The sequence below is a fragment of the Methylophaga muralis genome (assembly GCF_001720165.1).
Lineage (GTDB): Bacteria > Pseudomonadota > Gammaproteobacteria > Nitrosococcales > Methylophagaceae > Methylophaga > Methylophaga muralis.
On sequence record NZ_MCRI01000014.1, the window covers coordinates 1 to 57,318 of the forward strand.

At 45.3% G+C, this 57,318-nt stretch carries 62 protein-coding genes, 1 pseudogene and 2 riboswitches (1 of these 65 only partly in view); of the genes and pseudogenes, 37 read left to right on the forward strand and 26 right to left on the reverse strand.

Features of this window, described 5'->3' with window-relative positions:
- Nucleotides 1–459 (reverse strand): Slp family lipoprotein (locus A9E74_RS07375; protein ID WP_069295998.1); only part of this gene is annotated, 459 nt, incomplete at its 3' end.
- Nucleotides 460–711: 252 nt separating this feature from the next.
- On the opposite strand from A9E74_RS07375, the gene rho reads away from it, so the two are divergent.
- The 10 genes and pseudogenes from rho (at nt 712) to A9E74_RS07420 (ending at nt 9,248) form a co-directional block, all read left to right on the forward strand.
- Nucleotides 712–1,971 (forward strand): transcription termination factor Rho, encoded by a 1,260-nt coding sequence (gene rho / locus A9E74_RS07380; protein WP_069295999.1) that lies wholly within the window; start codon nt 712–714, stop codon nt 1,969–1,971.
- Between the two features lie 50 nt (nt 1,972–2,021).
- A complete protein-coding gene (miaA, locus tag A9E74_RS07385; protein WP_069296000.1) occupies nt 2,022–2,939 on the forward strand; it encodes a tRNA (adenosine(37)-N6)-dimethylallyltransferase MiaA in 918 nt (305 codons plus the stop codon).
- Nucleotides 2,940–3,013: 74 nt separating this feature from the next.
- Nucleotides 3,014–3,238: an RNA chaperone Hfq gene (hfq, locus tag A9E74_RS07390; RefSeq protein ID WP_069296001.1), complete on the forward strand. Its 225-nt coding sequence runs from the start codon at nt 3,014–3,016 to the stop codon at nt 3,236–3,238.
- A 13-nt stretch (nt 3,239–3,251) separates the two neighbouring features.
- Nucleotides 3,252–4,397 (forward strand): ribosome rescue GTPase HflX, encoded by a 1,146-nt coding sequence (hflX, locus tag A9E74_RS07395; RefSeq protein WP_069296002.1) that lies wholly within the window; start codon nt 3,252–3,254, stop codon nt 4,395–4,397.
- 93 nt (nt 4,398–4,490) lie between these two features.
- Nucleotides 4,491–4,564: pseudogene (locus A9E74_RS14730) on the forward strand (protease modulator HflK N-terminal domain-containing protein); the annotation flags it as partial.
- 45 nt (nt 4,565–4,609) lie between these two features.
- Nucleotides 4,610–5,695: an FtsH protease activity modulator HflK gene (hflK, locus tag A9E74_RS07400; protein WP_245652103.1), complete on the forward strand. Its 1,086-nt coding sequence runs from the start codon at nt 4,610–4,612 to the stop codon at nt 5,693–5,695.
- 2 nt (nt 5,696–5,697) lie between these two features.
- Nucleotides 5,698–6,567: a protease modulator HflC gene (gene hflC / locus A9E74_RS07405; protein ID WP_069296003.1), complete on the forward strand. Its 870-nt coding sequence runs from the start codon at nt 5,698–5,700 to the stop codon at nt 6,565–6,567.
- Entirely contained in the window at nt 6,567–6,764 is a 198-nt protein-coding gene (locus A9E74_RS07410; protein ID WP_069296004.1) for a DUF2065 domain-containing protein, read from the forward strand. Before hflC ends, A9E74_RS07410 begins: the two co-directional genes overlap by 1 nt.
- A 5-nt stretch (nt 6,765–6,769) precedes the next feature.
- Nucleotides 6,770–7,960 carry an ATP phosphoribosyltransferase regulatory subunit gene (locus A9E74_RS07415; RefSeq protein WP_069296005.1) on the forward strand — a complete coding sequence of 397 codons (1,191 nt, stop codon included), beginning with the start codon at nt 6,770–6,772 and terminating at the stop codon, nt 7,958–7,960.
- Complete coding sequence (locus A9E74_RS07420) at nt 7,953–9,248, forward strand: adenylosuccinate synthase (RefSeq protein ID WP_069296006.1); 1,296 nt, start codon at nt 7,953–7,955, stop codon at nt 9,246–9,248. The genes A9E74_RS07415 and A9E74_RS07420 overlap by 8 nt, the downstream gene beginning before the upstream one ends.
- A 57-nt stretch (nt 9,249–9,305) precedes the next feature.
- Here the strand turns inward: A9E74_RS07420 and A9E74_RS07425 are convergent, their stop codons facing one another.
- On the reverse strand, nt 9,306–10,169 hold the full coding sequence (locus A9E74_RS07425) for an NAD(P)-dependent oxidoreductase (protein WP_069296007.1): 864 nt from the start codon (nt 10,167–10,169) through the stop codon (nt 9,306–9,308).
- A 105-nt stretch (nt 10,170–10,274) separates the two neighbouring features.
- Between A9E74_RS07425 and glyA the strand changes: the two genes are divergently transcribed.
- The 14 genes from glyA (at nt 10,275) to olsF (ending at nt 23,143) form a co-directional block, all read left to right on the forward strand.
- Entirely contained in the window at nt 10,275–11,528 is a 1,254-nt protein-coding gene (gene glyA / locus A9E74_RS07430) for a serine hydroxymethyltransferase (protein WP_069296008.1), read from the forward strand.
- A gap of 14 nt (nt 11,529–11,542) precedes the next feature.
- Nucleotides 11,543–12,016 (forward strand): transcriptional regulator NrdR, encoded by a 474-nt coding sequence (nrdR, locus tag A9E74_RS07435; RefSeq protein ID WP_069296009.1) that lies wholly within the window; start codon nt 11,543–11,545, stop codon nt 12,014–12,016.
- 87 nt (nt 12,017–12,103) lie between these two features.
- Nucleotides 12,104–13,201 carry a bifunctional diaminohydroxyphosphoribosylaminopyrimidine deaminase/5-amino-6-(5-phosphoribosylamino)uracil reductase RibD gene (ribD, locus tag A9E74_RS07440; protein WP_069296010.1) on the forward strand — a complete coding sequence of 366 codons (1,098 nt, stop codon included), beginning with the start codon at nt 12,104–12,106 and terminating at the stop codon, nt 13,199–13,201.
- 3 nt (nt 13,202–13,204) lie between these two features.
- Nucleotides 13,205–13,846 carry a riboflavin synthase gene (locus tag A9E74_RS07445; protein ID WP_069296011.1) on the forward strand — a complete coding sequence of 214 codons (642 nt, stop codon included), beginning with the start codon at nt 13,205–13,207 and terminating at the stop codon, nt 13,844–13,846.
- The gene (ribBA, locus tag A9E74_RS07450; protein ID WP_069296012.1) at nt 13,846–14,952 is read left to right on the forward strand and encodes a bifunctional 3,4-dihydroxy-2-butanone-4-phosphate synthase/GTP cyclohydrolase II; all 1,107 of its coding nucleotides are present in this window, start codon (nt 13,846–13,848) and stop codon (nt 14,950–14,952) included. The genes A9E74_RS07445 and ribBA overlap by 1 nt, the downstream gene beginning before the upstream one ends.
- A 9-nt stretch (nt 14,953–14,961) precedes the next feature.
- A complete protein-coding gene (gene lpxB / locus A9E74_RS07455) occupies nt 14,962–16,098 on the forward strand; it encodes a lipid-A-disaccharide synthase (RefSeq protein ID WP_069296013.1) in 1,137 nt (378 codons plus the stop codon).
- Nucleotides 16,095–16,667, forward strand: a complete 573-nt coding sequence (gene rnhB / locus A9E74_RS07460) for a ribonuclease HII (protein WP_069296014.1) — start codon at nt 16,095–16,097, stop codon at nt 16,665–16,667. The genes lpxB and rnhB overlap by 4 nt, the downstream gene beginning before the upstream one ends.
- 51 nt (nt 16,668–16,718) lie before the next feature.
- Entirely contained in the window at nt 16,719–18,092 is a 1,374-nt protein-coding gene (gene pcnB, locus A9E74_RS07465) for a polynucleotide adenylyltransferase PcnB (protein ID WP_069296015.1), read from the forward strand.
- Entirely contained in the window at nt 18,092–18,580 is a 489-nt protein-coding gene (gene folK / locus A9E74_RS07470; RefSeq protein ID WP_069296016.1) for a 2-amino-4-hydroxy-6-hydroxymethyldihydropteridine diphosphokinase, read from the forward strand. The genes pcnB and folK overlap by 1 nt, the downstream gene beginning before the upstream one ends.
- The gene (locus A9E74_RS07475; protein ID WP_069296017.1) at nt 18,577–19,236 is read left to right on the forward strand and encodes a deoxynucleoside kinase; all 660 of its coding nucleotides are present in this window, start codon (nt 18,577–18,579) and stop codon (nt 19,234–19,236) included. Before folK ends, A9E74_RS07475 begins: the two co-directional genes overlap by 4 nt.
- Entirely contained in the window at nt 19,233–20,027 is a 795-nt protein-coding gene (panB, locus tag A9E74_RS07480) for a 3-methyl-2-oxobutanoate hydroxymethyltransferase (RefSeq protein ID WP_069296018.1), read from the forward strand. Before A9E74_RS07475 ends, panB begins: the two co-directional genes overlap by 4 nt.
- A complete protein-coding gene (gene panC, locus A9E74_RS07485) occupies nt 20,027–20,878 on the forward strand; it encodes a pantoate--beta-alanine ligase (protein ID WP_069296019.1) in 852 nt (283 codons plus the stop codon). Before panB ends, panC begins: the two co-directional genes overlap by 1 nt.
- A gap of 51 nt (nt 20,879–20,929) precedes the next feature.
- Complete coding sequence (panD, locus tag A9E74_RS07490) at nt 20,930–21,310, forward strand: aspartate 1-decarboxylase (RefSeq protein ID WP_069296020.1); 381 nt, start codon at nt 20,930–20,932, stop codon at nt 21,308–21,310.
- Nucleotides 21,311–21,427: 117 nt separating this feature from the next.
- Nucleotides 21,428–23,143 carry a bifunctional ornithine lipid synthase OlsF gene (gene olsF / locus A9E74_RS07495; RefSeq protein WP_069296021.1) on the forward strand — a complete coding sequence of 572 codons (1,716 nt, stop codon included), beginning with the start codon at nt 21,428–21,430 and terminating at the stop codon, nt 23,141–23,143.
- On the opposite strand, the gene A9E74_RS07500 is transcribed toward olsF, so the two are convergent.
- Both A9E74_RS07500 and A9E74_RS07505 read right to left on the reverse strand, forming a co-directional pair.
- Complete coding sequence (locus tag A9E74_RS07500) at nt 23,140–23,604, reverse strand: YchJ family protein (RefSeq protein WP_069296022.1); 465 nt, start codon at nt 23,602–23,604, stop codon at nt 23,140–23,142. The genes olsF and A9E74_RS07500 overlap by 4 nt on opposite strands.
- Complete coding sequence (locus A9E74_RS07505) at nt 23,604–24,407, reverse strand: NAD(P)H-binding protein (RefSeq protein ID WP_245652097.1); 804 nt, start codon at nt 24,405–24,407, stop codon at nt 23,604–23,606. Before A9E74_RS07505 ends, A9E74_RS07500 begins: the two co-directional genes overlap by 1 nt.
- 107 nt (nt 24,408–24,514) lie before the next feature.
- On the opposite strand from A9E74_RS07505, the gene A9E74_RS07510 reads away from it, so the two are divergent.
- The 3 genes from A9E74_RS07510 to A9E74_RS07520 all read left to right on the forward strand — a co-directional run bounded on the left by A9E74_RS07510 (nt 24,515) and on the right by A9E74_RS07520 (nt 28,891).
- A complete protein-coding gene (locus tag A9E74_RS07510) occupies nt 24,515–27,244 on the forward strand; it encodes a cation-transporting P-type ATPase (RefSeq protein ID WP_069296023.1) in 2,730 nt (909 codons plus the stop codon).
- Complete coding sequence (locus A9E74_RS07515; protein ID WP_245652098.1) at nt 27,245–27,790, forward strand: hypothetical protein; 546 nt, start codon at nt 27,245–27,247, stop codon at nt 27,788–27,790.
- A 72-nt stretch (nt 27,791–27,862) separates the two neighbouring features.
- Nucleotides 27,863–28,891 (forward strand): CNNM domain-containing protein, encoded by a 1,029-nt coding sequence (locus A9E74_RS07520; protein WP_069296024.1) that lies wholly within the window; start codon nt 27,863–27,865, stop codon nt 28,889–28,891.
- A gap of 1 nt (nt 28,892) precedes the next feature.
- On the opposite strand, the gene A9E74_RS07525 is transcribed toward A9E74_RS07520, so the two are convergent.
- The 3 genes from A9E74_RS07525 to A9E74_RS07535 are packed head-to-tail and all read right to left on the reverse strand — an operon-like array spanning nt 28,893 to nt 31,153.
- Nucleotides 28,893–29,918 carry a hypothetical protein gene (locus A9E74_RS07525; RefSeq protein ID WP_176718911.1) on the reverse strand — a complete coding sequence of 342 codons (1,026 nt, stop codon included), beginning with the start codon at nt 29,916–29,918 and terminating at the stop codon, nt 28,893–28,895.
- On the reverse strand, nt 29,828–30,460 hold the full coding sequence (locus A9E74_RS07530) for a hypothetical protein (RefSeq protein ID WP_069296026.1): 633 nt from the start codon (nt 30,458–30,460) through the stop codon (nt 29,828–29,830). The genes A9E74_RS07525 and A9E74_RS07530 overlap by 91 nt, the downstream gene beginning before the upstream one ends.
- A 12-nt stretch (nt 30,461–30,472) precedes the next feature.
- On the reverse strand, nt 30,473–31,153 hold the full coding sequence (locus A9E74_RS07535; protein WP_069296027.1) for a tellurite resistance TerB family protein: 681 nt from the start codon (nt 31,151–31,153) through the stop codon (nt 30,473–30,475).
- Between the two features lie 116 nt (nt 31,154–31,269).
- Between A9E74_RS07535 and A9E74_RS07540 the strand changes: the two genes are divergently transcribed.
- Entirely contained in the window at nt 31,270–31,794 is a 525-nt protein-coding gene (locus A9E74_RS07540; protein WP_069296028.1) for a retropepsin-like aspartic protease family protein, read from the forward strand.
- Here the strand turns inward: A9E74_RS07540 and A9E74_RS07545 are convergent.
- From A9E74_RS07545 to A9E74_RS07575, 8 genes are all read right to left on the reverse strand, one after another.
- On the reverse strand, nt 31,780–32,496 hold the full coding sequence (locus A9E74_RS07545) for an ElyC/SanA/YdcF family protein (RefSeq protein ID WP_245652099.1): 717 nt from the start codon (nt 32,494–32,496) through the stop codon (nt 31,780–31,782). The genes A9E74_RS07540 and A9E74_RS07545 overlap by 15 nt on opposite strands.
- A 51-nt stretch (nt 32,497–32,547) precedes the next feature.
- Nucleotides 32,548–32,892 (reverse strand): lytic transglycosylase domain-containing protein, encoded by a 345-nt coding sequence (locus A9E74_RS14735; protein ID WP_245652100.1) that lies wholly within the window; start codon nt 32,890–32,892, stop codon nt 32,548–32,550.
- Between the two features lies 1 nt (nt 32,893).
- A complete protein-coding gene (locus tag A9E74_RS14740; protein WP_245652101.1) occupies nt 32,894–33,172 on the reverse strand; it encodes a hypothetical protein in 279 nt (92 codons plus the stop codon).
- Nucleotides 33,173–33,255: 83 nt separating this feature from the next.
- Nucleotides 33,256–33,708, reverse strand: coding sequence for a CopD family protein (locus A9E74_RS07555; protein WP_069296029.1), 453 nt, complete (start codon nt 33,706–33,708; stop codon nt 33,256–33,258).
- Nucleotides 33,709–33,719: 11 nt separating this feature from the next.
- Nucleotides 33,720–35,249: a fumarate hydratase gene (locus tag A9E74_RS07560; RefSeq protein WP_069296030.1), complete on the reverse strand. Its 1,530-nt coding sequence runs from the start codon at nt 35,247–35,249 to the stop codon at nt 33,720–33,722.
- Nucleotides 35,250–35,251: 2 nt separating this feature from the next.
- Entirely contained in the window at nt 35,252–36,964 is a 1,713-nt protein-coding gene (locus A9E74_RS07565; RefSeq protein WP_069296031.1) for a proline--tRNA ligase, read from the reverse strand.
- A gap of 73 nt (nt 36,965–37,037) precedes the next feature.
- The gene (locus A9E74_RS07570; protein ID WP_069296032.1) at nt 37,038–37,373 is read right to left on the reverse strand and encodes a phenylpyruvate tautomerase MIF-related protein; all 336 of its coding nucleotides are present in this window, start codon (nt 37,371–37,373) and stop codon (nt 37,038–37,040) included.
- Between the two features lie 2 nt (nt 37,374–37,375).
- Nucleotides 37,376–37,834 carry a DUF4124 domain-containing protein gene (locus A9E74_RS07575; protein WP_069296033.1) on the reverse strand — a complete coding sequence of 153 codons (459 nt, stop codon included), beginning with the start codon at nt 37,832–37,834 and terminating at the stop codon, nt 37,376–37,378.
- Between the two features lie 55 nt (nt 37,835–37,889).
- On the opposite strand from A9E74_RS07575, the gene A9E74_RS07580 reads away from it, so the two are divergent.
- Nucleotides 37,890–38,702 (forward strand): RluA family pseudouridine synthase, encoded by an 813-nt coding sequence (locus A9E74_RS07580; protein WP_069296034.1) that lies wholly within the window; start codon nt 37,890–37,892, stop codon nt 38,700–38,702.
- Nucleotides 38,703–38,766: 64 nt separating this feature from the next.
- On the forward strand, nt 38,767–38,973 hold the full coding sequence (locus tag A9E74_RS07585) for a hypothetical protein (protein ID WP_176718910.1): 207 nt from the start codon (nt 38,767–38,769) through the stop codon (nt 38,971–38,973).
- On the opposite strand, the gene A9E74_RS07590 is transcribed toward A9E74_RS07585, so the two are convergent.
- Nucleotides 38,970–40,289, reverse strand: a complete 1,320-nt coding sequence (locus tag A9E74_RS07590) for an MATE family efflux transporter (protein ID WP_245652102.1) — start codon at nt 40,287–40,289, stop codon at nt 38,970–38,972. The two genes, A9E74_RS07585 and A9E74_RS07590, sit on opposite strands and share 4 nt — an antisense overlap.
- A gap of 117 nt (nt 40,290–40,406) precedes the next feature.
- On the opposite strand from A9E74_RS07590, the gene A9E74_RS07595 reads away from it, so the two are divergent.
- The 6 genes from A9E74_RS07595 to clpA all read left to right on the forward strand — a co-directional run bounded on the left by A9E74_RS07595 (nt 40,407) and on the right by clpA (nt 45,744).
- Nucleotides 40,407–41,201: a sulfite exporter TauE/SafE family protein gene (locus A9E74_RS07595; RefSeq protein WP_069296036.1), complete on the forward strand. Its 795-nt coding sequence runs from the start codon at nt 40,407–40,409 to the stop codon at nt 41,199–41,201.
- 92 nt (nt 41,202–41,293) lie between these two features.
- On the forward strand, nt 41,294–41,821 hold the full coding sequence (ppa, locus tag A9E74_RS07600; protein ID WP_069296037.1) for an inorganic diphosphatase: 528 nt from the start codon (nt 41,294–41,296) through the stop codon (nt 41,819–41,821).
- 91 nt (nt 41,822–41,912) lie between these two features.
- Complete coding sequence (gene serB, locus A9E74_RS07605; RefSeq protein WP_069296038.1) at nt 41,913–42,743, forward strand: phosphoserine phosphatase SerB; 831 nt, start codon at nt 41,913–41,915, stop codon at nt 42,741–42,743.
- Between the two features lie 72 nt (nt 42,744–42,815).
- A complete protein-coding gene (gene grxD / locus A9E74_RS07610) occupies nt 42,816–43,127 on the forward strand; it encodes a Grx4 family monothiol glutaredoxin (RefSeq protein ID WP_069296039.1) in 312 nt (103 codons plus the stop codon).
- 8 nt (nt 43,128–43,135) lie between these two features.
- Complete coding sequence (gene clpS, locus A9E74_RS07615; protein WP_084002995.1) at nt 43,136–43,462, forward strand: ATP-dependent Clp protease adapter ClpS; 327 nt, start codon at nt 43,136–43,138, stop codon at nt 43,460–43,462.
- Between the two features lie 32 nt (nt 43,463–43,494).
- Entirely contained in the window at nt 43,495–45,744 is a 2,250-nt protein-coding gene (clpA, locus tag A9E74_RS07620) for an ATP-dependent Clp protease ATP-binding subunit ClpA (protein ID WP_069296040.1), read from the forward strand.
- Between the two features lie 359 nt (nt 45,745–46,103).
- On the opposite strand, the gene cobO is transcribed toward clpA, so the two are convergent.
- Genes cobO through A9E74_RS07670 form a run of 10 tightly spaced genes read right to left on the reverse strand, consistent with a single transcriptional unit; the run spans nt 46,104 to nt 54,891 of the window.
- Nucleotides 46,104–46,712, reverse strand: a complete 609-nt coding sequence (gene cobO, locus A9E74_RS07625) for a cob(I)yrinic acid a,c-diamide adenosyltransferase (protein ID WP_069296041.1) — start codon at nt 46,710–46,712, stop codon at nt 46,104–46,106.
- 7 nt (nt 46,713–46,719) lie between these two features.
- A complete protein-coding gene (locus tag A9E74_RS07630; protein ID WP_069296042.1) occupies nt 46,720–47,442 on the reverse strand; it encodes an adenosylcobinamide-GDP ribazoletransferase in 723 nt (240 codons plus the stop codon).
- Nucleotides 47,439–48,500 (reverse strand): nicotinate-nucleotide--dimethylbenzimidazole phosphoribosyltransferase, encoded by a 1,062-nt coding sequence (cobT, locus tag A9E74_RS07635; protein WP_069296043.1) that lies wholly within the window; start codon nt 48,498–48,500, stop codon nt 47,439–47,441. The genes A9E74_RS07630 and cobT overlap by 4 nt, the downstream gene beginning before the upstream one ends.
- Nucleotides 48,501–49,019 carry a bifunctional adenosylcobinamide kinase/adenosylcobinamide-phosphate guanylyltransferase gene (cobU, locus tag A9E74_RS07640; RefSeq protein ID WP_069296044.1) on the reverse strand — a complete coding sequence of 173 codons (519 nt, stop codon included), beginning with the start codon at nt 49,017–49,019 and terminating at the stop codon, nt 48,501–48,503.
- Complete coding sequence (locus A9E74_RS07645) at nt 49,012–50,478, reverse strand: cobyric acid synthase (protein ID WP_069296045.1); 1,467 nt, start codon at nt 50,476–50,478, stop codon at nt 49,012–49,014. Before A9E74_RS07645 ends, cobU begins: the two co-directional genes overlap by 8 nt.
- Nucleotides 50,475–51,467: a threonine-phosphate decarboxylase CobD gene (cobD, locus tag A9E74_RS07650; RefSeq protein ID WP_069296046.1), complete on the reverse strand. Its 993-nt coding sequence runs from the start codon at nt 51,465–51,467 to the stop codon at nt 50,475–50,477. Before cobD ends, A9E74_RS07645 begins: the two co-directional genes overlap by 4 nt.
- Nucleotides 51,460–52,368, reverse strand: coding sequence for an adenosylcobinamide-phosphate synthase CbiB (gene cbiB, locus A9E74_RS07655; protein ID WP_069296047.1), 909 nt, complete (start codon nt 52,366–52,368; stop codon nt 51,460–51,462). Before cbiB ends, cobD begins: the two co-directional genes overlap by 8 nt.
- Nucleotides 52,365–53,027 carry a 5,6-dimethylbenzimidazole synthase gene (gene bluB, locus A9E74_RS07660; RefSeq protein ID WP_069296048.1) on the reverse strand — a complete coding sequence of 221 codons (663 nt, stop codon included), beginning with the start codon at nt 53,025–53,027 and terminating at the stop codon, nt 52,365–52,367. The genes cbiB and bluB overlap by 4 nt, the downstream gene beginning before the upstream one ends.
- Nucleotides 53,024–54,316, reverse strand: a complete 1,293-nt coding sequence (locus A9E74_RS07665; RefSeq protein WP_069296049.1) for a cobyrinic acid a,c-diamide synthase CobB — start codon at nt 54,314–54,316, stop codon at nt 53,024–53,026. The genes bluB and A9E74_RS07665 overlap by 4 nt, the downstream gene beginning before the upstream one ends.
- Nucleotides 54,316–54,891 carry a hypothetical protein gene (locus A9E74_RS07670; protein WP_069296050.1) on the reverse strand — a complete coding sequence of 192 codons (576 nt, stop codon included), beginning with the start codon at nt 54,889–54,891 and terminating at the stop codon, nt 54,316–54,318. The genes A9E74_RS07665 and A9E74_RS07670 overlap by 1 nt, the downstream gene beginning before the upstream one ends.
- Nucleotides 54,892–54,946: 55 nt before the next feature.
- Nucleotides 54,947–55,149, reverse strand: a riboswitch (cobalamin riboswitch).
- Nucleotides 55,150–55,228: 79 nt separating this feature from the next.
- Nucleotides 55,229–55,423, forward strand: a riboswitch (cobalamin riboswitch).
- A 61-nt stretch (nt 55,424–55,484) separates the two neighbouring features.
- Between A9E74_RS07670 and A9E74_RS07675 the strand changes: the two genes are divergently transcribed.
- Nucleotides 55,485–57,318, forward strand: the 5' portion of a protein-coding gene (locus A9E74_RS07675; RefSeq protein ID WP_069296051.1) for a TonB-dependent receptor domain-containing protein. The gene runs 44 nt beyond the window's last position; 1,834 of the gene's 1,878 nt are visible here — the first part of the coding sequence; its start codon is at nt 55,485–55,487; its stop codon lies off the right edge, out of view.

Sequence of the window (57,318 nt, forward strand, 5' to 3'; positions counted from 1 at the left end):
ATCCCTCTGTACAGTACGATATGGCTGCCATTTATACATGGTAGAAACATTAATCACCGGCATGGATAATTCTTTTTTGTCCACCATGCGTACCGCTTCCCCGTCCAGAGTTCCGGTAAATGTCAGTATTGTCCCTTCCTTATAAACGACAGGATCAATGAATTCAGTTGTTTTAGCTAGGAATCGGCCATCACTAGGTTGATTGGTAATCGGTTTACCATAATGGTTAAGCGGGTATTGAACCACTTGGATGATCGAAGAATCATTATTGTTTTCAACACTGACCACTTCACCGCCCCAACGAACTTGTTGTGCAGAGAAACTATCAACTTGACCTTTGATTTCATTAAGCTGAATATCATCGACTGGAGCTGTACTAATTTGTTTCGGTACATTACTGCAGCCCGACAAAAGAACCAGCAGTAGATTTGCCATGACAAATCTGGATAATAATTTCATTAATGGCCTCGTGAAAAGTGATTGTCAGTCTGTTAGAACACAATCAATATAGTATAAGTTTCACTGATAAATCATTTACATATATTTACTTTTAAAGATTAGGGATATTTTTCCCAAAAATGCTGGACGGGTGTAATTATTACTGATATTCTTGCTGGCAATTTTCCAGTTAAATCTCCCAAACTTCAAACATACGCGTTCTCCACGCGCATCCAAGGCAATTCTGATATAAAAACCCATTTTAGGTAATACATGAATCTGACAGAACTAAAAAGGCAGTCCGCTGCTGAATTGATGGAACTTGCTCTCTCCATGAATCTTGAGGGCTTAGCCCGAAATCGAAAACAAGAACTTATATTTGCTTTGGTCAAAGCCCATGCAAAACAAGGTGATGACGTCTATACCACAGGGGTTTTGGAATTATTACCAGATGGTTTTGGTTTTTTACGTTCTCCTGAAGACTCCTATGTTGCCGGTCCAGATGATATTTATGTTTCACCAAGTCAGATTCGTCGGTTTCATTTACGAACTGGGGATACGATAAAAGGAAAAATCCGTCCTCCTAAAGATAGTGAACGTTATTTTGCCTTGGTAAAAGTTGATGAAATCAACTACGAAAAACCTGAGAATTCGCGCAATAAAGTTCCATTTGAAAACTTGACACCTCTTTTCGCCAACGAACGATTCAATCTTGAACGAGGTAATGGCAGCACCGAAGATTTAACTGCTCGCATAATCGACTTGGCCTCACCAATCGGTAAAGGTCAACGTGGTCTGGTTGTTGCACCACCAAAATCTGGTAAAACAATGATTTTGCAATCAATCGCACAGTCGATTGCCAGCAATTATCCTGAAAGTACCTTAATCGTATTATTGATCGATGAGCGCCCAGAAGAAGTGACTGAAATGCAACGTTCAGTAAAAGGTGAGGTTGTATCAAGTACGTTCGATGAGCCAGCAACGCGTCATGTGCAAGTTGCCGAAATGGTTATCGAAAAAGCCAAACGTTTGGTTGAACATAAACATGACGTAGTTATTCTGTTGGATTCAATCACTCGCTTGGCTCGCGCTTACAATACTGTATCTCCTTCTTCAGGTAAGGTTTTAACTGGTGGTGTGGATGCAAATGCCTTGCAACGTCCAAAACGTTTCTTCGGTGCGGCAAGAAATATTGAAGAGGGTGGCAGCTTGACCATTATTGCAACCGCTTTGATTGAAACTGGTTCGCGGATGGATGAAGTTATTTTCGAAGAGTTTAAAGGTACGGGTAATATGGAAGTATTACTTGAGCGTAAACTAGCTGATCGTCGTATTTATCCTGCTATCAATGTCACCCGCTCCGGTACTCGCCGAGAAGAATTACTGACAAATGAAGAAGATTTGCAGAAATTATGGATCCTTCGGAAAATTCTGGCACCAATGGAACCCATCGAAGCTATGGAATTCCTTATGGATCGCCTGAAATCTACTAAAACGAATGTTGAGTTTTTTGACTCAATGAAACAAGGTTAAACATAAGTTTGTCGAAAGGCTTGGTTGCAGTACCCCCGGCAATTTTTTTGATGGGCCCAACGGCCGCCGGTAAAACTGATCTGGCAATATTTCTGGCTCAGAACCTGCCAGTAGAAATTATTAGTGTCGACTCTGCGCTTATTTATAAGCAAATGAATATCGGTACTGCCAAGCCTGATACAAAAGTATTGCAGCAATTCCCGCATCATTTAGTCGATATCATTGATCCGCAACAGGCTTATTCTGCCGGTCGTTTTCGTCAAGATGCATTAGCTTTAATGGCTGATATTACCAAGCGTGGCAAAATCCCCTTACTTGTAGGTGGCACCATGCTGTATTTCAAAACATTACAGTACGGTATTGCTGAATTACCAGAAGCCGACGCTAATATCAGGGCAAAGCTTGAGCAAGAACTGAAGCAATTCGGACTGTCGCACTTGCACCAACGTTTAAATGAAGTTGATCCTGTCTCTGCAGCACGCATCCATATTAATGATCCACAAAGATTATTACGAGCTTTGGAAGTGTATGAGATTTCAGGGAAACCACTAACTGAATTGACACAACACTCAGATTTCTTGCTGCCGTACAGCGTTATCAAAATTATTTTGTCACCTTTTGATAGAAAGATTCTGCATCAACGCATAGCAAAACGTTATGAGATGATGATGCAAGCGGGATTTATCGAAGAAGTTAAAAAGCTTCAGAAGCGAGGAGATTTGCATGCTGCACTTCCATCCATTCGCGCAGTTGGTTACCGACAAGCTTGGTCTTTTTTGAATGGTGAGTATGATGAAAACACTTTTATTGAAAGAGCGATAATCGCCACCAGGCAAATGGCGAAACGCCAATTAACTTGGTTAAGAGCCCAAAAAGATGGAGTTTGGTTTGATAGTGGTAACGATTTGCCAAACAAACAGGTATTGGATTTTATACGCTCGAAACTATCAGAATCCGATAATGCTTGACGATTCTGCGCAGCCTTTTAGAATGCCCGTAACACCTTAGCGTTTTAACAATAATAACAACGATGGAGTCGACAATGGCTAAAGCCCAATCCTTGCAGGATCCTTTTTTGAATGCATTACGTCGCGAAAATGTTCCAGTTTCGATTTATCTGGTCAACGGTATTAAATTACAGGGTCAAATCGACTCTTTTGATCAATTTGTGATATTGCTGAAAAATTCCGTTAATCAAATGGTATACAAGCACGCAATCTCAACCATTGTTCCTGCAAGAAATGTTCAGATAACCCAAGAAGAGTAAGGGAGTTTATTGATTGTTTGACAGACCCGATAGCAATGCCGCTTTTGAAGAAAATGCCGAACAAGAGTCGGTAGTTCTAGTTCATCTCGATTTTAATGACCGTAGTTTTGATGAAACCCAACAAGAATTCCTTGAATTGGTTAATTCAACAGGGGCCAATATTTCCGCAGTGGTGCATGGTAAACGTCAACGGCCAGATTCAAAGTATTTTGCTGGAACCGGTAAAGTCGAAGAGATTGCCGAATTAGTTTCTGCTAATGATGCGGCGGTGGTTATTTTTAACCACGAACTTTCTCCCAGTCAGGAACGTAACCTCGAGCAACGGCTTAAATGTCGTGTGTTAGGACGTACCGGTCTGATACTGGATATTTTTGCCCGCAGAGCACGATCGCATGAAGGTAAGCTCCAGGTTGAATTAGCCCAGTTACAACATCTTTCCACCCGATTAGTACGCGGCTGGACTCACTTAGAGAGACAAAAAGGTGGTATTGGTTTACGTGGTCCAGGTGAAACCCAGCTCGAAACCGATAGACGTTTATTAGGTCAACGCATCAAATCACTGAAAAAACGACTTGAAAAAGTCCGTTCGCAACGCGATCAGGGAAGACGTTCCAGACAACGTGCCGGTGTCCCTGTTGTCTCACTGGTGGGATATACCAACGTGGGAAAATCTACGTTGTTCAATCGCATGACAGCATCAGATGTTTATGCTGATGATCGTTTATTTGCCACTTTGGATCCTACATTACGAAGATTCAGGATAGCGGATACCGAGCCTTTGATTCTAGCTGATACAGTAGGATTTATTCGCCAATTGCCCCATGATTTGGTTGAGTCATTCAGTTCTACCCTGGAAGAAACCCGTGATGCATCATTACTGTTGCATGTGGTTGACGCTGCAGCGGTGGACAGAGATGAACTCATGAAACACGTTGATGAGGTTTTACAGCAAATCGGCGCTGATGAACTACCGCAATTGATTATTTATAACAAAATTGACCGCTTAGAAAACGTTCAGCCAAAACTAGAACGGGATCAGCAAGGAAAAATTCGTCGCATCTGGCTTTCTGCCCATACTGGTGAAGGCTTGGATCTACTTAGACTGGCATTACAAGAATATTTTCCTGAGCAACTCTTAGCGATTGAATCAGTCAATTAAGCGGACTTTTGGTTGCTATCGGCACCCATGTCCGTAAAATAGATTCATTCGGTTCCCATATTGAAAATCATAAATTAATTTTTGGAGCGGTACATGGCTTGGAACGAACCCGGTAGTGGTGATAAAGACCCATGGGGTAAGCGTGGTGGTAGTAATGAAGGCCCCCTGATCTTGATGAAGTTGTAAAAAATCTGCAGCGAAAATTTGCCGGAATGTTCGGCGGTAATAGTGGCGGAAGTAATAATACTCAACCTCCAGAAGGTGGCAGCAAATCAGGCTCAATTGGCGCAGGATTAATCGCTGCCATTATTTTGTTAGTATGGTTACTTTCCGGTATCTACATTGTAGAGCCAGCTGAAAGAGGCGTGGTATTACGTTTTGGCCAATATAGCCATACCTCTATGCCTGGACCTCATTGGCATTTCCCTTACCCGATAGATCGGGTTGAGGTGGTTGATGTGGCTAAAATACGCTCTGTAGAAATCGGTTATCGCTCAAGCGGTGGTCGACCAGAAAGCAATGTTTTATCTGAATCACTGATGCTTACCAACGACGAAAACATAGTGGATTTAAAAATTGCTGGTCAATATCGTATTAATGATGCGGCAGAGTATCTCTTTAATGTGCGTACTCCAGACACTATTCTCCGTCAGATGATGGAAAGTGCTGTTCGTGAAGTGGTTGGTCAATCAACGATGGACTTCGTTTTAACTGAAGGACGTAGTGAAGTTGCAACTCGAACTGAGCAACGTTTGCAAGCAATGTTAGACGCGCATGCCACAGGCTTAACGGTAACCAGCGTCAGTATGCAGGACGTACAGCCACCTGAGCAGGTACAGGATGCCTTTGCGGACGTCGTTAAAGCACGTGAAGATGAAGTCCGTGCCAAGAATGAGGCAGAAGCTTATTCAAACGATATTATTCCACGTGCTCGTGGTCAGGCTTTCCGTGTTATTCAGGAAGCTGAGGCATACAAAAGTCAGGTGGTCGCCAAAGCAAACGGTGAAGCAAGTCGTTTTGTGCAAGTTATGACTGAATATGAAAAAGCGCCTTTGATTACTCAGGAACGTCTTTATATCGATGCGATGGAATCGGTTTATAGCCGTAGCCAAAAAGTTATGGTTGACGTGGATAGTGGTGGCAACAATGTTCTCTACTTACCACTGGATAAAATGCGTGGCAGTAGCAATGCGCCCCGCGTAGATTTAAACAATTTAAATTATCCGACCACCAATAACCCCCAAACGTCATCGAGCACATCAGCTCAAGATGGTTCACGTAGCAGGGGAGGACGTTAATCATGAGTTCTAGATTTACTGCAATTATCTTTATTGTTGTACTGGCACTGATCACACTCAGTTCTGCTATCTTCTTCGTAGATGAACGTGAACGAGTGATTTTGCTGCGTTTAGGTCAAATCGAAAAAGCTGATTTTGAACCGGGTATTCATTTTAAAATTCCATTTGTAAATGAAGTACGTCGTTTTGATGGGCGAATTCTGAGCCTTGATGCCACACCTGCTCGTTATCTGACAGGTGAAAAGAAGAACGTTATCGTGGATTCTTTTATCCTGTGGCGTGTTGCTAATGTTGCAGATTACTTCACATCGATGGGTGGCGACGAAGAAAGCGCCAAGCTGCGTTTATCGCAAATCATTAAAGATGGACTGCGTGCTGAGTTTGGTCGTCGCACTATTCAGGAAGTGGTTTCTGGTGAACGTTCAGTTATGGTCAGTGGCCTGATGGACGAGGCAAACCGCATTGCCAATGAGTTTGGTATTGAAGTGGTCAACGTTCGTATCAAACGTATTGATTTACCTACTGAAGTTAGTTCATCAGTTTATACCCGTATGGAAGCTGAACGTGAGCGTGTTGCCAAAGATTTACGCTCTCGTGGTGCGGAAGAAGCTGAAAAAATCCGTTCAGATGCTGACAGACAAAGAACCGTTATTTTGGCTGAAGCTAATCGTCAGTCTGAAATGCTGCGAGGTGAAGGTGATGCACTTGCAACACAAATCTACGCAGATGCTTACGGTCAGAACGAGTCGTTTTACTCTTTCTACCGTCGTTTAGGCGCATATCAGCATATTTTCCAAGGGGATGATCTGCTGGTGATTGAACCAAAAGGTGATTTTTTCAGCAGTTTCAGTGACTTGAATATACTGGACTAGTGAGTGAGTCTCTAATCCACAGCTTATGGCTCGCCACCGCATTAATGCTGATTATTGAAGGGATTATGCCTTTTGTTAATCCTGCGGCATTAAGGCGAGCCTTACTGCAAATTGTCACCATGACTGATCAGCAATTACGCACAGTAGGGTTGCTCAGCATGGTGGCAGGTTTGCTGATTTTATATTGGGTTAATTAATTTACATGACATTAAAAGAAAGTTGGTTGCTCCCAGAGGGCATCGATGAATTAATGCCGGAAGAAGCTGCCCAGCTGGAAAGAATGCATCGCCTGTTAGTGGATCGCATGCAGAGTTGGGGATATCAACTTGTGGTCCCACCGCTAGTCGAATACCTAGATTCCTTACTGACAGGTACGGCAAAAACACTCGATTTACAAACTTTTAAACTGATTGATCAACTATCTGGTCGTTTACTTGGTATTCGTGCGGATATGACCCCGCAGGTGGCCAGAATTGCAGCACATCGACTTAGAGATAATTCAGATGTGTTACGCCTGTGCTATATCGGGAGTGTTTTGCATACTTTACCAGCTGGTCAGGCCAGCTCACGTAATCCGATCCAATTAGGTGCTGAAATTTACGGCCATGCTGGTCCGGAAAGTGATATGGAAAGCATTCAGCTAATGGTTGAATTGCTCAAGATCAGCGGTGTGGCCGGATCTATCTCTTTAGATATCGGTCATGTTGGCATTTACCGTGGCTTAGCCGATTTTGCTCAACTGGATGACGAGCAGGAACAAGCGCTTTTCTCTGCAATGCAGCGTAAGGCTTTGCCGGAAATTGAAAGTTTATTATCCAGCTATGCCATTAATGAACCGGCCAGAAAAATGCTGGTTGCATTGTCTGAGTTAAATGGCGACGTGAAAGTGCTGGACAAAGCAAAGCAGATCTTGAAGGACGCACCGGAATCCGTACTGCAAGCGCTGGAAACGCTAAATATGTTGGCTGAAATGTCACAACAGCGTTTATCAGGCATACAGTTGAATTTCGATCTGGCTGAGCTGCGCGGCTATCACTACCATACCGGCGTAGTGTTTGCTGCATATCAATCAAGTTCGGCACAAGCCATTGCGTTGGGTGGACGATATGATGATATTGGACAGGATTTCGGTCATGCCCAACCTGCTACGGGCTTCAGTTTAGATTTGAAAAAACTAGTGACCAGCTTTCCCAAACCAAGGGAAAAGCGCCAGTTGATTAGCGCTACTTGGTCATCAGATCAATCACAGCTTGATCTGGTTGAAAGCTTACGTGAACAGGGTAATATTGTCGTTTTCGCTTTACCTGGCAGCACAATAAATACCGAAAAAACATTGATTCAACAAGATGGCCGCTGGCAAGTGGTCGATACAGGAAATAACACGCGTGGTTAAAAATATTGTAGTAATCGGTTCCCAATGGGGCGATGAGGGTAAAGGAAAAGTTGTTGACCTGCTGACCGACAGCGTTTCAGCTGTAGTACGCTTTCAAGGTGGACATAATGCAGGTCATACCCTGGTTATTGAGGGTAAAAAAACTATTCTGCACCTGATACCTTCAGGCATTTTGCGTGAGCATGTTCAATGCCTTATCGGTAATGGCGTGGTGCTATCTCCTGAAGCATTAATTAAAGAAATGAATGAGCTGGAAGCCAATGGTATTCCAGTACGTCAGCGCCTGAAAATCAGTGCTGCCTGTCCATTGATTTTGCCTTATCACGTGGCGTTAGACGTCGCAAGAGAATCCCGTCGTGGTAAAGATGCGATTGGTACAACTGGACGCGGCATTGGCCCAGCATATGAAGATAAAGTTGCGCGCCGTGGTTTACGTCTTGGTGATTTGGTCAACGAACAGAAGTTTGTGGAAAAACTGCGTGAAGTGGTGAGTTTCCATAACTTTGCCTTGATTAATTACTATCAGGCAGCGCCAGTCAGTTTTGAACAAGTGCGTGACGAAACATTAGCTATGCGGGATGTGTTACTGCCAATGATTGCCGATATACCGGCGATGCTACAGCAGTATTATCTCAACGGTGATCGCGTGATGTTTGAAGGTGCTCAAGGCGCTTTACTGGATATCGATCATGGTACTTATCCATACGTAACTTCATCAAACACAACTGCCGGTGGCAGTGCAACAGGTGCTGGTGTTGGCCCGTGCCATATTGATTATGTATTAGGCATTACCAAGGCTTACGCCACCCGTGTTGGCGCAGGGCCATTCCCTTCAGAATTAAGCTGTGACATCGGTAAACATTTATCAGTTAAAGGTCATGAAAAAGGCTCGACTACCGGGCGTGATCGCCGCTGTGGTTGGCTGGATATGGTGGCATTAAACCGCGCCAGCTGGATTAACAGTATTACTGGTTTATGTTTAACCAAATTGGATGTATTGGATGGGTTGGAAATCATTCGTTTATGCGTTGGTTATAAACGCAACGGTGAAGATGTAACTGTCCTGCCATTGAGTGCGGATGAGTTTGAGGGGTGCGAGCCAGTTTATATTGATATGCCCGGTTGGCAGGATTCAACATTGGGTATCACCCAGTTTGATTCATTACCAGAAAATGCCCGGAACTATATCGACAAAATTCAGGAATTGGCTGGCGTGCCGATTGATATTATTTCAACAGGTCCTGATCGTTGCGAAACCATTATTCGCCGGGATCTATTTAGTCTCTAATTAAATAAACAGCCTGATTAAAACGCCCTATTAAAGAGGGCGTTTTTGTCTGTGGGATTATTTTCGATCAGGCGAAATCGCGGCATAGAGTGCGGAATAGTCAGTATTTTCCATGCCCATTGCCATGGCTTTATCCAATAATCGACTAATGCCTTCCAGTGCCGTTGTATCAAGTCGAAGTTTTTCACCGACCTCCAGAAATAGCCGTGTATCTTTTGCCAGATGTTTGGTGGGAAAATTCGGATCACTGAAGTTGCGATTGAGCATACGTTCGAGTTTTTTATCAAATGTTGCAGCATAAAGTGCACTTTCACGCACTATCTGCATAAACGGCTCAACATCAATCTGGTGTTCCTCAATCATGGCAAGACTCAGTGAAAACGTTGCTGTAAGCCCTGCAATTAACTGGTTCATTGCGAGCTTAATCGCAGCGCCTTGCCCCGTATCACCAATATAACGCGGTGTTTCTCCTATTAACTTCAATAGGGGCAACACTGACCTATAATTATCTTCAGGGCCTGCTGCCATTAGAATTAATTTACCACTACGGGCTTCAGGCAAGCTACCTAATACCGGGCACTCCAGATACGCGGCATTTACACTATTTAACTGACTTTCAAGATGCTGAGATTGTTCGGGAGCAATGGTTCCCATTTGCATAAACAGCTTGTCTGCAAAGACTGCGGGATCCACATTGTCCAGAACTGTGGCAATTGCATCGGCATCACTCAACAGCAAAATAACTATTTCACTTTGCTGAACAGCTTCGCTGGCCGTTTCACAGATTCGGGCACCTTGAGCGCTTAAATTAGCAACCTTTTCAATGCTTCGGTTGTAGATACTCAACTCGCATTTCTGGTCGAGAAGACGCTCTGCCAATGCATTGCCCATCAGGCCACCACCAAGAATGGCTATTTTCATATCTGACTCCGGTTTTGTTTAACTAAAAATTCTATTCTTACATAGATGCTGCGTGCGTTGTGGGATACAATATGCGGGCATTTACAGCCGCTACAGGGGAAAACTGTGTACAAAAAAAACATGAGCATTGCTGATTTTGATGACGAGTTGTTTCAGGCAATTTCTGCTGAAGAACAACGTCAGGAAGATCATATCGAATTAATCGCTTCTGAGAACTATACCAGCCCACGGGTGATGGAAGCTCAGGGCTCATTGTTAACCAACAAATACGCAGAAGGTTATCCTGGCAAACGTTACTATGGCGGCTGTGAGCATGTTGATACCGCTGAAGATCTGGCGATTGAAAGAGCAAAAGCTTTATTCGGTGCTGATTACGCTAACGTGCAACCACATTCCGGCTCACAAGCTAATGCTGCAGTTTATCTAGCCTTATTGCAACCCGGCGATATGATTCTGGGAATGAGTCTGGCACATGGTGGTCATTTGACTCACGGTGCCAAAGTCAGTGCATCCGGAAAAATCTATAATTCTGTTGCTTACGGCATTAGCAGTGATACCGGTGAGATTGATTATAACGAAGTTGAAAAACTGGCTAAAGAACATCAGCCAAAACTGATCGTTGCAGGTTTTTCGGCTTACTCACGTATTATCGACTGGCAAAAATTCCGTGATATTGCGGATTCAGTTGGCGCATATCTACTGGTTGATATGGCCCATGTGGCCGGCTTGGTCGCTGCTGGTCTGTATCCAAATCCGGTACAAATCGCTGATGTAACGACCACAACTACTCACAAAACATTAAGAGGTCCACGTGGTGGTCTGATTCTGGCCAAATCCAATCCTGAAATTGAGAAAAAGCTGAACTCAGCTGTTTTCCCTGGTTTCCAGGGTGGACCGTTAATGCACGTGATTGCGGCAAAAGCGGTTGCTTTCAAAGAAGCAATGTTGCCGGAGTTCAAAACCTATCAACAGCAAGTTGTTAAAAATGCCCAGGCGATGGCCAAAGTATTTATGGCCCGTGGCTATGATGTCGTTTCTAAAGGAACCGATGACCATCTGTTCCTGGTCAGCTTAATTGAAGCTGGTCTGACCGGTAAAGAAGTTGATGCATGGCTGGGTAATGCGCATATTACGGTCAATAAAAATGCCGTGCCTAATGATCCGCAATCACCATTCGTTACCTCTGGTATTCGTGTTGGTACTCCTGCTGTCACCACGCGTGGTTTCAGTGAACAGGATTGCACCGACTTGGCGGGCTGGATGTGTGATGTCATTGACAGTCATGGCGATGAAAAAGTGATCGCAGCCATCCGTGACAAGGTGACGGAAATCTGTAAACGTCTGCCAGTTTACTCATAAGTTTGTGCTGACTGATGCGCTGCCCGTTTTGCGGAGCTGAAGATTCAAAAGTCGTCGATTCGCGTCTCTCTTCCGAGGGAGATGCGATTCGACGTCGTCGCATGTGTCAGGTGTGTAATGAACGTTTTACCACATACGAAACAGCTGAACTGAGTCTGCCACGGTTGATCAAGCGTGATGCTACCCGTGAAGCGTTTGATGAAAATAAATTGCGTGCCGGTATTATGCGTGCACTTGAAAAGCGCCCAGTCAGTATTGATGCCATTGATAATGCGGTCAAAACTATCACCAGACGCTTATGGGCAACCGGTGAAAGAGAAGTGCAGAGTCGTCTCGTTGGTGACTGGGTAATGGATGCATTGCGTGAGCTGGATGAAGTAGCTTATGTCCGGTTTGCTTCGGTTTATCGTAGTTTTCAGGATGTGAATGCGTTTCGGGAAGAAATCGAACGTATGGAAAATCGTGCTTTATCTGATAAAGACAGCTGAATTTAATAGTCAGCTACAGTTTATGCAAACGCATCATTCGAATGCGATTACAATCAATGTAAAAGATCATCTGTGGAGGCAACCCCAATGAGCCAACACGAACAATTTATGGCACAGGCCATACAGCTGGCCTGGAAAGGTTTATACACCACTGATCCTAATCCAAGGGTGGGCTGTGTCATTGTCAAAAATGATCAGGTTATTGGTGAAGGCTGGCATCATCGCGCCGGTGAAGCCCATGCAGAAATCAATGCTTTACACGATGCAGGACATAATGCAGAAGGCGCTGATTGTTATGTGACTCTGGAACCCTGTAGTCATTTTGGCCGTACACCGCCTTGTGCTGATGCACTGATTCGAGCCGGAATAAAACGTTTATTTGTGGCAATGACCGATCCCAATCCTGTGGTTTCTGGAACCGGTATGCAACGGCTTGAACAGGCCGGAATAGAAGTTCATCAGGGCATACTGACATCGCAAGCTGAGCAATTAAATCCAGGCTTTATTCAACGTATGCGTATAGGCAGACCCTATGTGCGAAGTAAAATGGCGATGAGCCTTGATGGTCGCACGGCAATGGCGTCAGGCGAAAGTAAATGGATAACCGGACCGGAAGCCCGCGCTGATGTACAAAAACTCAGAGCACGTAGCTCAGCGATTGTCACTGGGGTCGGTACGGTTATTGCCGATGATCCCTTGTTAAACGTTCGTCATGTTGCTGATTGGTATCCCCATGGAGAAGCCATACGACAACCGTTAAAAGTCATTGTCGATAGTGAATTGCGTATGCCTGCCAATGCCCAAATTCTCAACGACGAAAAAGTATTGCTGTTTACCGCCTGTGATCGCATGGTGCGTAATGATGTTGAAACCATTGTTTTGCCAGCACCAAATAACCAGGTCGATCTAAGTGGAATGTTATCGGTATTGGCCAAACGTGAAATCAATGAAGTTATGGTTGAAGCCGGCGCTGTCTTAAACGGTGCATTATTACGCTCACAATTAATCGATGAAATGATTTTTTATGTTGCACCCAAACTGATGGGGGATGCCGCCCGAGCTGTTTTCCATCTGCCCGGTATGGACTATATGGCACAAAATATTGAATTAGATATCACTGATATTCGTGCCGTTGGCAATGACTGGCGAATTACCGCTAAACCACACTATAACGAGGCTTTTTAATTCATGTTCACAGGTATTATTGCGGCTGTAGGTCAGCTCAAATCTCTGCAATCGGTAGGTGGTGATATCCGCTTGCATATTGACTCTGCGAAGTTGGATCTTAACGACGTCAAGCTCGGAGATAGCATTGCGGTCAATGGTGTGTGTTTAACTGTAGTCGAAATGGCGAGCAGAAGTTTACAGTTTGATGTGTCTCAAGAAACACTGCAGCGTACCAGTCTGGGACAATTAAAAACGGGTAGTGAAGCCAATCTTGAGAAAGCCCTTGCCGTTGGCGATCGGTTAGGTGGTCATATGGTTAGCGGGCATGTTGATGGTTTGGGTGAAGTGATCAGTAAAACGGCTTCGGCGCGTTCCTGGCAATATAAGATAAAAGTCCCTGCAGAACTGGAGCGTTATATCGCAGAAAAAGGGTCAATTACCATTGATGGGGTTAGTCTGACAGTCAATGGCGTTTTTGATGGTGGGTTTGATATTAATATCATTCCACATACACTTGAAGAGACGATCATTAAACATTATCAAACTGGTACCAAGGTCAATCTGGAAGTAGATTTGATTGCCCGTTATCTCGAGCGTTTGCTACCTCAGACCGGCTCTAACATCAGCCGGGACTTCCTTACACAACATGGTTATATCCGTTAATGCAAATCAATAGTACTCAAGAGATCATTGATGATCTGAAACAAGGCAAAATGGTCATCATCATGGATGACGAAGATCGCGAAAATGAAGGTGATTTAGTGATGGCCGCTGATAAGGTAACTGCTGAAGCAGTTAACTTTATGGCTAAATTCGGTCGTGGACTGATTTGTCTGACTTTGACTGAAGATCGTTGCCGTCAATTACGTCTGCCATTAATGGTCACCGATAATCAAACACCGTATGCCACCAATTTCACCGTTTCAATTGAAGCCGCTGAAGGGGTAACAACTGGGATATCTGCCGCTGACCGTGCATTAACGATTCAAAAAGCAGTGGCTACGCAAGCCAAGCCCGAGGATTTGGTTCAGCCGGGACATATTTTTCCGTTAAAAGCCCAGCCAGGTGGGGTATTAACCCGTGCCGGACATACAGAGGCCGGTTGCGATCTAGCACATCTGGCGGGTTGTACACCTGCAGCAGTCATTGTTGAGATCCTCAATGATGATGGCACCATGGCGCGGCGCCCGGATTTGGAGATTTTTGCTGAAACCCATCAGCTTAAAATCGGCACCATCGCAGATTTAATCAGCTACCGTCTACAAAATGAAATGACCATTAAAGCCATGTCGACCTGTAATTTTCCGACAGAATATGGTGATTTCACCTTGCACAGCTATCAGGATGATGTAAACAGCCAAACCCATTTGGCTCTGGTTTACGGTGATATCGATGCCGAACAGGAAACATTGGTGCGGGTGCATATGGCTGATCCATTGGGTGATTTACTGGCATCAAAACGTGAACCGACACATTGGCCTTTGCCGGATGTGATGCGCCGAATTCAGCAGGCTGGTAAAGGCGTATTAGTAGTATTGCGGCAACCAGAACAAAATAAGCAACTGGCGGCTAAAATTGCTCGATACCAGCAGCAAGATCAAGGTGAAGCCGCACCATTCAAAGCCAGTTGGGATTTAAGAACCTTTGGCGTAGGCGCACAGATTTTAGCGGATTTGGGTGTGCGTAAAATGCGCGTGATCGGCACCCCAACTAAACTAACGGGTGTCTCTGGCTTTGGTTTGGAATTAACCGGCTACCTAGAAGATTGAATATAACCGGTGAATAAGCATATTTATATTGTTGCTGGAGAAGCATCGGGCGAAGCACATGCTGCCCGCTTGGTCAGCGCATTAAAAAAACAGCAACCTGCTATTTATATCACTGGAATCGGTGGTGAAAAAATGCGGGCGGCTGGTGCCGATATCAATATCGATTTTGCAGAACTTGCGGTGATGGGTTTAGTGGAAGTCATCAAACGCTATCCCAAAATTAAAGGCATTTTTAATCAGGTCGTAGCCGAGTTACGCCGCCAACCACCCGATTTACTTATTCTGGTGGATTATCCCGGCTTCAATCTGAAACTGGCTAAACAAGCTAAAAAACTCGGTATTAAAGTGCTGTATTACATCAGCCCGAAAATCTGGGCCTGGCGAGCGGGGCGAATCGAGCAAATCAAACGCGATGTTGACCATATGGCGGTGTTGTTTCCATTTGAACAGGATATATACCAGGCCGCTGGGGTGGCTGTAACTTGTGTCGGGCACCCGTTAGTCGATGCAGTTCAGACAGGGCTTACCCAGAAAACCGCACGAGAGAAATTTGCTCTGGATAAAGCTGTTCGAGTGATTGGTTTGTTTCCCGGTAGCCGGCGTAGTGAAATTTCAGCTTTACTACCAGTAATGTTGGAAGCGGCTGAGCGGATCCAGAAACGCCATTTTCCGATTCAGATAGTGATCCCTCAAGCTGCGGGAATTGATGAAACCTACCTGCAACAGTTTGTAGCAGGCTCACCGTTACGCATTAGCATTATTAAAGACGACTTTTACGAGGTTATTAGAGCTTGTGATGCCATCGTGGCTGCTTCAGGCACCGTAACGCTGGAAATTGCATTGATAGGTGTGCCGCATTTTATTACCTACAAAGTTTCACCATGGAGTTATCGAATCCTGAAACGGCTGGTGAAAATTCCTTATGTAGGATTATGCAATATTGTGACGCAGCAGCCGGTCATTAAAGAATTACTGCAAGATGAAGTCACTGCCGTTCGGCTGGAACAGCAGTTAATGGATTTGCTGACACATCCCCAACGAATGCAGCACGCTGAGCAAATCCGTCAACAGGTGCTTAATGCGCTTGGACCGAGTGGCGGGGCAGATAATGCTGCTGAGCTTGTGCTGAGATTACTTTCTAAATGAGTGTGATCGCGTTAATTGCCGGTATAGATGAAGTCGGAAGAGGCCCATTAGCCGGCCCCGTGGTTACCGCTGCTGTGGTTCTGGATCCTGGTAAACCCATTCATGGTCTGACGGATTCTAAAAAACTCAGTGAAAAACGTCGAGAACAGCTGGTGCCAATGATTGAGCAATATGCTTATGCATGGGCGCTTGGCAGGGCGGAAGTGGAAGAAATTGATCAGTTAAATATCCTGCAAGCCAGTTTGCTGGCGATGCAACGTGCAGTGGCTGCTTTGCCTTTCGCTCTTGAGCATGCCCTGGTTGATGGCAATCATGCACCAAATTTGAATTGCCCAGTCACCACGATCATTAAAGGTGATTTGAGCGAGCCGGCCATCGCTGCTGCTTCAATATTAGCCAAAGTGGCCAGGGATCGTGAAATGTTGGTCTTGGATCAACTTTATCCCGGCTATGGACTGGCAAAACACAAAGGCTATCCGACCGCACAGCACCAACAAGCATTACTGGAGCTTGGACCATCCCCCATTCATCGGCGGTCATTTGCACCAGTTCGCCGGGCCATAAGATAAATTTATGCATTTTCCAGTTATCGCTTACAAGCATGGTATTATTCGCACCTTATGCTGTCGATAAACTCACTCATTAACTCAATCAAACGGATCAAAGCCGGCAAAAAAAGCCGCGCAGCAGCCGAGGGAGCCGCACCACTCATCGTGCCGCGCTCAGACCATAATATTTCCCGCGACCTCATCAGCCCCAGTGCGTTAAAAGTACTTTATACCCTTAAAGATGCCGGGTTTGAGGCATATCTAGTGGGTGGCTGTGTCCGCGATTTATTACTTGGCTATGAACCTAAAGATTTTGATATCACCACCAATGCATTGCCGGAACAAGTCCACCGTTTATTTCGCCGTAGTCAGCTAATTGGTCGGCGATTTAAACTGGTTCATGTGCGTTTTGGTCGTGATGAAATTATTGAAGTAGCCACATTCCGTGCACCACCTGAAGCCAAAAATCATGTCGATGATCAAGGCCGGATCATGCAGGATAATGTTTACGGCACATTAGAACAGGATGCCTGGCGGCGAGATTTCACCATTAATGCGCTTTATTACAACATCCGTGATTTTTCGATTGTGGATTACACCGGTGGCATCGCCGATCTGCAAGCGGGTCTGATTCAGTTAATTGGTGATAAACCGGTTCGCTATCGTGAAGATCCTGTCAGAATGCTGCGGGCTTTGCGTTTTATGGCCAAGTTGGGTCTCAAACTGGAAGCCGAAACCGAACAGTTGATTGTTGATTTAGCACCCTTGCTCGGCGATATTCCTCCGGCCAGACTATTTGATGAAACCTTAAAGCTTTACTTAAGTGGACAGGCTGCTGTTACTCACGAGCTGCTTTGTCACTATGGTGTGTTTGATCATCTTTATCCACAAACTGCAGCGTTGTTACATCAGGAAAAAGACGGTTATCCACGAACTTTGTTGATGAAAGCGCTGGAGAATACCGATAAACGACTGGCTGATAATAAACCAGTCACACCGGCATTTTTGTTCGCCGCCTTATTGTGGGAACCGCTGCGGCAACGCTGGCTGCAGTTAAGCAAGGACATGCCGGAAATTCCAGCGATGCAGCGTGCGGCCGGAGAAGTTTTAACCGAGCAGATTCAAATCGTGGCAATACCCAAACGTTTCAGTCTGGTCACCCGTGATATCTGGACCATGCAACCAAGATTGACTCGTCGTCAGGGCAAACGTGCCTTTGCTTTACTATTGCATCCAAAATTCCGCGCAGGATATGACTTTCTTGCTTTGCGAGCCCAATCTGGTGAACCACTACAGGAACTGACGGATTGGTGGACTACCTTTCAGCAGGCCTCTGCAACCACTCAGTCTGATATGGTGAGTGCTTTGGGGACTGGTGGAGAAGCAGAAAAACGCAAACCACGTCGTCGCCGCCGTCGTAAACCAGTTATAAAAAAAGTGGAATAATGCTCGCTTATATTGGACTCGGCAGTAATCTGGAAAACCCACTGCAACAGATTAAAACTGCTATAGATGATCTGCAGTCTTTAGCTGATATCAACATCGTCTCAGTCTCTTCGTTATATCAGAGCCCGCCAATGGGCCCGGCAGATCAACCTGATTACATCAATGCCGTTTTGGCGTTGGAAACCAGTCTCAATCCCCATCAGTTATTAGACGCCTTACAATCTGTAGAACAATTACATGGTCGAGTACGAAAGCGTCATTGGGGAGAGCGAACTTTGGATTTGGATATCTTGCTCTATGGTGATCAAATATTGGATGATGAACGACTGAAAATTCCCCATCCCGGCATGCATGAACGGGCTTTTGTGTTATATCCGTTAGCTGAAATTGCACCAGATATCGAAATCCCGTGTATTGGAACATTGCAGAAAATCTTGCCATCATGCCCGCAAGGTGATTTACAACAAGTGGAACAGATTAGCTTATGAAAACATTGCCACATCGTTATATTGTTGTTGAAGGTCCGATTGGTGTCGGCAAAACCCATCTGGTTAAACGAATTGCCGAGAGTTTTTCTGGCAATACCTTGTTGGAAGCACCAGAACAAAATCCGTTTTTGGAACGTTATTATCTACATCCTAAACAATCAGCATTACCGACTCAACTGAGCTTTTTGATGCAACGCGTTAAATTAGCCAAGACCTTGCAGCAGGATGATTTATTTACCTCGTTGCATGTCGCTGATTTTATGCTGGAAAAAGATCGATTATTCGCGCAAATCTCGCTCGATGATGATGAGCTGGCGTTATATAACATGGTATATGAAAATCTTACCCTGCATCATCGGACGCCTGATCTGGTAATTTATCTGCAAGCCTCCTTACCAACATTGAAAACTCGAATTGCTCAACGCGGTATCAGCTATGAACAGCATGTAGAAGACGCTTACCTTAAACGTCTGGCAGATTCTTATGCGGATTTTTTCCACTATTACGATGCCTCACCATTATTGATTGTTAATGCAGAGCAGATTGACCTGGTGAAGAGTGAAGCCGATTATCAACAGCTGTTAGATCAAATCTTAACCATTCAAAGTGGTCGGCAATATTACAATCCACTGCCGGTGAAAGAGAAAAAAGCATGAGCCGTCTGAGCCTGAATCAGCTGCGTAAAATGAAGGCCGAGAAAAATAAAATCGCGGTTTTGACTGCCTATGACGCAAGCTTTAGCCATGTACTGGAGCAGGCTGGTGTCGATATCGTTCTGGTTGGTGATTCTTTGGGTATGGTAATTCAAGGTCAGGAAAGTACTTTGCCAGTCACCGTAGATCATATGATCTACCACACTGCTAATGTTATTCGTGGCAGTGATCGTTTATTTGTAATCACTGATATGCCTTTTATGAGTTACGCCAATATTGATCAGGCGTTGCATAATGCTGCGCGTTTGATGGCTGAAGGCGGCGCACAGATGATTAAACTGGAAGGTGGAGCGGAGCTGGTTGAATTAATCGCTGCTTTAACACAGCGTGGTATTCCTGTTTGTGGTCATCTCGGTTTATTGCCCCAGTCGGTTCATAAGTTGGGCGGTTATTTGGTTCAGGGAAGAGAGGCTTCTGCAGCAGAGAAAATCCTGCAGGATGCGATCAGTCTCGAAGAAGCCGGAGCCGATATGCTGGTGTTGGAATGTGTGCCCGCCGAACTGGCTAAAAAAATCAGTGAAGCACTTTCCATTCCAGTGATTGGCATTGGTGCTGGTGCCGATTGTGATGGACAGGTTTTGGTGTTGTACGACATGCTGGGCATTACTCCCGGCAAACGTCCACGATTCAGCCATGACTTTCTTGCTGATTGTGGTCATATCCCCGCGGCAGTAAGTCGCTATGTTGAAGCCGTCAAAAACGGTGATTTCCCCACTGCTGAGCAACAATATTAATGCAAATTGTTGAGTCGATTCTGAGCCTGCGAGGCCAGATAAAAACCTGGCGTACTGCCGGCGAAACCATTGCTTTTGTTCCTACCATGGGAAATCTGCATGACGGACATATTTCACTAGTCAAAAAAGCGCAGACTCTGGCAGACAAAGTGGTGGTCAGTATTTTTGTTAATCCATTGCAGTTTGATGACAAGCAGGATTTAGCCAGATATCCACGTACCTTGCAGGATGATGTGAAAAAGTTGATGCAGGCTGGCTGTAATCTGCTGTTTACTCCCGATGCTGATGTAATGTATCCCCAAGGTTTTGAGTTCCACACCTTTATTCATGTACCCGGTATGGATGACAAACTTTGTGGATTGGAACGGCCAGGGCACTTTGATGGTGTGGCCACAGTGGTCACCAAACTATTCAATATGGTGCAAGCTGATGTCGCAGTGTTTGGTGAAAAAGATTATCAGCAGCTATTATTGATTCAAAAACTGGTCAGTGATTTGAACCTGCCAGTGAAAATTGTAGGCGCACCAATAGTTAGAGAAGAGAACGGTTTGGCGATGAGTTCTCGGAACCAGCATTTAAGTGATGCTCAAAAACAACAGGCAGCAACCTTATATGCAAGTTTGCTTGAGCTTAAACAGCAGTTGATGTTGGGAGTTGAAAAATCGGCTTTACTGCAACAATTTCATCTCAACCTGACAGAAGCTGGCTTTACGCTGGACTATATTGATATTCGCCGAGCAGAGGATCTGCAAATAGTCGATCTGGCGGTGGATAAAGAATTGCGTTTGCTGGCGGCAGGGCGGCTGGGCAGTGTACGCTTGATTGACAATATTGCCTGCAACCTTGCTTGAAAATTCTTAAAAAGCGATAATACACGGCTTACTGACGGAAATTTGCCTGCTATGCATCTGACACTGTTAAAAGCTAAATTACATCGTGCCTGTGTGACCCATTCCGAACTGGAATATGAGGGCTCATGTGCGATTGATGGCAAATTACTCGAAGCCGCCGGCATTCACGAGTACGAACAAATCCATATTTATAACGTCGCTAATGGCGAACGGTTTGTCACTTATGCGATTCGTGCTGAAGATGGCTCCAATATCATTTCAGTGAATGGTGCTGCGGCCCATAAAGCCTCCCCCGGTGATCGCATTATTATTTGTGCATATACCGCTATGGATGCTGAAGAAGTAAAAAGCTTCAAACCGACGCTGGTCTATCTGAATGAAAATAATGATATTACCCATATGCGTCATGCCATTCCCGTTCAAGCGGCCTAATTAAAACCCTTCAAATTTAACGGTTTGCCAGGCTGTCATCGAACAGTCATCAAACCGTTATTTTTTTGTCATATGTGTTCTCTAGACTTTGTAGCATGAAGTTACCAGAGAATATGTATGCTCAATATTGAACAAGCCGTTCAACAAAAATTTCCCAACTTTCAACATCAAAAACCCTGGGTCAAAATCCCAACTTTGGGGTTCCTCCGTAAGATTACCCACGAACAAGAAGTCAATCGTTTCCTTGAACAGCACAAGCAGCTTGAAGGATTTGATTTCATTGATGAAGTGCTGGATTACTTCAATTTCAGTTACAGCATCAATCATCGTCACCGCAATAATATTCCTGCTACTGGTCGTGTGGTTATTGTCGCTAATCACCCGTTAGGGGCTTTGGATGGCTTGTGTTTATTAAAGCTGGTGGGTGAAGTGCGACGTGACGTCAAAATCGTCGCTAACGACATGTTGCTGAATTTTTCAGCATTAAGTTCATTATTTCTCCCGGTTGATAATCTTTCCAAATCCACCCGTAAAAGCAGTGTCGCTCGAATAGTAGAATGCCTGAATAATGATGAGGCTGTGATTGTGTTTCCTGCCGGCGAAGTTTCACGTATCCGTCCAGGTGGTGTACGGGATGGTAAATGGAACAGCGGTTTTTTAAATTTTGCCAAAAAAACGCAGGCTCCCATTTTGCCGATATATGTTGAAGCCAGAAATTCTTCACTGTTTTACAGTGCATCAATGGTTTATAAACCGTTATCCGGCATGATGCTGGCGCATGAAATGTTCAATAAAAATTCCAAAACTATTGGCATGCGAGTTGGAGAGCCGATTGCTTATCAGCAAATTGAGCAGTTACCTTTAATCAAAGCCGAAAAGGCCAAGTTATTACGTCGCCATTTGTATCGACTGGCGAAAGGAAAAAAGCCACTGTTTGTTACCGAGCAAACTATTGCTCATCCACAGGAACGTCGGGCGATTAAAAAGGAATTGCAGCAAGCCGAATTGTTAGGTGAAACGGCTGATAACAAAAAGATTTATCTTTTTGATTATCAAGCGAATTCAGCAGTGATACAAGAAATTGGCCGGCTGCGGGAAATCACCTTTAGACAGGTAGGCGAAGGAACCGGTAAAAAGCGTGACATTGATCATTATGATCGTGATTACCGGCATTTAATTCTCTGGGATGAGCAGGAGCTGGAGATTGCCGGTGCTTATCGAATTGGTGAAGTCGCACGTATCATGGCTGCTGGTCGTGATATTTATACCAGTGAACTGTTTAAGTTTAACCCGGCGATGCAGCAGTATTTTCCGGTGAGTATTGAATTAGGTCGTAGTTTTGTCAGCCCTAAATACTGGGGTAAGCGCAGTTTGGATTATCTGTGGTATGGCATTGGTGCATATCTAAAACGTTATCCAGAGATCCGTTATCTGTTTGGACCGGTCAGCCTGAGCAATACCTATCCTGATTTTGCCAAGGCGTTGATTGTCACTTTTTATCAAAAACATTTTGCTGATGCAGAAACACTGGCAAGCGCCAGAGTGCCCTATCTGTTTGATACTGAGATACAGCAGCGGGTTAATGCAACTTTAGTTCATCAAGATGCTGACACTGACTTTACCGCGATGCGTGAACAATTGGCTCATATGAATGTGAGTGTGCCAACGCTGTATAAACAGTATGCCGATATTTGTGAGCCGAGTGGGGTACGGTTTATTGATTTTAATATCGATGCCAATTTCGGCAACTGTATCGATGGTTTGGTAATGGTGGATTTGCATCAGTTAAAACCTGCCAAACGTAAACGTTATTTGGGTGAATCAAACGTTTAAGACTGCCCATGACAGCGTTTAAGTTTTTTGCCACTGCCACAAACACAGTTATCGTTACGACCAAGTTTTATCGGTGGTAAAAACTCGCCATCCACATAAAACCATTGGCCTTGTTGTCGACTGAATCGGGAGCGTTCGTGTAACTGTCCGATAGGTTTATCTATATAAAAGGCAATAAACTCGACTTCCGCCTCATCATCAGTTTCAGCGTGATCGACAATGGTTAAACCTAACCACTGCGTGGTTTCCATAGTTTGCTGCAAATTAAGCAAATCATCCGGTTGTCGTTGCGATGGGTGCAATGTCGCCTGTAAATAGCTGACATTGTGCATTACAAAGGCGCTGTAGCGAGAACGCATTAATTGCTCAGCTTTAATTGCAACCTGCTTGCCTTGATGCAGCAAGCCACAACACTCTTCATACACTGATCCACTTTGGCAAGGACAAAGTTGTTTTTCCATTAGAAAGCAATCTTCATTAAATCAGGGTGTTGAAAGCGATAGTTTAATTTGTTTTTAACTTTTTGATTGCTGATGATTTTGTACTTTATATCGCTTTCGATATCAAATTCAGGTGGCGATAGACCCATTAATTGCCTTGCATAACTGTAAAATTCACGTTTGCTGGGGTGGGTCTCTGCACAGCCATTAAAGATTTCTCCCCAGGCTTCCTGTTGCAAAATGGCATCGATAATACCCAGGCAATCATTCAGGTGAATCAGATTCACCGGCGCATCGGCTTGTGGCACACTGCGACCATTACGAAAAAATCTGCCGGGATGGCGACGTTCATCAATCAAACCACTAAACCGTAAGATGGTTGTTTCAAAATTCTTATTAGTTTGAAACAGCTGTTCAATTTGCCATAACTCGCTATCGTGATTCTCAGCCTGTTCGTCTTCAGTAACTTCGCGGTTAAGATTCTGGTAAACCGAGGTTGAACTGATAAACAAGACCTTTTGAATTGGTGACGTTTCAATTTGCTGAATAAGCCTGGCAAAGCCGCTGATGTTTTTCGAGGTGATGTTGATAATCAGAATGTCAGCCTGTAAAAATTCACCGCTTTCAGCTAATTCATCAATATCAACGATAAACGCGCTGGCACCGCTAGAGGCAATTTCGCTGAAGCGATCATTATGGCGTGTCGAAGCTTTTACGCTAAAACCTTGTTTATAAAATTGAGTTGCGAGCGGTAAGCCCAACCAGCCGCTGCCTAAAATACTGATAGTGTTAATAACGCTTTCCTTTATTGAAAAATCAATCAATATGCCTATTGTGCAGCTTGATACAGATCAAAGGAAACCTCTAAGTCTCTTAGGCTTTACTGTAAAACGCGTTATGCTAAGGCTATAGCTGTTTTAAGGAGTGACCAATGAAGCAAGACATGCAGAGCCAACCCTTTGAAAAATTATGGCATCAGCTTACTTCAGAGGAAAGTTTGTCTGAACTTGATAGCGATAAACATGGTTTGGATTCTGAAACTGTTGAACAACGTTTGCAGCAGTTTGGTGCGAATCATTTACCCCGAGCTAAAGGTCGCTCCGCTATCGTCAGGCTGTTAGCGCAAATGCATAACTTACTGATTTATGTACTGCTTGGTGCGGCGTTTCTCACGGCTTTGCTGGGGCATTGGATAGATTTTTGGGTGATTCTGGCCGTCGTTATTTTAAATACCCTGATTGGATTTGTTCAGGAAGGAAAAGCCGAAAAAGCGTTGGATGCCATCAAAGACATGCTGGCACCGCATGCTACGGTAATTCGTAATGGGCATCGTCTGCGGATCGAGGCCGATAAGCTGGTTCCCGGTGACGTAGTTGTTTTGGAACCTGGTGATAAAGTGCCCGCTGATTTACGACTCTTCAGTGCAAAAGGTCTGCAAATTCAGGAAGCGGTGTTAACCGGTGAATCGGTCGCAGTGGAAAAACATCCCCAACCCGTAGCAAGTGATGCCGTATTAGGCGATCGTCTGTGTATGGCGTATTCAGGCACGTTAGTGACCTCTGGACAGGGACATGGTGTAGTTGTTGCGACCGGTGCACATACTGAAATTGGCCGTATCAGTGGCATGATTTCGGATATTGAAAACCTCACCACACCCTTATTACAACAAATTTCCGTATTTTCTCGTTGGCTGACGTTGGTGATCATGGTGATTGCCGCTTTGGTCTTTGCTTATGGTTATTGGCTTAATCAAACGCCGGCTATCGAGATGTTCATGATTGTGGTCGGTGTCGCTGTTGCAGGTATTCCAGAAGGATTGCCGGCTATATTGACTATTACCCTGGCAATCGGTGTACAACGCATGGCCAGTCGAAATGCGATTATCCGTCGCTTGCCTGCTGTAGAAACGCTGGGTGCGGTATCGATTATTTGTTCAGATAAAACCGGTACATTAACCCGTAACGAAATGACGGTATCCGCAGTAGTCAGCTCGGCGAATACCTATAGCATTAGCGGTGTCGGCTATTCTCCGGCAGGCGAAATTACTTTACAGGAGCAGGCCGTTGAGTTGGAACAACAGCCTACCTTAACAATGCTGCTGCGTTGTGCGGCGCTTTGCAATGACTCGACATTGAAGCGACGCGATGATGATTGGCTGGCTGAAGGCGATCCGATGGAAGCCGCCATGCTCACTGCAGCGTTAAAAGCGGATTTCACGCTGGAAGAGCTTAAACAGTTTTATCCACGGCGGGATGTTATCCCATTTGATACTGCACATCGGTTTATGGCGACATTGCATCATGATCACCAGGGGCATGATTTTATTGCTGTCAAAGGTGCACCGGAAAAATTGATTGAGTTATGTCAGTTGCAACGAACTGACAACGGTGATGAACCGGTCGATCAATCCTTTTGGCATGCGCAGATTGAAAAGATTGCAGCAGAAGGGCAGCGAGTGTTGGCCGTAGCCACTAAAACTGTTGCGCAACATTCCGGAGAGTTGCAATTTGCCGATTTAGATCAAGGGTTGGTGTTACTCGGTTTAATTGGATTGATTGACCCACCCCGAGAAGAGGCGATAACAGCTGTCAGTGAATGTCACAAGGCCGGCATTCAAGTGAAAATGATAACCGGCGATCATGCGGCTACGGCAAGTGCTATCGCTGCCAAACTGGGCTTGCGTTATACGGATACTGTTCTGACCGGACATGAACTGACACAGCTTAGTGATGCCGAGTTACAGCATGCGGTGAATCAAACAGATGTTTTTGCCCGAACAGCGCCGGAGCATAAGTTAAGGCTGGTCAGTGCCTTACAGGCGAATGGTCATGTTGTTGCGATGACTGGAGATGGGGTGAATGATGCTCCTGCATTGAAACGTGCAGATGTCGGTATTGCGATGGGTCATGGTGGCACTGAAGCGGCCAAGGAAGCCGCTGAGATGGTACTTGCGGATGATAATTTTGCGTCAATTGCCAAAGCAGTACGCGAAGGACGTACGGTTTATGACAACCTGAAAAAAGCCATCTTATTTTTATTGCCTATTAATGGTGGCGAGTCGTTAAGTATTATCGTAGCAGTCATGGCAGGCATGACATTACCGATTACCCCATTACAAATACTGTGGATCAATATGGTCAGCTCAATTGCCCTCGCATTATCGTTAGCGTTTGAACCGGGTGAAAAGAATGCCATGCATCGCCAACCACGCCAGCGTGATGAAAAAATGCTCTCGAGTTTTCTGGTCTGGCGAATCACTTTTGTGTCGTTACTATTTGTGATCGGCGTCTATGGCATGTTTCTATGGACCCAATCTCAAGGGGCATCTCTAGAACAATCCAGAACTTATGCGGTCAATACCTTGGTCGTTATGGAGGTGTTTTACTTATTTAATGTACGGTGTTTGAGCAGTGCTTCATGGTCAATCAAGCAATGGTTCACTTCATATATCGTATTTCTGTCAATTGGTTTGGTTATCATTTTGCAGCTGATATTTACCTATGCACCTTTTATGAATACGCTTTTTGAAACAACTCCTATTAGTTTAGGACATGGCATGGAGATTATTGCGGTAGGCATTGTCATGTATCTGATTTTAGAGATTGAAAAATGGTTGCGTCGCAGCATAACCAAAAAATATCAAACTGGAACTGCAAACTAAATGAAAAGTGATATTTCAATGAAAAAATTACTGTTGTGTTCTTTACTTGTGGTGAGCCCAGCTCATGCCAAAGGTATTTTTACTGAGGGTGATGAGCTGTTACTGCAAACCTCTGTCTGGACCAAACATTACAATCCAGAACCGGATCACAATAATCATCAGAAAATGATTAATCTTGAATATTATTTTAATGATGAAGTGAAGTTTTTCGTAAATCCAGAACAGACTAGTTGGCGAGATGATGTTCGCTGGTTAGTGGGCGGGGCGACATTTAAGAACAGTTATGATCAGCAAAGCACCTATGTTTATGGTGGTGGGCGTTATGATTATGCCTTAGGAGAAAACACCAAAGCTTATGCCAAACTGACGGCGGGCCTGCTGTATGGTTATCGCGGTGAATATAAGGACAAAATCCCTTTTAACAGTTTGGGGGTGGCGCCTGTTATTTTGCCAGCGGTAGGTGTGCAACACCGTAGAGTCAATCTGGAGTTGGTCCCTTTTGCTGCGGCGGGTGTAATGATTAACGCGGGTTTTTATTTTCGCTAATTTGTGTCGATATACAGTAACTTGCAGCCGGTGTATTATGATCGTCCCTTGTAACCGGAGCTTTTAAACCTCATGACTTTGCTTATCGCTTTTGCGGTACTTTCAATTTTAGTCTCATTTATTTGTTCAATTCTTGAAGCGGCTTTACTCTCTGTCACTCCTAGCTATATAGCGCAACAGAAAGAACACAAACCCAAACTCTACAGCCAGCTTAATCGACTCAAAGATAAAATCGATCAGCCACTAGCGGCTATTTTGACGCTAAACACGGTCGCCCATACTGTTGGTGCTCTGGGTGTCGGTGCGCAGGTGACGGTTGTTTTTGGCAATGGCTATCTTGGCATTGCTTCGGTCATTATGACGTTGTTGATCCTTATCCTTTCGGAAATTTTGCCTAAGACTATCGGTGCAAAATACTGGCGTAGTTTGGCTCCGGTGATGCCGCCTATTTTAAATGCGATGATCTGGTTGTTAAAACCATTTATCTGGGTATCAGATCAGATGATGAAACTAATTGGTGGCAAAGAACAACAAGGTGACATCCGCCTTGAAATCAAAGCTATGACCTCATTAGGTAAAGAATTGGGTGAGCTTGATGAGGATGAATCCCGAGTGATATCCAATATTCTGGATTTACATGAAATCCGCACACGAGACATTATGACTCCAAGAACAGTCTCGGAATATGTGGGGCCTGAAGAGACCATTGCTGAATTTATAGAGCGCTCCAACGAAGGACAGTTTTCACGTTATCCAGTATTGGATGTCAATGAATCGCCGTTAGGCGTTATTTTTCGTCGTGATGTGATTGGGGCTGATGAAGCAACTAAAGTTTCAGAAGTGATGAAGCCGATTGTAGTGGTGACCGATCAGAAAGATGTGGAGTCGGTAATGACTTTGCTGATGAAAGAGCGCCAGCATATGGCGGTTGTATATGATGAATATGGTAGCTGGTTAGGTATTGTGACCATGGAAGATATTTTTGAAACCATTATCGGTAAGTCGATTATGGACGAAACTGATGATATTCCGAATATGCGTCGCTATGCCAAAAAGCTCTGGGAAAAACGTCAGCGTCATTCAACGAATCAAACAAACTAAATCAACTTATTCGTTTTTTGATAAAAAATTTTAAGATCGTAACGACCAAACTAAAAAGACTCAATAAAATCAGCATAACAGGCCAGGGAATCGGATGTGGGGGAGGATTCACTGGCTCTGTTTGTTTGAGTGCAACAGGAATATCACGTTCTGCCAGTTCAATAGTGACCCAATCATCTCGATCTGCTGGGGCTGTTTCCAGATATTCGCTGAAACTGTAGATTGGTGCTCCACCCAAAACACGACTTGATGGAATTTGTGGAATCCGGACAAACCATATGGCTTCTATGGATTCTGCGAGTCTCTGTTCATATGCGGTTAAAGAGCGCGGAGATTCAGTGGCGGTTAACCGTAATAAATCCTCTCCTATGGCATCAAACGCAACCGCTGGTAACAACCGTGTCGTTTCAGTCGTCAGGTAGTCGTAAATCTGTCTGGCTGCATCCAGATCTGCTTCAGTTAGCGCTGTATAAAAATAAGCACCAATCGCCATGATATAACCGTTTATGCCACGGTGCGGCACTTTCCAACCCAAAGCCCGCAAAGTATCAATGGTGATTCCGGCACAGTTCGCATCGGCATGGTTATAAATAAAGTTATGCCGATAGAAATGGTTCATCACTTGATTAATGGACTGCTGAAATTCAGCAGCAGGTAGGCCATCTTTGAGCGTCGCAACCACCATGTAGGATGGGCGGTAATAGTTTTGACCAGCGTTTAAATCGGCCAGATAGTTATCCATTGGTGTCACAGCAGCGATGATTGCTTTCTCACTGACGGTATCCAGATTGTAAAAATTGGTTACTAACCAGTCATGGTAACTGCCATCAGCGTTAAATTGCCCAGTGACGCCAGCAAAATGGCCGGCTAATGCTTCATCATCGTCTCCCTGGGCACCATTCAGCATTAAACCGAATACGGCCTTACCGGCTGATTCTAAAGCGGCTCCTGGTTCACGTTCCCATAACAGACGGCTTTGATGTGGTAGCTCAACACCGCCATCGTCAGCCTGTACCAATGTTTGCAAATCCTCATCATGGTTGAGCGCCAAGAGTTGATAGTTGGTGATGGCAAAATCCAGCGGCCATACCGTTCGTGCAATGAACTCACCGTCAATGGATTTACCACGCAGACGAATATCTCGCTTTTTAAAGAACTCAGAAGTGTCCTGATTCCAGAATGAGCGATTTTCAGGGATCTTGGCAACGGTTTTAAACCGATTTTCTGTCCATCAGCTGTAATAATAGAATGACCTGAGTCATCAAAACTGGCCTGCTCGATTAAGTCAGGTGAAGCAATCCATATCGGTATGTCATCGTTAATTACCGGCAGCTCTTGCAACCATTTAGGTAACGTTACTGCAGAGGAGGGAGCTGTTCGAACCGGCGTAATGATTTCATTCTCGAAATACCATTTTGCTTGAGGTGAAAGATTACAAGATGCACAAGCACCACTGGTCAGTTGTAACTGAACCGTTTCTTCAGTGGCGGCATCAAAAAAGGTGATTGGCTGAGCATAGGCATAGCTGCTGCCCAGCCACAAAATCAGGGCGTGTGATAAAAATGACATGCGCAAAGCATATCATGAGACAGCGCTATTTTTAGCCTGATGAATTTCTGTTCTCAGCGCCTCATCCAGATTGAGCTGGCGAGCCAGTTCATCAAGATAAACTTTCTCCATAAAACTATCTTCATCGGTAATGATTAAGCTTGCCAAATACATTTCTGCAGCTATTTCACTAGTCGTTGCCAATTTAGCAATTTCAGCAGGATTGACGGGTTTTTTTAACTCAGTATCTATCCATTGCAACAGCTCCGGATCATCCGTGAGTTGAGCAATCTGTTGATCAATCAACATGCGCTCATGATCGTCAATATGGCCATCAGCTTTAGCAGCTCCAATCATTGCTTGTAAGATGGCCTGACTATGAAGTTCGGCTTCGTCGGCGGGTAGCTTGTCCAGAGTTTTCGGGGCACTTTGCGGGGCTGTATGCAGATTATTCTGTTGCCAATTCTGGTAGGCTTTGAATGCCACCGCGCCAATTGCTGCAACACTACCGTATTTAAATACGCTACCCCCGATTTTTCGGGCTTTCTTGTTGCCTAATAACAGACCAACAGCAGTACCTGCTAGAGCGCCACCACCAGCGCCAGTTAAAAATTGACCGACTTTACTGTTTCCTAGATCAATGCCGCTTTTATTATTGTCCAGAAATTGCTGACCAGATTGTAAAAGCTTATCCATCAGATTACGTGTGTTCATTAAAAACAATCTCCAAGTGAGGGGTGTTGAACTAGTCAGTTGAGCAGCTTGCACGCATAATGTCTTTAACTTCGCTGCTATTGCCACCAACTTTTACTTTAATTGAATTAACTTAAATGAAAATGAATGCACGCTTTCAACAAGGTTCTTCGAAGCTATTTACCATCGTGTTCTGGTTATTGTTAATGGGCTCGATGACGCTATTTTTTAATGGGTTTATCGAAAATCAACAAAACCCTAATCGGCATTTAGTGGAAATGGAAGCCGGGCTTGGGACCGATGTGGTTTTACAAAGAAATCAGGCCGGACATTATGTTGCGCCGGGATTTATTAATGGCCATGAAGTGACATTTTTACTGGATACTGGTGCGACCAATATTAGTGTGCCCGGAGGAATAGCTAGAAAAGCTGGGCTGAAACAGGGCAGGCAGGCGATGGTGATGACGGCAAATGGTGTTGTGCCGGTTTATGCTACTCAGTTAGATACCGTACAGCTCGGTGCAATCAAATTGCAGTATATCAGTGCCCACATAAATCCTCATATGACCGACGATATCGTATTGCTGGGTATGAGTTTTATGAAACATCTGGATATGACACAACGTGATGGAACGCTGACTTTGCGTTTACCTGGGATCTGAAGATTGACCACTTTTTTCTACCGCCCACCTTTCATAATGTGAACCCGGCTCACCGGGATAAAAACAACATACTACCCAGACATTACCTATCAGTTCGGTAATTACTGATTTTGCCCCTTCACTGGTTTTCCACCATTGTTTCAGTTGAAAGCTTTGAGGGGCTGCGGCATAAATACCAATTTTAACGTCTTTAAATGCCTGCTGATAAAGATAGCGGGTTCGTCTGGCATGTACATGGCTGGTATGCACATTCAGTTCATCCAAACTTTCACCTTTTAAAGTCAACCAGTCTCTGACCAACACTGCGCTCAGATAAGTACGTTCTTGTGCCGACTCTGGGGCCGGAATAATGATTAATTTCTCAGCCGGTAAACCTTGGTGCAACATAAAATCACCAGCTTGCTCTGCATACGAGGCATGGGTGGGATTTAGAAATCGCCGATTAGGTCCGCCGGTAGTGATCATGTATTGATACCCCTCGGCGTTAAATACGGCTAAGGCAGATAATAAGCTGTCTTCCTCCTGCCAGCCTTCAACGACCAGATAAGTACGATCTGCTACGGGAGCATTGGAGGCGAGGAGCACGGCAAGTTGTTTTAATAAAAAAACACTGCCAATTATCAGCAGAATTAAAAAAAACAAACCGCCCCAGATTGTCGGGAACCACAGCTCGCGCTTTCGAAATAAGGCAAATTTAGGCAAACAAACTATTCCTGCTAATAAAAAAGATGGTGTTTAATCCTGATTTGCCTTTCAGCCTTCTTGTCCATAACGCTGATGCAAGATGCCTACACGCTCTACATATACTTCTGTCTCGGCATAGGGTGGGATACCCTTAAAACGTTTGACCGCGCCAGGTCCGGCATTATAAGCAGCCGTTGCGAGTTTGATATCGCCATCGAAAGTTTTCAACAAACCGGCCAGATACTTCACGCCACCCTCAATATTCTGCTGAATATCAAACGCATTGGTCACGCCAAGATCTTTGGCTGTACCAGGCATCAACTGCATCAAGCCTTGTGCACCTTTTTTTGAAAGAGCTTTGGAGTTAAAAGCTGACTCGGCATGAATTACTGCACGTACCAGTGCAGCATCCACTTTATATTTTTTTCGCCATGGCTTTTACCGTGTCAGCATAATCCGCTCTATTCAAGCCGATGGTATGCCAATTGATTTTTGATGTCGGATTACAGGCATAACAATCATATGCCAATACTTCGAATTCACCATTAATTGGTCGTTGATCGGAAAAGCTGAAGCCATCACCATCATTTGATAGTGACTTGTAGATGATGGTCTTATTACTGTTTATAGATGTGGGTTTGCGTACATCTATATCGGCATTGGTAAACTCCACAACGCCGTCGCTGTTGCGCACTTGTTTTATTTCATTTGCCAGCACGCCACTGGTTAACAGTAGCGTGCATAGAGAAATGAAAATAGGCTTTAGTGTCATAGATACTAAAAATAGCGTCCAGCTGAGCCAATGACAATCACAATTAAGCCAAGAATGAGATTTGCTCGAACAAATTTACGAATTTTATCCAGTTCATTGGCCGATGCTATCCAGTCATGCTCTGCTACAGCCCATTTAAGTTTTCTGAACGGGTTAAAAAATACGTGCATGAACAACAAAATCATAAAGATGCCCAACAGCAACATGATGTGCACATGAACACCAACTGCACCCATGCCGCCTAACATAAAGATCATACCGAGCCCGGTAATCAAAATGGTGACTACTGATGCCCATACCCATGGGAAAAATCGTTTAAAAACATTTGCCCAAAGTGGAAAGCGCTGTTCGGGTTCAAGTAAGGTCGCAGCGACGGGGCGTAAAAACATAAAAGCGAAAAATAATCCGCCAACCCAGATGACCGAAGCCAGTAAATGTAAACTTATTGCAATGCCCATAGTAATTCTCTCTAAGTTGTTATCGTTTTAATGGGAATACCAGCAATTTTCTGCTGCCATTCCTGAGGACCAGTTTGATGGACCGAGCTTCCCCGGCTATCGACCGCCACAGTGACTGGCATATTTTCTACGTAGAATTCACGCACCGCTTCCATGCCTAATTCTTCAAAAGCGACCAAGCGTGAAGATTTAATTGCTTTTGATACCAGATAAGCCGCTCCGCCCACCGCAATCAAATAGGTCGATTGATACTTTTTAATCAAATCGACAGTTTGTTCACCGCGCTCGGCTTTGCCTATCATGCCTAACAGACCGGTTTTAGCCAGCATGGTTTCAGTAAATTTATCCATCCGGGTCGCGGTGGTGGGACCGGCTGGACCCACAATTTCATTTTTTACCGGATCAACTGGGCCGACGTAATAGATAAAACGATTATGGAAATCCAGCCCTTCTGGTAACGATTCACCACGTTCCAGCAAATCGGCAATTTTTTTATGCGCTGCATCACGACCGGTTAAAAAGTGACCGGTGAGTAATAAGGTATCGCCGGGTTGCCATTGTTTAATCTCATCATGCGTTATTGTGTCGAGATTAATATGGCGGGTGTTTTCCGCAGCCTGCCAGGTAATTTCCGGCCAGTCGGTTAACGAGGGAGGAGTGAATGTTGCCGGGCCAGAACCATCCAGCGTGAAATGCACATGTCGGGTAGCGGCACAATTAGGAATCATTGCAACAGGAAGCGAAGCCGCATGGGTCGGATAATCCTTGATTTTGATATCCAACACCGTCGTCAGACCGCCCAAACCTTGTGCACCAATTCCCAGTTGATTTACCTTTTCATATAACTCAACCCGTAACTTTTCAGTTGCCGTTTGTGGGCCACGTTCGAGTAAATCCTGAATATCAATATCTTCCATCAGGCTTTGTTTGGCCATTAGCATGGCCTTTTCAGCTGTACCACCAATACCGATACCGAGCATGCCAGGAGGGCACCAACCCGCACCCATTTTTGGCACGGTTTCCAGTACCCAATCCACCAGACTGTCACTAGGGTTCAATATGGTGAATTTGGCTTTGTTTTCGCTGCCACCACCTTTGGCGGCAATATCAATTTTTATCTTGTCGCCGGGCACCAGTTCGGTATAAATCACTGCTGGCGTGTTATCGCCAGTATTTGTACGACTACCAATCGGATCGGCAACGATAGACGCACGCAGCACATTATCGGGATGCTGATAAGCCTGTCGTACTCCTTCATTGACCATATCTTCCAGGCTTTGATCGGTCTGCCATTGCACCTGCATACCGACCTTGAGAAAGATATTAACGATGCCGGTATCCTGACAAATCGGCCGGTTGTTTTCGGCGCACATCCGTGAATTGACCAGAATCTGTGCTATCGCGTCTTTTGCTGCTGGAGATTGCTCACGCTCATAGGCTTTGCTCATCGCCTGGATAAAATCCTGCGGATGATAATTGGCAATAAACTGCAATGCATCAGCGATGCTTTGCACAAAGTCCTGTTGGCGAATCAGCGTCATAATTATTGCGCTAACTTTTGTTGAATAGCTTCAAGCACATTATCCAAAGCGAATTCATCCGCTTCACCAGATGCACGATGTTTATATTCAATCACACCATTGTCCATACCACGTTCACCCAGAATTAAGCGATGTGGAATGCCGATAAGCTCCATATCAGCAAAAGCGACGCCAGGACGCAAGCCGCGATCATCAAGCAATACATCGACACCGGCAGCAAGCAATTGCTGGTAGATCTTTTCAGCTTCATCACGAACCCGTTGTGATTTATGTGCATTGACCGGTACTAATACCACTTCAAATGGGGCAATGGCCTGTGGCCAGATAATGCCGTTTTCATCGTTGTTCTGTTCGATGGTTGCAGCAACGACTCGAGATACGCCAATGCCATAGCAACCCATGGTAATAACCTGAGATTGTCCTGTTTCGGTCAATACCACGGCATTCAGTTTGCTACTGTAGTTTTCACCAAGTTGGAAAATATGACCCACTTCAATACCACGGGCAATTTCCAGTGTGCCTTGACCATCCGGGCTGGCATCACCTGCGACTACATTACGCAAGTCTGCGGTTTCAGGTTCAGGGCAATCGCGGCCCCAGTTCACGCCAGTCAGATGTTTTTCATCTTCATTGGCACCACAAACAAAATCAGCAATGTGTGCAGCGGCATGATCGACAACCATAGGAATTGTCAGGCCGACTGGGCCGATAGAACCGATATTGGCACCGGTAGCTTCATGCACCTGTTCCGGGGTGACAAAGGTTAAAGGCGCAGCAATTAATGGATGTTTTTCCGCTTTGATTTCATTGAGTTCGTGATCGCCGCGTAACACCAAAGCAACAACACTGTTTTTCTCAGCGCCTTCTACCAGCAACGTTTTCACACATTGCGACGCAGGAACTTTCAAAAAGCTGCTGACATCTTCAATGGTATGTTTGTGGAGAGTATCAACGGTTTGCATGGTGGCAGATGCTGCAGGACGAGCACCGGCAGGTTTAACTGCTTCAGCCAATTCAACATTGGCGGCGTAGTCACTGGCATTGCTGAAGGCAATGGCATCTTCACCGGAGCTGGCCAGTACATGGAATTCATGTGAGGCATTACCACCAATACTACCGGTATCCGCTTGTACTGCACGGAAGTTCAAGCCAATCCGCTGAAAAATACGCGTGTAAGTTGCGTACATATCATCGTAGGTTTGCTGCAAAGATGCTTGATCCACATGGAAGGAATAGGCATCTTTCATCAAGAACTCACGAGCACGCATCAAACCAAAACGTGGACGGATTTCATCACGGAATTTGGTTTGGATCTGGTAAAAATTGACCGGCAATTGTTTGTAACTGCGAATTTCCTGACGTACCAGATCAGTAATGACTTCTTCATGGGTCGGGCCATAGCAAAATTCACGTTGATGACGATCGGTTATGCGTAATAATTCCGGACCGTATTTTTCCCAGCGCTGGCTTTCCTGCCATAATTCAGCTGGTTGCACGGAAGGCATCAACACTTCCTGAGCTCCGGCTTTATTCATTTCCTCACGTACAATTGCTTCGGTTTTACGCAGTACCCGCAAGCCCATCGGCATCCAGGTATACAGACCAGAAGCCAGACGGCGGATAAGACCCGCCCGCAACATCAATTGATGACTGACGATTTCGGCATCGGCAGGTGTTTCTTTTAAAGTGGAAATGAGAAGCTTCGAAGTACGCATGGAAAACGTGATTCCTGATTATTGTTATTAAATTAAAAACTGCACCGCACAATTGCGGCAAAGTCTGGATTTGTTAAAAAGTGCTGTGATCCCAGCCCCAGTTTTGCCGTTCGGAGTCGGTCATGCTGATATAGATCCGGCTGCCATTGACACCAATTTGATCTTCAATCATCGAACATAACGCATCTGAAAACGCCTTGCGATCGCTGGGTAATCCTAAAGAGCGGTAATCCAAAATCGCCGTGGGCTCGGTGCTGCCACCAAATGACATGGCTGTTTTCGACTCAACCGCGATCATCACATAACTTTCCGGTTTGCCTGATGCTTGTGCCACGGTTTTGCTGGCGGCTTTTAATAGGGCTGTTTCGTCATTAATGCTTTGATTGGTCACAATGTTTAAATAAGGCATGGTTAATTCTCCTGTTCGCAGAATTGCTTAACTTGCTGTTTTAAAGTGCTTATTTTTTCCTGTCTTTCGACTTCGGTAGGCCGGGTAACATTGCCTTGTGGATCCATTACCCGTCTGCCGGGGTTATCTTGATACTGCTGTAAATTGTATCGGGCAACACGGCAATTTTCTTCGACAATGGCTGCCGTTTGTTGCGCTTGTTGTTGTTTTTGCTGCTGTTCAGCACGGGCTTTATCCGTTGCCTGTTGCTGTTCGATCAGCAGCTCAATTTCTTTTTGAGCCGCTTCAGGATTCATTGATGGAGGAGGGGGAGTATCCATCTTTTCATAGTGTTTGCCGACAGGAGGTGTTTGTGAATAGATGACCTCACCATCGTCATCAATCCATTTATAAGCATCCGCCTGAACCGCCATGGCAAATACTAAAGCAAGACAGCAACTGCTTAATTGCGGTATAAACATCACGGATACCTAATCAAATAAATCATTATTCTACGCCAAAGCGCCATTTCATAAAATGTCTGATCAATCTGTTCGTTTCGAGTTAAAAATCCCGGTGCAGCAAGGCTCAGCAAATGCCATTGATTTGCTGGCGGAACGCTGTGAATTGTCGCGTCAGCAAATCAAGCTGGCAATGAGTAAAGGCGCCGTCTGGATACAGAAAGGCAAACGTACTCAGCGTTTGCGCAGAGCGACCAAAACCTTGGCTCCCGGGGAAGTGCTAAGTATTCATTACGATAAGCGTTTACTGGATCAAATTCCTGCTGAGCCACAGTTGTTGCATGATTTTGGTGTTTACAGTGTGTGGTTCAAACCTGCCGGTATGCTGGCGCAAGGCACAGAGTGGGGTGACCACTGCAGTTTGCTGCGAGTTTCGGAACTGGCTTTTGCTAAACCCAGACAAAGTTTTCTGGTACAACGACTGGATCGTGAAGCCTTTGGCTTAATGATCATCGCCCACCAGCAAAATGCGGCAGCCCAGTTATCCACGCTGTTTCAACAACGAAAAATTGAAAAGCACTATGAGATTCAGGTCGATGGTGACGTTAAGTGGCAAAAACTGACGGTAAATTCCCCTTTGGATGGTAAACATGCCGTCAGCCATTTCGAAAAACGCGCTTATGATGCCGAGCAAAACCGGACGCAGTTAGCTGTCTCGATTGAGACGGGCCGGATGCATCAAATTCGCCGCCATTGCGCATCGATTGGTCATCCGGTTACTGGTGATAGCCGTTATGGAAAAAAGACTGCAGAGGGTTTGCAGTTGAAAGCCAGTCGTTTAGCTTTTGATTGTCCCATTACTCATAAAAAACAAATATTTAGCTGCTAGGGTTTGTTGACATTGGCTGTTTTGCGGCGCAATGATAGGCCTATCGATCTCAATGGAGATGTCAGTGATGAGTCAACCCGAACAACAGTATGGTCTAGACCCTGAATATGGACATTTGTGGGGTGATGATGATCGACGCCGTTATCAACGGCGCCAGGGTCTCACTCGACGTGAGCAAATTCGTTTTGATTTGAGACATGTCTTAAGGCGTTCAGGCCATGACCGCCGTTTATTGACAAGCGATCAACAGGCAAGAAAAAACCACCATTAATTTGGATCTGCCAGACGCATTATCTTGCCAATATAAAAACTTTGGGAAATGCCTCTTGCTGCCAGAAAAATAATTAAAGCTGCCCATAGACCATGATTGCCATAAGGTTGTAGTAGGTAAAAAGCGGGCAGATAGCAACCAAATGCTGCAAACAACATAGTGTTACGCATTTCCCGACTACGTGTCGCTCCGACAAACAGACCATCCAGCAAATACGACCATACCGCAATCATGGGTGCGATAATCACCCAGATAAGATACATCCCAGCAAATTCGATTACCGCATCAATACCGGTTAGCAATCGGATAATCGATGATCCGAATAACAGATATATCAGCGAAAACAACATTGCCATTAATATTGACCAGAATGCGGTTAAGCTGAGCGCTCTCTTCAGCATGGTCGGTGATTTACGACCGATGGCTTTACCTGTCAATGCTTCAGTGGCATTAGCAAAACCATCTAATACAAACGCCATGAAAGTAATAAAGTTCAACAAAACACTGTTGGCTGCTAATACGGTATCACCCTGGCGGGCACCTTGAGTAGTGAACAAGGCAAAACAGCTGATCAATAAAAAGGTTCTGATCATCACGTTGCCATGCACATGCAAGCCATGGCGGCTTTGTTGCAGTACTTTTTTACTCAGTGATAAACAAATACCAGCTTTATTCAGCCCGTAATGCTTGAGTAAAAACAGTCCCATCAACAGGCCGCTGTATTCAGCGATAACGGATGCTAATGCAACACCATCAACGTCCATACCTAGCCCCATCACAAACAAGGCATCCAACAGAATATTCGTAATGTTGATTACCAGTACCATCAGCAACGCAGCTTTTGATGCCTCACGGCCGATAAGCCAACCGAGAATTGCGTAATTGATTAACGTCGCTGGGGCACTCCAGATACGGATATCAAAATAAACGGCGGCGAAATATTCGACGTCCTGGCTACTGCTAACCAGATGCAAAGCCAGATTGCGAATGGGGAGCTGTATCAGCAGTAATAACACGGCAATGATTAGCGCCAGCCAGATAGATTGCATCAATACCGCCTGCATTTTTGCGGTACTATTTTCGCCATAGGCCTGTGACGTCAGGCCAGTGGTGGCCATTCTGAGAAAGCCAAATCCCCAGAAAACAAAGGTAAAAATCATACTGCCGATGGCTACGGCGCCAAGGTAATGGGCTGCGCTGAGATGACCAACCATTGCGGTATCCACCATACCCAGCAGGGGCGTTGAGATATTGGCAATGATCATTGGCCCGGCAATTCGCCAAACCTGACGGTGCGTTACAGTGTTATCTGACAAAGTTGGTCCAGTAAATTCAGCCTGCAAAGGCAATGCTAGATAAGGTTTGAAAAACCTTATAGGTAAACCACAATGATTTTAGCGAAAAATACACTATGACTGAGGAAAAAGACGCCTATGTGGATTGAATGGCTAAGCTATGCTGCTGCTGGAGTGGTAGCAGGCACGCTTGCCGGACTATTTGGTATCGGTGGCGGTTTGGTGATCGTTCCAGTTCTGGTCTGGCTGTTCAGCAAGCAGGGCTTGCCCAGCGAATATCTGATTCATATGGCGGTCGCCACCTCATTGATGACCATCATTGTGACGTCGATGTCGTCAATATTTGCCCATTGGCGTTTGGGAAATATTTCGCTGCTGGCGGTTCGTCGCTTAGTACCCGGACTGATTATTGGTGGCTTTAGCGGCGCATTACTGGCCAGTGTGATAAGCGGTGCAAAGTTACAAACATTCTTTGCAATTTTTGCTTTGCTGATGGCTTTACGCATCTGGCTGCCCAATTCAAAGGCATCCTATCCTGTATTGCTGAATCGACTACCTGCGACTATTTATGGTTTGTTCAGTGGCATTATCAGTGCATTGGTCGGCATCGGCGGCGGTACGTTGATTGTCCCTTATCTACTGATGGCTCGTCTCAGTATTCAGCAGGCAATTGGTTCAGCCGCATGCAGCGGTTTGCCGATTGCCATTGCCGGGGGTATCGGCTTTATTGTGTTTGCTCCCGATGAAATAAACCAACAAGCAGGATGGCAAACTGGCTTCGTTCATTGGCAGGCATTTGTCGGCATTATTATCACGAGCGTATTGTTTGCCCAATTCGGCGCTAGAATCGCCAAAAAAATACCGTCACATTGGCTGCGTCGCTTGTTTTCTCTGTTGTTGATTTGCGTAGCGATTTATTTTTTCAACCGATAGCTAAAGTGACTTCAACTTTGATGGCGGCGTGGTTTCTTTTATAATTGCCGGGTTTCGTTTTTATCCTAAACATTAATTGGAGCAATCGCTTTATGAACCTCGACCGAGTCGGCCCTGGCAGCAAACTGCCTGAAGATATCAATGTCATTATCGAAATTCCCGCTAACGCTAATCCGGTCAAATACGAAGTTGATAAAGCGACTGGCGCATTGTTTGTCGATCGTTTTATGAACACAGCCATGTTCTACCCAGCTAACTATGGCTATGTGCCACAGACTTTGTCTGATGATGGGGATCCGGTTGATGTGTTGGTTATCACTCCATTTCCATTGATTAATGGTTGTGTAGTCGCTTGTCGTCCAGTTGGCATGCTGAAAATGACCGATGAAAAAGGCGAAGATGCCAAAGTCGTCGCAGTTCCGCATGACAAAATGTATGACCATGTTAAAGACATCAACGATGTTCCGGAATTTTTACTGAATCAAATTGCGCATTTCTTCGAACACTACAAAGATCTGGAAAAAAACAAATGGGTCAAAATCGAAGGCTGGGCTGGCATTGATGCCGCTAAACAGGAAATTGTCGATAGCGTTACGCGTTACCAAAATGATGCGAAATAACACTTATTGAATCGATTGATAAAACTGTTTTTGCACGCGCGAGCTGACGTAAGTCAGTTCGCCGTTTGTCATTTTACGACTGGGAAACAACATGACACAGATAATTGTTCAGGGACCTCAATTAACCCGGGAACTGGCCGCTGAAATTGCTGAAAAATTAGCCGGTCAATGCCATTGGCAAGATCGATATGCGCTGATTGAGAATACCCAGCATGCCGATTTGACGATGCTACGTCAGCAATATGCGGTGGATATTAATGTGTTACCGGCAGAATTTGTGGCCGAGGATTGCCGGTTGATTGTGATGGATATGGATTCCACTTTGATCAATATTGAATGCATTGACGAAATTGCTGATTTTATGGCGATAAAACCTCAAGTGGCAGCTATCACGGAAGCCGCTATGCGGGGCGAGATTGATTTCGAAACCTCACTGAAACAACGGGTAGCGTTGTTAAAAGGCCTGCCGGTTGAAATGCTGGATCGTGTTTATCACGAACGGTTGATGCTCAATCCTGGTGCAGAGCTAATGTTAAAAACGGTGCAACAGGCTGGAATTAAAACAGCACTGGTCTCCGGTGGCTTCACCTTTTTTACTGATAAACTCAAAAAACGGCTGAATCTCGACTTTACTCAGGCTAATGTGTTGTCAGAAGCAAATGGTTACCTTACAGGGGAAGTAACCGGGGCTATTTGTGGTGCACAAGCCAAAGCGGATTTTTTACTGGCGCGTTGTGATGAACTTGGTATCAGTCCCCAGCAAGCTATTGCTATGGGAGACGGGGCAAATGACTTGCTAATGATGGCTACGGCCGGTTTGAGCGTCGCTTATCATGCCAAACCAAAAGTGCAGGAAGCGGCAAACACAGCATTGAATTTCTCTGGACTGGATGGTGTGTTAGGTCTATTGCAACGACCTTAATCAACAGCGTAATCTTGAATTAACTGCAGATGCCCCCATCTGCTAAAACTAACTTATTAAGAGGTAACAACAATGGATATTATGGAGCGTATTAAGCAGGCAATTGAATCAAACCCGGTAATCCTGTTTATGAAAGGAACCCCCGAGTTTCCACAATGTGGATTTTCCAGTCGTTCATCACAAGCGCTGACTGCCTGTGGCGCAGAATTTGCTTATGTCAATGTACTGGCTGACCCGGAAGTACGTGAAAATCTTCACCGTTATGCTGACTGGCCAACTTTTCCACAACTCTACATAAACGGTGAATTAGTGGGTGGATGTGACATTATTATGGAACTGTATGAGAACGGCGAACTCAAACAGATGGTCGAAGCAGCGAGTTGATTTTTGCCATGGCAGAAAAACAGAATCCTGATTGGCAAGCCGAGCATGGTTACGCGGTTGCGCCATCAAAACCGGAGTTAAAACAACCACCCAAATATCGGGTGATCATGATGAATGATGATTACACACCGATGGATTTTGTAGTGGAAGTTTTGGAGACCTTGTTTGATATGGGACGTGAACGTGCCACACGAACCATGTTACAAGTGCACACAGAAGGACAGGCTTTGTGCGGGATCTTTACATTTGAGATCGCTGAGGCCAAAGTGGAACAAGTGAACAGTTATGCCCAAAGACATGGGCATCCCTTACAGTGCACCATGGAACAGGATTGAGATGGCTGCAACGACAATAGGCGGATAGCAATATGCTGAGTAAAGAACTTGAACACACGCTGAGTCAGGCATTCAACTATGCTCGACAAAGATCCCATGAATTTCTGACCGTAGAACATTTATTGTTAGCCCTGTTGGAAAACGGACAGGCGCTGGCGGTGCTCAAGGCCTGCGAGGTGGATATTAATGCCTTACGTCAGGATCTGACCGATTTCCTGGCCGATAATCTGCCAACTTTGGCTGAAGACAGCGACCGTGAAACTCAGCCAACATTAGCTTTTCAACGTATTCTGCAACGTGCTGTGATGCATGTGCAGTCTTCTGGTGGCGAAGAGGTAACTGGTGCCAATGTTTTGGTCTCGATCTTCTCCGAGCAGCAATCTCAAGCGGTTTATTTACTACAGAAGCAGGATGTCAGTCGACTCGACGTGGTGAATGCGATTAGTCATGGCAGCATTGATAATCTGGCTGAAGAAACCAAAAGTGAAAAAATTGAGGTTGAAGACGGCAATTCCGAAAGCAAAAGCCCCTTGGCGTTATACGCTACCAATCTTAATGCAGAAGCCAAGCTGGGTCGTATCGACCCATTAATAGGTCGTGCCAATGAGATTGAACGGACTTTGCAGGTGTTATGCCGTCGCCGTAAAAACAATCCTTTGTTTGTCGGTGAAGCTGGCGTCGGTAAAACCGCATTGGCAGAAGGTCTGGCAAAACGTATTGTCGATGGTGAAGTTCCAGAAGTACTGGAACAGTCAGTAGTTTATTCCTTGGATATGGGCGCTCTGGTTGCCGGTACCAAATATCGCGGTGACTTTGAAAAACGTTTGAAAGGCCTGTTGCGTGAAATCAAACAGCAGGAACATGCGATTTTGTTTATCGATGAAATCCACACCATGATTGGTGCTGGCAGTGCCGGTAACAGTGCAATGGACGCGGCAAATCTCCTCAAGCCATTGTTGGCTAATGGTGAATTGAAGTGCATTGGTTCAACCACTTATCAGGAATACCGCAATATCTTTGAACACGACCGTGCTTTGGCGCGTCGTTTCCAGAAAATTGATGTGCCTGAGCCTTCAGTGGCGGAAACCATCGAAATTCTTAAAGGCTTAAAGCCAGGGTTGGAATTGCATCACAATGTGCGTTATTCCAATGCAGCGATCGAACAGGCAGCAGAATTAGCTGCCCGTCATATCAATGATCGTTATCTACCGGACAAAGCCATTGATGTGTTGGATGAAGTCGGCGCAGCTCAACGTATTTTGCCTAAATCAAAACGCAAAAAAATGATTGGTGTGCCGGATGTACAGCAGATCGTTGCCAAGATTGCCCGGATTCCCGCCAAGACGGTCAGCAATGCCGATAAAGACAATCTGCGTAATCTTGAACCGAACCTTAAACACGTTATTTTCGGTCAGGATGATGCGATTTCTGCATTAAGTTCAGCGATTAAAATGGCGCGTTCTGGTCTGGGGCATCCAGAAAAACCAACAGGTGCTTTCCTGTTTGCTGGACCGACGGGGGTTGGTAAAACAGAAGTTACTCGTCAGCTGGCTCATATTCTGGGTGTTGAACTGATACGGTTTGATATGTCGGAGTATATGGAGCCTCATACGGTGTCACGCTTGATTGGTGCACCTCCTGGTTATGTCGGTTTTGATCAGGGCGGGTTATTGACCGATGCGGTTATCAAACAACCGCATGCGGTGTTATTGCTGGATGAGATTGAAAAAGCCCATCCCGATGTCTTCAACCTGTTATTGCAGGTCATGGATCACGGCACCCTGACGGATAATAATGGCCGTAAAGCCGATTTCCGTCATGTGGTGTTAGTCATGACCAGTAATGCCGGAGCACAGGAAATGGGCCGCAGCTCGATTGGCTTTACCAAACAGGAACATCATATGGATGGTAGTGAAGCATTGAAACGTGCTTTCTCGCCAGAATTCCGTAATCGTTTGGACGGTATTATCCAATTCCAACCACTCAGTAAAGAAGCCATTTTGCGAGTGGCTGACAAAGCTGTGCTTGAGCTGGAAATGTTGCTGCAGGACAAAAACGTCACCATTGAAATTGAAAATGATGCGCGTGAATGGCTGGCAGAGCATGGCTATGATGTACAGATGGGAGCCAGACCTATGGCACGCCTGGTACAGGAAAAAATCAAACGTCCGTTGGCAGATGAATTATTATTCGGCCAACTGAGCGATGGTGGTCATGTCAGGGTCATTCTGAAAAATGATGAACTGGTTCTGGATATCATCAAAGAAACAGAACCTGCATAATGCTAAACAATGAACCCGGTAGTTATTTGCTACCGGGTTTTTTTATGTCTGAAAATAGTTATTCCCGATAATTTTTTCCATTTAATACCGGCAAGTTATTCACCTATTTCACAATTTCTTCACACCTCTCAATAAGAGATCTCGCTAACTGACTGATTACGTTGGCTGTATTTGTAAGTAATTGAAATTAAACGAATTAATGGAGTTGATGGTTTTTTGACCATTTTGTGCAGAGTGCTTAAATATGAACAGCTTAGCGACTAACTCCAAAGTTAAACACAGAGTTATCCACAGAAAATGTGAGTAACTTTACCGTTTGATGACACAGCAAAATTCACGCCAAAATCGTGTAAAATTCCTTAGAGCTCTATGCCTTTCTGAGCACGGATACCATCACGAAATGCATGTTTGACATCCTCAATCCTGCTGACAGTATCAGCCGCATCAATGATGCTGTCTGGAGCGCCGCGACCAGTAATAATCACATGTTGCATTGCCGGGCGAGCAGCTAAGTCAGCTATTACTTTAGCTGCATCCAGATATTTCATTTTCAAGACAATATTCAGTTCATCCAGCAAAATCACGTTAATACTGTCGTCTTGTAACATCGATTTAACAATATCCCAGCCTGCTTCTGCAGAAGCTTTATCTTGCTCCAGATTCTGCGTGTCCCAGGTAAAACCATCGCCAACCACGTGATAACTGACCTGCTCAGGAAACCGACGATAAAAGGCTTCTTCACCAGTACTCATCGCACCCTTAATAAATTGCACGATACCGACTTTCATATCATGACCCAAAGCCCGAGCAATCATGCCAAAACCGGATGAACTTTTACCTTTACCATTACCAGTTATGCACAACAATAAACCTTTATCCTTAGTGGCTTGTTGGATTTTCTTATCGACAACTTCTTTATGACGTTGCATGCGATCTTTATGGCGTTGGCTTTTTTCAGAATCAGTCATAATTTTCCTAAAATAGAACAAAAAATATCAGTATTGCCGCTTCCAGCAGTTCGACCATTGCGCCTGCAGTATCACCAGTAAAACCGTTTAATCGACGCTCCATCAGGTAGCGCAGCAATAAAAAAACAACTAAGCCAAACAACAGGGCAAACAGGCCGATACTGAATAATGCCAATACACCAACGGCAAGCATCAAGCGTCTTGTATGCAACGCGGATTGCTGTTGTTTGAGAATACTGCCCAAACCATGGGGCCGCACATAGTCAGTGGTTAAAAATAATAATGGTAAAGCGGTGCGGGCCAGTATCACAGACCAGATTAATGCCCACCAGTTCTGCTGACTGAGTAAAACAGTCAGCATGACAAACTTAATTAACAGCACTAATACAATTGTCACCACTGCAATAGGACCGGCAGCCGGGTCTTTCATAATGCTTAGGGTTTTAGCTTTATCACCAATGCCGCCCAACCAGGCATCGGCACTGTCAGCCAATCCATCCAGATGCAATGCACCGGTGATGGTCATCCACACCGTTAATAGCAAAATGGCGGAGACCATTGGCGATTGTGATGTCAGGCTCCAGCCCAGAAGGCTTATCACAATCCCGATTAACAAGCCGACAACTGGATAAAACAACAATGAGCGGCCAATATCCTGTTCGGTAAATTCACCCTGCAATCTGACCGGCAGAATAGTCAAAAACTGCAGGGCGATTAACAAAGCTCTCATGAGTTGAGGGCGCCGGCGATGGCCGCTTCTTCAAACGTCGCCATTTGATTGTGCAGGGCGCAGGCCATTCTTAATAACGGGATAGCAACGGCTGCACCACTGGCTTCACCCAGACGCATATTAAAGTTCACTAAAGGCTGTGCCTCAAGCCCTTGTAACACCGCGCTATGTCCCGGTTCGGCGCTGTGATGGCTGAATAGAAACCATTGTCGACTGCCAGGACAAATTTGTTCAGCACATAAAGCGGCTACGCTACTGATAAAGCCATCGATCACCACCGGCAAACCAGATTTAGCACAGTGTAAATAACTGCCCACCATGGCCGCAATTTCAAAGCCGCCCAGATAACGCAAAATGGCTAAGGGAGAATCCAAATGGTTTTTATGTAATAACAATGCTTCGGCGATAATTTGTGCTTTATGCGAGACGCCTTCAGCATTAAGTCCTGTGCCTGGACCGGCCAATTGACTGGCTGGTAGATTCAACATCGCACAGGCCATGGCACTGGCTGCTGTGGTATTGCCAATTCCCATATCGCCGGCGATATAAATCTGCGTACCGTTCTGCAAGCAGCATTCGACATTATGTTGACCAATCAACATGGCTTGTTGGCATTCGGCTTCGGTCATTGCTGCTTGCTGATGAAAGTTAGCCGTACCATTAGCAATTCGTTGATCCTGCACGCCTTTAATCTCTTCCAATTCACTGACAGTGCCAACATTGATCACGTCCAGCGAGGCATCCAAATGTTTTGATAAAACGCTAATCGCCGCGCCACCACTGGCGAAATTACGAATCATCGCCGCAGTAACGGATTGTGGATAGGCTGAAATGTTTTCCGCCATCACACCATGATCCGCAGCATAAACGGTGATATGCACATGGTCGGCTTGTGGACTTGTGCCTTGCAAAGCCGCCAGTTGCACGGCTAATTGCTCCAGTTGGCCTAATGAGCCTGCAGGTTTGGTCAATTGGCTTTGGCGAGTTAACGCTGCATCTGCAGCATTTTGGTCAATTGCTTTGACAGGTAATGTTAACCATTGGGTGAAGTCGAGCATTCAGTTTCCTTTCAAGGCATGCGGCAAACCTGCCACGGTGAGGATGACATTATCCATCAACACGGCAAGTTGTTGATGCAGGCGGCCGGCCTCATCACAAAATCGTCTGGTCAATTCGCCCATCGGCACTATGCCCATACTGGTTTCATTGCTGACCAGTATGATGTCAGCCTGCAGAGTTGGCAGAGTCTCAAGTAACCGTTGGATTTCGGTAGTCAATAAATTCTCATCATCGGCGAGCAGCAAATTGGTCAGCCATAAGGTCAGGCAATCCACCAAAATACATTTATCTGCATCGTCCTGTTGCTGCAATGCAGCGGCAAGATTGAGTGGTACTTCGACAGTAGTCCAATGAGTAGGACGTTGCTGTTGATGCAACGCAATACGTTGTTGCATTTCACTGTCATTAGCATGGGCCGTAGCAATATAACAGACTGCTAATTTGCTATTTATGGCGCGTTGTTCGGCCAGTCGGCTTTTACCGGATTTTACGCCGCCGAGGATTAGGGTTTTAGCCATTTGCTGCCTTTAAAATTGCCAGTAGTGCTGTGGTATCCATATGTTGTTCAACCATCTCTGCCAGTCGTTCAATATCCGCTTCACGCAAAGCATGATAATCCGGGCTGCTTACATTATTCAGTCCAGCCCATTGCAGTAAGGCATCACAGCTTGTTTGCTGTTCAAACAAACCATGCAGATAAGTGCCGATAATCTGATTATCTTCGCTGATCGCTCCATCTGGACCATGCGACAACTGTAGCAGCGGACGTAATAAGGCTTTGCCTTCACTCACACCGGCATGAATTTCATAGCCACTGATGGGGGCATTATTTAATAGCAGTTGCCCCTGATTCTGCCGTAGTTGTTTTTCGGCGTGCAGGGTGGTGTGCATCTCCAGTAAACCAAGTCCTTGTTTCGCACTGCCGGGCATGCTTTCAACCCCAAGTGGATCATCAATCTGCTGACCCAGCATTTGAAAACCGCCACAAATCCCCAGCAGTTTGCCCCCGTACCGCAGATGTTTTTGAATCGCTGCTGGCCAGCCTTGTTGTTCCAGCCATTGCAGATCGGCGCTGACATGTTTACTGCCTGGCAGAATAATCAAATCGGCTGGCGGTATCGGTGAATCCGGGCAGATAAATTGTAAGTTTACGTTTGGGTGCAGTCGTAATGGATCCAGATCGGTATGGTTACTGATACGTGGCAGGACCGGGACGATAACGTTCAGCACTTTGTCGGCTTTTTCCACCTGAGTAATATTAATCGCATCTTCAGCTTCCAGATGCAGTCCATGCAGATAGGGCAGAACGCCTAGAACCGGCTTGCCAGTGCGTTGTTCCAGCCAGTCCAGACCAGATTGCAATAAGCTGATATCACCACGAAAACGATTAATCACAAAGCCTTTAACGCGTTGTTGCTCAGAAGCAGAGAGTAAATCTAAAGTACCCACCAGATGGGCAAAGACTCCGCCACGATCAATATCCGCAACCAGAATCACCGGACAGTCCACTGCCTCGGCAAAGCCCATATTGGCAATATCGCGATCGCGCAGATTGATTTCTGCCGGTGAACCGGCACCTTCCACCATCACCACATCATATTGTTTTTCCAGACGAGCATGCGACTCCAATACTGCAGTCATCGCGGTTTGTTTATAGTCGTGATAAAACCGCGCATCCATATTGGCAATGGCTTTGCCATGAATAATCACCTGAGCACCGGTATCACTGTTCGGTTTCAGTAAAACTGGATTCATATCGATATGCGGCGGCAGATTGCAGGCATAAGCCTGAACGGCCTGAGCACGACCAATTTCACCACCATCGGCAGTCACAGCACTGTTTAAAGCCATATTCTGTGGTTTGAATGGCGCAACAGAATAATCCTGTTTCACCAGCCAGCGGCATAACGCCGTCACCAGTGTGCTTTTACCGGCATCAGAGGTAGTGCCTTGAACCATTAAAGTTTTAGCTGTCATGGTTTTATAACCACCTGCTGCAAAGCGGTTTCCAGACGTAACCAGTCCTGTTCAGTAGCCGGTAAGCCAAACCTTAAGGCTGCCGGTCGATCGAATAATCGACAGAGAATACCTTGTTGGGCCAATTGATGATGAATGCTGGCAGCATGAGCAGTTTTAATCCATTGAAATAAGGCACAACCGCCGCTGGGTGCTAAATGATATTGGCCGAGCAGCTCAGCCAATCGTTGGGCGTGTTGTGGTAAATACTGACGCGATTGTTGATGCCAGTTTTTATCGGCCAGTGCCTGACTGGCTATCCATCTCGAGGCTGAGGCAATTGACCATGGACCGATTTTTTCAGCAAGCTGAGATAATAAATCAGGGTGCGTTATAACAAAGCCGACTCTTAATCCGGCCAGGCCAAAAAACTTGCCCAGCGAACGTAATACAATCAGCCCCATCGGAGCAGAGTGTGAAGCCAAACTGTGTTCTGGTGTGACGTCAATAAATGCTTCATCAACAATCAACCAGCCACCGCGTTTTTGCAAACGCTCATGCCATTTCATCAAACGTGTTGTGTCAAACGTTTCACCACTGGGATTATTTGGATGAACCACGACGACGACATCAAATTGTTCAATTTGCTGTTCTAGTTCAAAGCTTTCCAACGCCACTACTGCATGACCAGCCTGCTGCCAGCAGTGACGATGTTCTTCATAGGCGGGTGATAGAACGGCGACCCGACAGGCTGATCTTAAAGTCGGTAACATCTGTATAGCAGCCTGAGAACCAGCAACCGCTAAAATATGCTGGCATTGATAATAAGTTCTGGCCTGTTCGATTAATTCATCTTCATCTTCGGGTAACCGTGACCACATTGCTGATGGTATGAAATCAGGCACCGGCCAGCCGTTGGGGTTTATACCGGTAGACAGATCCAGCCAGTCATTGGTGGCGATACCATATTGTTTGGCATAAGCTTGAATTCGACCGCCGTGATTAAGCATAAATGATCCCCGTAATAATCCCTGTAACGGAAAGCCATAACAGCACATTTTTAAACACTAAACGTAAAGCACGTTGAATATCGTTTGCTTCAGCTGGATTTGACGTTCCGAGTACGGGACGTTGATGCCACTCGCCGTGATAACAGGCAGCACCGCCAAGTTGAACATCCAACGCGCCCGCACCACTGGCCATTACCGGGCCGGCATTGGGACTGTCCCATAATGGGGCTTGCTGACGCCAACAGCTCAATGCCTTCCGAGTATTGCCAAGCAGGGCATAACTTAAAGCGGTCAGTCGGGCGGGCACAAAATTTAATAAATCATCCAAACGAGCAGCTGTTTTACCAAAATAGAAAAAGCGTTGAGTTCGATAGCCCCACATGGCATCCAGTGTATTGACCAGTCGGTAGGCGACTGCTCCGGCTGCACCACCTATTGCAAACCAGAAAAGTGTGCCAAAAACCGCATCATTGCCATTTTCCAACACTGATTCAATCGTGGCTTTATTAACATCAATATGCTCTTTATCCCGACTGACAATGCGGCTGGTCAATGTTCTGGCGTGTTCGATATCGCCTTGTTGCATGGCATGCAGAATAGGTCGGGCATGATCAAATAAACTGCGATGACCCAGGCACAGCGTCAATAGCACCACTGAAAACAGACTTCCCCATAGAGGAATCTGGCTTAGCAAATAAGTAATAACCGTAATAGGAACAATACAAATGACCAATGCCAGCATACCGGCAAAAAACTGAAGAAATCGATGATGATGGGAGTGATTAAGACGTGCTTCGATTTTGTTCACCAAAGTGCCGAAGCCGACCAGAGGATGCAACCGTTTTGGTTCGCCGGCAAACCAGTCAATGATCAAAGCACTGAGCATGATAATAAAGGTCATGTTTTGGTTTTGTTTTCCCAGCGGTTTTCAAAGATAAGCTCATCCAGGGGCTGACGTTGTCGCCAGTTTTCCTGCTCCAGCATGGGCTGTTGGTAAAAATCATCAACATGACCCAGACACAGAATCGCCACCGGGCAGGCACCATCAGGAATCGCCAGTAAATCGGCTAATTGTTTGGGATCAAATAATGAGACCCAGCCCATTCCCAATCCTTCTGCCCGTGCTGCCAGCCACATATTCTGAATGGCACACGATACCGAGGCCAGATCCATTTCCGGCAGGGTGCGGCGACCAAAAATATGCGACTCACGTTTATCCATCAACGAAACAACCAACACTTCAGCGCAATCCTTAATGCCTTCGACTTTCAGCTGTAGAAATTCCATTTCACGCTCCCCCAAGGCTTCAGCAGTCAGAACTCTTTCGTTTTCAACGATTTGATGAATAGCGTTGCGGATGCCGGTATCGGTAATGCGAATTATCCGCCAAGGCTGCATCAGCCCTACGCTGGGAGCCTGCCAGGCTGCTTGAAATAATCGCTGCAGAATATCCTGATCGATGGGATCAGCAATAAAATGGCGCATATCCCGACGTTCACCAATAGCGCGATAAACCGCTTCACGATCCTGCTCATTAAAACGGTATTTATCCTGACTCATGGTGTAAGCCAGCGAGCAATAAGTCCGGGGGAAGACTGGAAATAAAAGTGGATATAGCTGGCGGTCAGCCGTTGTTGCTGAAACACGGCTTCACAGACGTTATTGCCGTTTGGGCATTCAGCATAGACGATAGCGTCGGGTTGATTTTCCAACAATGAATGGTGGTAGGTGTGACCACGTAAAGTGTGGTTATCAATAGTGACTTGTTGCAGAGCCAAGGCTGTCAGTCTGGCTTGTAGCTTGGCATCAGCGGCAAGCACGCCACACATTTCAGCTTGTTGGCCATGCTTATCGGTTAATGTACGGCATAAATACAGCATGCCACCACATTCAGCCACAACCGGTTTATTGGCATTAATGTGTTCACATATCGCCTGACGCATCGACATATTTTGGCTGAGTGTTTCCAGATGCAGTTCAGGGTATCCACCGGGCAGATAAAGACTATCCACTTCAGGAAGTTTTGAGTCAGTTAATGGCGAGAAAAATACCAGCTCAGCACCCATAGCGGTTAAGCAATCCAGATTTGCCTGATAAACAAAGGCAAATGCTGCATCCTTAGCCACGCCGATGCGAAGATCTTTTAATAATGGGGGTAAAGCTTCAACAGGTTCGTAGTCTAGTTTGATTTGCGGCAAAACAAATTCGGGATTGAGCTGAATGCTATCTGCCAGTTTGTCCAGACGCTCACTCAAATCAGTGAGTTCATCAGCCTGAACCAAACCCAGATAACGGCTGGGCAAACTCTCAGTTTGGCGAGGCATAGTAGCAAGGCAGGGCAGATCTTCTGGTAAAGCGGATGTCAGCATTTCAGTATGTCTGGCACTGCCCACACGATTGGCCAGAACGCCAGCCAAAGTCACATCCTGACGAAAGTTGGCTAAGCCGAACGCTAAAGCGGCGAATGTTTGTGCCATGGCACTGGCATCTATGACTGCTAAAACCGGGATTCCCAGAATGGCAGCCAGATCAGCTGTAGAAGGCGAACCATCAAACAAACCCATCACGCCTTCAATCAGAATGATATCTGCCTGTTTGGCGGCGTTGGCAATCAATTGTCTGGAGTGAGTTTCACCGACCATCCATAAATCAACTTGATAAACCGGATGGCCGGAGGCAAATGACAAAATCATTGGGTCCAGAAAGTCTGGACCCACTTTGAAAATTCGGATCTGTTTACCCTGACGTCGATAATGCCACGCCAATGTCGCGGTAATAGTTGTTTTACCTTGACCTGAGGCGGGGGCAGCAATAATCAACGCAGCGCAGGTTTGCGGCTGCTTTGACATTAACGTAGCTGATTACTGCGCTGGCTCAAATTCGCAAAACGGAAGCTGATATGAATTACCGCGGCAGCAGCAATGTAAAAGCTTAACTTACTCAGGTTGCCTGGATAGGACTGGACGAACCGGGTCAGATACTCAGCCATGGTTGGGTCCACATAACGACCTGAGAACCAGTAAAAACCACCGCCACTGAACAGGCCGGCAACTGCGGTAACCGTCACCAGCGTCATCGCCAGCGTAAACAGGGCAGTCCAGTTAAATTGGTATTTGGATTGAAACCAGCGACCTGCCAGCCATAAACTGCCATATGCGGGTAACATAAAGCCATAAGCGGGGGAAACACAGAAATTACTGGCACCGCCTATGTAAACCGACATTAAATCCAGCACTACAGCCAGACCTAAAAAAGCTGGAAACCACAATTTTGAGGCCAGATAAAATCCGGCGAGTAGAAATACTGCCCATGAAGCGCTGGGTAAAACGTTGATATCGGCAAAATGATGACCACGAGTCATCACCAGTAATAAGGCAAGGAGCGCAGCCACGATCAGTTGCTGACTTTGAGACAATAACGACATTGAGATTCTCCGATGTGCTCACCCGCACAACTTGGTTAATAGCATTTTCGGTCAACAGACCAGGATATTTCAGGCCGGTCTCCGGACTCATAAGCGGTGCTATCACCAGCTGAACACCTTCCCGTAATTGATACAGTGGCGTAACGTTCAACCTGAACTTATTTACCGTTGCGGGGGCAGTGTCGGGTTTATCCAAAGTTTGGCTGCACCGACTTCCCGTTTCATCACTTTCGCGACACCTGAAACTGCCGACAGAATAAGGATTAGCAAGCTATATTGTCAATTTGGAAATCATTTATTGCCCTTATCAGGTTTGACGATAAGCCATGGGAGATTTAAGATGCGCGCCTCTTCAGGTGCTTTGATACCCATCAGAGTTAAACGGGAAGTTGGTGCAAAACCAACACTGCCCCCGCAACGGTAAACGTTGAAAATGCATCCAATCAGCCACTGCGATTAATCGTGGGAAGGCGGGTGTACTGGCGCAAGCCACAACGTGAGTCCGGAGACCGGCCTGAAGTTCATCACAACCAAATCGTGTTGTGTGACTTTATTAACCTGGATCGCGGGTGAGCGTATCCCTAGGAGACAATATGAAACCTTCAACAAAGGCTATGCCTTTGCGTGTCTGTGCACGTTTGACATTGGCTGCACTGGCAACTTCCACCTTTTCTGTTTCAGCTTTTGCTGAACAGGAATCCCTTGATGCAATAACCATTACCGCAAATCGTATGCCCACGGAAAATGCTTTGGCGCCGAATACCGTTATTACCCGTGCAGATATTGATCGTTTGCAGATTTTGGATTTGCCTACACTTTTATCCAGAACACCCGGTATCGACATGGTCCAAAATGGTGGATTGGGTAAAGGAACCAGCCTATACATGCGCGGTACCGCCAGTGATCATGTTTTGGTTTTAGTTGATGGTGTTAAATGGCAATCTGCTACTTCAGGCGGAACATCACTACAGGATTTCCCTGTTGAACAGATAGAACGAATTGAGATCGTTCGTGGCCCACGGTCGGGAATTTATGGTTCAGAAGCGATCGGCGGTGTTATTCAGATTTTTACTAAGCAAGGCAGATCTGGTGAAACTAAACCATATTTTTCATTAGCTACAGGCAGCAAAAACACTCAAAAAGCCACGGCGGGAGTGAGTGGTGGAAATGAAAAAACTCGTTATAACCTGGGATATAGTTATTTAACAACAAATGGCATTGACGCACAGGACACATTGGATGACCCCGTTAGAACGTATGCGACACCTGATCATGATGGGTATCGAAATAGCAGTTTATCGTTGAAAGTTGATCATAATGTTAGCGATAGCTGGTCTGTTGGGGCAAATATATTGCGGGCAAACAGCTATAACGAATACGACAATGGTTCTTTTGTTCGTAACACCAATATTCTTCAAGACCCTATTCATAGCAAAAACATTCAACAAATTCTTGGCGTAAATAGCTCACTGGTGATTAACGATCTGTGGTCTATGCGTTTTATGTTGGGCGAATCGTGGGATCGTTTTCAAAGCGTCAAAGTGGGTGTAAATGAATCGAAATTCAATACCCGGAATCGTTCTGCAAGTTGGATAAACACTCTGAGTCTTAGTGAAACTCAACAGCTTAATATCGGTTTTGATTATGATCATGACCGGGTCGAAAGCTCTAATGAGTATGCGGAAAAGTCTCGTGATAACAAAGCTGCCTTCGTAAGCTGGCAAGCCAGTGCAGGTCGACACGAGTGGCTCTTGAGTGTGCGCCATGATGATAACGAGGCGTTTGGTCATCGTAATACTGGAACAGCCGATTATGGATATTGGTTAAATGACGAATTACGAATCTCATTAAATGCTGGTACAGGATTTCAAACACCAACGTTTAATGATCTTTATTGGCCAGGTGCAGGCAATCTGGATATTCTTCCGGAAAAATCGAAATCTTATGGGGTTGGTTTGACTGGGAGTCCAGCCTGGGGGAAATGGGCTGTTAACGCTTATCAGAATGAAGTAAGAGATTTAATAGAATGGGCAGCGACTCCTTCAGGATTATTTCAACCTTCTAATGTGTCAGAGGCTAAAATTAAAGGCCTAGAGTTCGAATTGAATACAACAGTAGCAGAATGGCTTTTGTCATTTGATGCATCTTTTGTTAAGCCAGAAGATGAAGAAACTGGAAATGTGTTGCAAAGAAGGGCAAAACGTATTGCCAATTTTCATGCTGATCGCCAATGGAATAAATGGTCTACAGGCGCAAGCTGGAAGTTAAGAGGTGAAAGTTATAGTGATAAAGATAATGACATTAAACTCAGTGGCTTTGGCTTATTAGATCTTCGTATCGCTTACGATATTGATACTGACTGGAAAGTGCGTTTAACAGGACAAAATATGTTGAACAAGGATTATCAAACTATCGATAGATACTATA

Excerpts from the sequence above, each read along its gene's own strand:
- panD (WP_069296020.1), top strand. The coding sequence starts at position 20,930 with ATGCATCTGACACTGTTAAAAGCTAAATTACATCGTGCCTGTGTGACC.
- olsF (WP_069296021.1), top strand. The coding sequence starts at position 21,428 with ATGCTCAATATTGAACAAGCCGTTCAACAAAAATTTCCCAACTTTCAA.
- cobU (WP_069296044.1), bottom strand. The coding sequence starts at position 49,019 with ATGGCTAAAACCCTAATCCTCGGCGGCGTAAAATCCGGTAAAAGCCGA.
- panB (WP_069296018.1), top strand. The coding sequence starts at position 19,233 with ATGAGCCGTCTGAGCCTGAATCAGCTGCGTAAAATGAAGGCCGAGAAA.
- cobT (WP_069296043.1), bottom strand. The coding sequence starts at position 48,500 with ATGCTCGACTTCACCCAATGGTTAACATTACCTGTCAAAGCAATTGAC.
- A9E74_RS07595 (WP_069296036.1), top strand. The coding sequence starts at position 40,407 with ATGTGGATTGAATGGCTAAGCTATGCTGCTGCTGGAGTGGTAGCAGGC.
- A9E74_RS07500 (WP_069296022.1), bottom strand. The coding sequence starts at position 23,604 with ATGGAAAAACAACTTTGTCCTTGCCAAAGTGGATCAGTGTATGAAGAG.
- ppa (WP_069296037.1), top strand. The coding sequence starts at position 41,294 with ATGAACCTCGACCGAGTCGGCCCTGGCAGCAAACTGCCTGAAGATATC.
- panC (WP_069296019.1), top strand. The coding sequence starts at position 20,027 with ATGCAAATTGTTGAGTCGATTCTGAGCCTGCGAGGCCAGATAAAAACC.
- rnhB (WP_069296014.1), top strand. The coding sequence starts at position 16,095 with ATGAGTGTGATCGCGTTAATTGCCGGTATAGATGAAGTCGGAAGAGGC.
- A9E74_RS07425 (WP_069296007.1), bottom strand. The coding sequence starts at position 10,169 with ATGAAAATAGCCATTCTTGGTGGTGGCCTGATGGGCAATGCATTGGCA.
- A9E74_RS07580 (WP_069296034.1), top strand. The coding sequence starts at position 37,890 with ATGTCTGATCAATCTGTTCGTTTCGAGTTAAAAATCCCGGTGCAGCAA.
- A9E74_RS07665 (WP_069296049.1), bottom strand. The coding sequence starts at position 54,316 with ATGTCAAAGCAGCCGCAAACCTGCGCTGCGTTGATTATTGCTGCCCCC.
- A9E74_RS07570 (WP_069296032.1), bottom strand. The coding sequence starts at position 37,373 with ATGCCTTATTTAAACATTGTGACCAATCAAAGCATTAATGACGAAACA.
- A9E74_RS07575 (WP_069296033.1), bottom strand. The coding sequence starts at position 37,834 with ATGTTTATACCGCAATTAAGCAGTTGCTGTCTTGCTTTAGTATTTGCC.
- grxD (WP_069296039.1), top strand. The coding sequence starts at position 42,816 with ATGGATATTATGGAGCGTATTAAGCAGGCAATTGAATCAAACCCGGTA.
- hflK (WP_245652103.1), top strand. The coding sequence starts at position 4,610 with ATGTTCGGCGGTAATAGTGGCGGAAGTAATAATACTCAACCTCCAGAA.
- A9E74_RS07670 (WP_069296050.1), bottom strand. The coding sequence starts at position 54,891 with ATGTCGTTATTGTCTCAAAGTCAGCAACTGATCGTGGCTGCGCTCCTT.
- A9E74_RS07520 (WP_069296024.1), top strand. The coding sequence starts at position 27,863 with ATGACTTTGCTTATCGCTTTTGCGGTACTTTCAATTTTAGTCTCATTT.
- ribBA (WP_069296012.1), top strand. The coding sequence starts at position 13,846 with ATGCAAATCAATAGTACTCAAGAGATCATTGATGATCTGAAACAAGGC.
- hflC (WP_069296003.1), top strand. The coding sequence starts at position 5,698 with ATGAGTTCTAGATTTACTGCAATTATCTTTATTGTTGTACTGGCACTG.
- cbiB (WP_069296047.1), bottom strand. The coding sequence starts at position 52,368 with ATGACCTTTATTATCATGCTCAGTGCTTTGATCATTGACTGGTTTGCC.
- A9E74_RS07560 (WP_069296030.1), bottom strand. The coding sequence starts at position 35,249 with ATGACGCTGATTCGCCAACAGGACTTTGTGCAAAGCATCGCTGATGCA.
- A9E74_RS07510 (WP_069296023.1), top strand. The coding sequence starts at position 24,515 with ATGAAGCAAGACATGCAGAGCCAACCCTTTGAAAAATTATGGCATCAG.
- A9E74_RS07530 (WP_069296026.1), bottom strand. The coding sequence starts at position 30,460 with ATGTCATTTTTATCACACGCCCTGATTTTGTGGCTGGGCAGCAGCTAT.
- A9E74_RS07540 (WP_069296028.1), top strand. The coding sequence starts at position 31,270 with ATGAAAATGAATGCACGCTTTCAACAAGGTTCTTCGAAGCTATTTACC.
- miaA (WP_069296000.1), top strand. The coding sequence starts at position 2,022 with ATGGGCCCAACGGCCGCCGGTAAAACTGATCTGGCAATATTTCTGGCT.
- nrdR (WP_069296009.1), top strand. The coding sequence starts at position 11,543 with ATGCGCTGCCCGTTTTGCGGAGCTGAAGATTCAAAAGTCGTCGATTCG.
- A9E74_RS07565 (WP_069296031.1), bottom strand. The coding sequence starts at position 36,964 with ATGCGTACTTCGAAGCTTCTCATTTCCACTTTAAAAGAAACACCTGCC.
- hfq (WP_069296001.1), top strand. The coding sequence starts at position 3,014 with ATGGCTAAAGCCCAATCCTTGCAGGATCCTTTTTTGAATGCATTACGT.
- pcnB (WP_069296015.1), top strand. The coding sequence starts at position 16,719 with ATGCTGTCGATAAACTCACTCATTAACTCAATCAAACGGATCAAAGCC.
- folK (WP_069296016.1), top strand. The coding sequence starts at position 18,092 with ATGCTCGCTTATATTGGACTCGGCAGTAATCTGGAAAACCCACTGCAA.
- serB (WP_069296038.1), top strand. The coding sequence starts at position 41,913 with ATGACACAGATAATTGTTCAGGGACCTCAATTAACCCGGGAACTGGCC.
- rho (WP_069295999.1), top strand. The coding sequence starts at position 712 with ATGAATCTGACAGAACTAAAAAGGCAGTCCGCTGCTGAATTGATGGAA.
- A9E74_RS07555 (WP_069296029.1), bottom strand. The coding sequence starts at position 33,708 with ATGGGCATTGCAATAAGTTTACATTTACTGGCTTCGGTCATCTGGGTT.
- cobO (WP_069296041.1), bottom strand. The coding sequence starts at position 46,712 with ATGACTGATTCTGAAAAAAGCCAACGCCATAAAGATCGCATGCAACGT.
- A9E74_RS07445 (WP_069296011.1), top strand. The coding sequence starts at position 13,205 with ATGTTCACAGGTATTATTGCGGCTGTAGGTCAGCTCAAATCTCTGCAA.
- bluB (WP_069296048.1), bottom strand. The coding sequence starts at position 53,027 with ATGAGTCAGGATAAATACCGTTTTAATGAGCAGGATCGTGAAGCGGTT.
- ribD (WP_069296010.1), top strand. The coding sequence starts at position 12,104 with ATGAGCCAACACGAACAATTTATGGCACAGGCCATACAGCTGGCCTGG.
- A9E74_RS07475 (WP_069296017.1), top strand. The coding sequence starts at position 18,577 with ATGAAAACATTGCCACATCGTTATATTGTTGTTGAAGGTCCGATTGGT.
- clpA (WP_069296040.1), top strand. The coding sequence starts at position 43,495 with ATGCTGAGTAAAGAACTTGAACACACGCTGAGTCAGGCATTCAACTAT.
- cobD (WP_069296046.1), bottom strand. The coding sequence starts at position 51,467 with ATGCTTAATCACGGCGGTCGAATTCAAGCTTATGCCAAACAATATGGT.
- clpS (WP_084002995.1), top strand. The coding sequence starts at position 43,136 with ATGGCAGAAAAACAGAATCCTGATTGGCAAGCCGAGCATGGTTACGCG.
- A9E74_RS07415 (WP_069296005.1), top strand. The coding sequence starts at position 6,770 with ATGACATTAAAAGAAAGTTGGTTGCTCCCAGAGGGCATCGATGAATTA.
- A9E74_RS07630 (WP_069296042.1), bottom strand. The coding sequence starts at position 47,442 with ATGAGAGCTTTGTTAATCGCCCTGCAGTTTTTGACTATTCTGCCGGTC.
- A9E74_RS07535 (WP_069296027.1), bottom strand. The coding sequence starts at position 31,153 with ATGAACACACGTAATCTGATGGATAAGCTTTTACAATCTGGTCAGCAA.
- A9E74_RS07515 (WP_245652098.1), top strand. The coding sequence starts at position 27,245 with ATGAAAAGTGATATTTCAATGAAAAAATTACTGTTGTGTTCTTTACTT.
- A9E74_RS07645 (WP_069296045.1), bottom strand. The coding sequence starts at position 50,478 with ATGACAGCTAAAACTTTAATGGTTCAAGGCACTACCTCTGATGCCGGT.